Annotated in this window: 71 protein-coding genes (1 of these 71 cut by a window edge); 64 read left to right on the forward strand and 7 right to left on the reverse strand. The window is 40.3% G+C overall.

Going from position 1 to position 55,786, the window contains the following annotated elements:
* The coding region (locus PCY08_RS06395; RefSeq protein WP_301559807.1) for an ISL3 family transposase at nt 1–1,158 on the forward strand (1,158 nt) is incomplete at its 5' end.
* 92 nt (nt 1,159–1,250) lie between these two features.
* Here the strand turns inward: PCY08_RS06395 and adhP are convergent.
* Nucleotides 1,251–2,270 carry an alcohol dehydrogenase AdhP gene (gene adhP, locus PCY08_RS06400; RefSeq protein WP_301559808.1) on the reverse strand — a complete coding sequence of 340 codons (1,020 nt, stop codon included), beginning with the start codon at nt 2,268–2,270 and terminating at the stop codon, nt 1,251–1,253.
* Between the two features lie 369 nt (nt 2,271–2,639).
* Here adhP and PCY08_RS06405 point away from each other — a divergent pair, with 369 nt between their 5' ends.
* From PCY08_RS06405 to PCY08_RS06440, 8 genes are all read left to right on the forward strand, one after another.
* Nucleotides 2,640–3,917, forward strand: coding sequence for a gamma-glutamylcysteine synthetase (locus PCY08_RS06405; protein ID WP_301559809.1), 1,278 nt, complete (start codon nt 2,640–2,642; stop codon nt 3,915–3,917).
* A 74-nt stretch (nt 3,918–3,991) separates the two neighbouring features.
* On the forward strand, nt 3,992–5,476 hold the full coding sequence (gene thrC / locus PCY08_RS06410) for a threonine synthase (RefSeq protein ID WP_301559810.1): 1,485 nt from the start codon (nt 3,992–3,994) through the stop codon (nt 5,474–5,476).
* Between the two features lie 60 nt (nt 5,477–5,536).
* The gene (locus PCY08_RS06415) at nt 5,537–6,817 is read left to right on the forward strand and encodes an MATE family efflux transporter (protein WP_301559811.1); all 1,281 of its coding nucleotides are present in this window, start codon (nt 5,537–5,539) and stop codon (nt 6,815–6,817) included.
* Nucleotides 6,818–6,820: 3 nt separating this feature from the next.
* Nucleotides 6,821–7,435 (forward strand): HAD hydrolase-like protein, encoded by a 615-nt coding sequence (locus PCY08_RS06420; protein ID WP_301559812.1) that lies wholly within the window; start codon nt 6,821–6,823, stop codon nt 7,433–7,435.
* Between the two features lie 176 nt (nt 7,436–7,611).
* Nucleotides 7,612–8,745 (forward strand): LysM peptidoglycan-binding domain-containing protein, encoded by a 1,134-nt coding sequence (locus tag PCY08_RS06425; protein WP_301559813.1) that lies wholly within the window; start codon nt 7,612–7,614, stop codon nt 8,743–8,745.
* Between the two features lie 151 nt (nt 8,746–8,896).
* Complete coding sequence (locus PCY08_RS06430) at nt 8,897–9,760, forward strand: DUF2262 domain-containing protein (RefSeq protein WP_367316847.1); 864 nt, start codon at nt 8,897–8,899, stop codon at nt 9,758–9,760.
* 157 nt (nt 9,761–9,917) lie between these two features.
* Nucleotides 9,918–10,343, forward strand: a complete 426-nt coding sequence (locus PCY08_RS06435) for a MarR family winged helix-turn-helix transcriptional regulator (protein ID WP_301559893.1) — start codon at nt 9,918–9,920, stop codon at nt 10,341–10,343.
* Nucleotides 10,344–10,353: 10 nt separating this feature from the next.
* Nucleotides 10,354–10,716, forward strand: a complete 363-nt coding sequence (locus PCY08_RS06440) for a DUF1304 domain-containing protein (protein WP_301559815.1) — start codon at nt 10,354–10,356, stop codon at nt 10,714–10,716.
* A gap of 47 nt (nt 10,717–10,763) precedes the next feature.
* Here PCY08_RS06440 and PCY08_RS06445 read toward each other — a convergent pair whose 3' ends face one another.
* From PCY08_RS06445 to PCY08_RS06460, 4 genes are all read right to left on the reverse strand, one after another.
* A complete protein-coding gene (locus tag PCY08_RS06445) occupies nt 10,764–11,621 on the reverse strand; it encodes a DUF975 family protein (RefSeq protein WP_075228139.1) in 858 nt (285 codons plus the stop codon).
* Between the two features lie 106 nt (nt 11,622–11,727).
* Nucleotides 11,728–12,873, reverse strand: a complete 1,146-nt coding sequence (locus PCY08_RS06450) for a site-specific integrase (RefSeq protein WP_301559816.1) — start codon at nt 12,871–12,873, stop codon at nt 11,728–11,730.
* Between the two features lie 162 nt (nt 12,874–13,035).
* Nucleotides 13,036–13,950, reverse strand: a complete 915-nt coding sequence (locus PCY08_RS06455) for an HIRAN domain-containing protein (RefSeq protein WP_301559817.1) — start codon at nt 13,948–13,950, stop codon at nt 13,036–13,038.
* 12 nt (nt 13,951–13,962) lie between these two features.
* Nucleotides 13,963–14,718 carry a helix-turn-helix transcriptional regulator gene (locus PCY08_RS06460; RefSeq protein ID WP_301559818.1) on the reverse strand — a complete coding sequence of 252 codons (756 nt, stop codon included), beginning with the start codon at nt 14,716–14,718 and terminating at the stop codon, nt 13,963–13,965.
* A 174-nt stretch (nt 14,719–14,892) separates the two neighbouring features.
* On the opposite strand from PCY08_RS06460, the gene PCY08_RS06465 reads away from it, so the two are divergent.
* The 48 genes from PCY08_RS06465 to PCY08_RS06700 all read left to right on the forward strand — a co-directional run bounded on the left by PCY08_RS06465 (nt 14,893) and on the right by PCY08_RS06700 (nt 49,773).
* Nucleotides 14,893–15,099: a helix-turn-helix transcriptional regulator gene (locus PCY08_RS06465; protein ID WP_301559819.1), complete on the forward strand. Its 207-nt coding sequence runs from the start codon at nt 14,893–14,895 to the stop codon at nt 15,097–15,099.
* A gap of 127 nt (nt 15,100–15,226) precedes the next feature.
* The gene (locus PCY08_RS06470; protein ID WP_052696554.1) at nt 15,227–15,517 is read left to right on the forward strand and encodes a hypothetical protein; all 291 of its coding nucleotides are present in this window, start codon (nt 15,227–15,229) and stop codon (nt 15,515–15,517) included.
* Nucleotides 15,518–15,527: 10 nt separating this feature from the next.
* Nucleotides 15,528–15,956 carry a hypothetical protein gene (locus PCY08_RS06475; RefSeq protein ID WP_301559820.1) on the forward strand — a complete coding sequence of 143 codons (429 nt, stop codon included), beginning with the start codon at nt 15,528–15,530 and terminating at the stop codon, nt 15,954–15,956.
* On the forward strand, nt 15,953–16,291 hold the full coding sequence (locus PCY08_RS06480; RefSeq protein ID WP_301559821.1) for a hypothetical protein: 339 nt from the start codon (nt 15,953–15,955) through the stop codon (nt 16,289–16,291). Before PCY08_RS06475 ends, PCY08_RS06480 begins: the two co-directional genes overlap by 4 nt.
* The gene (gene dnaB, locus PCY08_RS06485; protein WP_301559822.1) at nt 16,288–17,622 is read left to right on the forward strand and encodes a replicative DNA helicase; all 1,335 of its coding nucleotides are present in this window, start codon (nt 16,288–16,290) and stop codon (nt 17,620–17,622) included. The genes PCY08_RS06480 and dnaB overlap by 4 nt, the downstream gene beginning before the upstream one ends.
* Before the next feature lie 3 nt (nt 17,623–17,625).
* On the forward strand, nt 17,626–18,363 hold the full coding sequence (locus tag PCY08_RS06490; protein WP_301559823.1) for a conserved phage C-terminal domain-containing protein: 738 nt from the start codon (nt 17,626–17,628) through the stop codon (nt 18,361–18,363).
* A complete protein-coding gene (locus PCY08_RS06495; protein ID WP_301559824.1) occupies nt 18,364–19,185 on the forward strand; it encodes an ATP-binding protein in 822 nt (273 codons plus the stop codon). It abuts the gene before it with no gap.
* On the forward strand, nt 19,185–19,406 hold the full coding sequence (locus tag PCY08_RS06500) for a hypothetical protein (protein WP_301559825.1): 222 nt from the start codon (nt 19,185–19,187) through the stop codon (nt 19,404–19,406). The genes PCY08_RS06495 and PCY08_RS06500 overlap by 1 nt, the downstream gene beginning before the upstream one ends.
* A gap of 90 nt (nt 19,407–19,496) precedes the next feature.
* Nucleotides 19,497–19,913 (forward strand): single-stranded DNA-binding protein, encoded by a 417-nt coding sequence (ssb, locus tag PCY08_RS06505; protein WP_301559826.1) that lies wholly within the window; start codon nt 19,497–19,499, stop codon nt 19,911–19,913.
* 11 nt (nt 19,914–19,924) lie between these two features.
* Nucleotides 19,925–20,101, forward strand: a complete 177-nt coding sequence (locus PCY08_RS06510; RefSeq protein ID WP_301559827.1) for a hypothetical protein — start codon at nt 19,925–19,927, stop codon at nt 20,099–20,101.
* Between the two features lie 28 nt (nt 20,102–20,129).
* A complete protein-coding gene (locus tag PCY08_RS06515; protein ID WP_301559828.1) occupies nt 20,130–20,318 on the forward strand; it encodes a hypothetical protein in 189 nt (62 codons plus the stop codon).
* Nucleotides 20,311–21,111, forward strand: a complete 801-nt coding sequence (locus PCY08_RS06520; RefSeq protein WP_301559829.1) for a DUF1642 domain-containing protein — start codon at nt 20,311–20,313, stop codon at nt 21,109–21,111. The genes PCY08_RS06515 and PCY08_RS06520 overlap by 8 nt, the downstream gene beginning before the upstream one ends.
* Nucleotides 21,104–21,646 (forward strand): HNH endonuclease, encoded by a 543-nt coding sequence (locus PCY08_RS06525; protein WP_301559830.1) that lies wholly within the window; start codon nt 21,104–21,106, stop codon nt 21,644–21,646. The genes PCY08_RS06520 and PCY08_RS06525 overlap by 8 nt, the downstream gene beginning before the upstream one ends.
* A 48-nt stretch (nt 21,647–21,694) precedes the next feature.
* Nucleotides 21,695–21,934, forward strand: a complete 240-nt coding sequence (locus PCY08_RS06530; RefSeq protein ID WP_301559831.1) for a hypothetical protein — start codon at nt 21,695–21,697, stop codon at nt 21,932–21,934.
* Nucleotides 21,931–22,191: a DUF1372 family protein gene (locus tag PCY08_RS06535; RefSeq protein ID WP_301559832.1), complete on the forward strand. Its 261-nt coding sequence runs from the start codon at nt 21,931–21,933 to the stop codon at nt 22,189–22,191. The genes PCY08_RS06530 and PCY08_RS06535 overlap by 4 nt, the downstream gene beginning before the upstream one ends.
* A complete protein-coding gene (locus tag PCY08_RS06540) occupies nt 22,188–22,580 on the forward strand; it encodes a YopX family protein (RefSeq protein WP_301559833.1) in 393 nt (130 codons plus the stop codon). The genes PCY08_RS06535 and PCY08_RS06540 overlap by 4 nt, the downstream gene beginning before the upstream one ends.
* Nucleotides 22,577–22,840, forward strand: a complete 264-nt coding sequence (locus tag PCY08_RS06545) for a hypothetical protein (protein WP_301559834.1) — start codon at nt 22,577–22,579, stop codon at nt 22,838–22,840. Before PCY08_RS06540 ends, PCY08_RS06545 begins: the two co-directional genes overlap by 4 nt.
* 11 nt (nt 22,841–22,851) lie before the next feature.
* A complete protein-coding gene (locus PCY08_RS06550) occupies nt 22,852–23,016 on the forward strand; it encodes a hypothetical protein (protein WP_301559835.1) in 165 nt (54 codons plus the stop codon).
* A gap of 15 nt (nt 23,017–23,031) precedes the next feature.
* Nucleotides 23,032–23,895, forward strand: coding sequence for an SPFH domain-containing protein (locus tag PCY08_RS06555; RefSeq protein WP_301559836.1), 864 nt, complete (start codon nt 23,032–23,034; stop codon nt 23,893–23,895).
* A 30-nt stretch (nt 23,896–23,925) separates the two neighbouring features.
* Nucleotides 23,926–24,351, forward strand: a complete 426-nt coding sequence (locus PCY08_RS06560) for an ArpU family phage packaging/lysis transcriptional regulator (protein ID WP_301559837.1) — start codon at nt 23,926–23,928, stop codon at nt 24,349–24,351.
* A 112-nt stretch (nt 24,352–24,463) separates the two neighbouring features.
* Entirely contained in the window at nt 24,464–25,030 is a 567-nt protein-coding gene (locus PCY08_RS06565) for a site-specific integrase (protein WP_301559838.1), read from the forward strand.
* A 213-nt stretch (nt 25,031–25,243) separates the two neighbouring features.
* On the forward strand, nt 25,244–25,588 hold the full coding sequence (locus PCY08_RS06570) for an HNH endonuclease (protein ID WP_301559839.1): 345 nt from the start codon (nt 25,244–25,246) through the stop codon (nt 25,586–25,588).
* Nucleotides 25,589–25,797: 209 nt separating this feature from the next.
* Nucleotides 25,798–27,066 carry a hypothetical protein gene (locus PCY08_RS06575; protein WP_301559840.1) on the forward strand — a complete coding sequence of 423 codons (1,269 nt, stop codon included), beginning with the start codon at nt 25,798–25,800 and terminating at the stop codon, nt 27,064–27,066.
* Nucleotides 27,056–28,282: a polymorphic toxin type 50 domain-containing protein gene (locus tag PCY08_RS06580; protein WP_301559841.1), complete on the forward strand. Its 1,227-nt coding sequence runs from the start codon at nt 27,056–27,058 to the stop codon at nt 28,280–28,282. Before PCY08_RS06575 ends, PCY08_RS06580 begins: the two co-directional genes overlap by 11 nt.
* Nucleotides 28,282–28,473, forward strand: coding sequence for a hypothetical protein (locus PCY08_RS06585; protein WP_301559842.1), 192 nt, complete (start codon nt 28,282–28,284; stop codon nt 28,471–28,473). Before PCY08_RS06580 ends, PCY08_RS06585 begins: the two co-directional genes overlap by 1 nt.
* A 53-nt stretch (nt 28,474–28,526) precedes the next feature.
* Nucleotides 28,527–28,796 carry a hypothetical protein gene (locus PCY08_RS06590; protein WP_301559843.1) on the forward strand — a complete coding sequence of 90 codons (270 nt, stop codon included), beginning with the start codon at nt 28,527–28,529 and terminating at the stop codon, nt 28,794–28,796.
* A 63-nt stretch (nt 28,797–28,859) separates the two neighbouring features.
* On the forward strand, nt 28,860–30,272 hold the full coding sequence (locus PCY08_RS06595) for a terminase (protein WP_301559844.1): 1,413 nt from the start codon (nt 28,860–28,862) through the stop codon (nt 30,270–30,272).
* Nucleotides 30,273–30,352: 80 nt separating this feature from the next.
* Entirely contained in the window at nt 30,353–30,814 is a 462-nt protein-coding gene (locus PCY08_RS06600) for a DUF4355 domain-containing protein (RefSeq protein WP_301559845.1), read from the forward strand.
* Nucleotides 30,815–30,828: 14 nt separating this feature from the next.
* Nucleotides 30,829–31,725: a phage major capsid protein gene (locus PCY08_RS06605; protein WP_301559846.1), complete on the forward strand. Its 897-nt coding sequence runs from the start codon at nt 30,829–30,831 to the stop codon at nt 31,723–31,725.
* Nucleotides 31,726–31,728: 3 nt separating this feature from the next.
* A complete protein-coding gene (locus PCY08_RS06610; RefSeq protein ID WP_301559847.1) occupies nt 31,729–31,947 on the forward strand; it encodes a hypothetical protein in 219 nt (72 codons plus the stop codon).
* 20 nt (nt 31,948–31,967) lie between these two features.
* Nucleotides 31,968–32,363: a phage Gp19/Gp15/Gp42 family protein gene (locus PCY08_RS06615; protein ID WP_301559848.1), complete on the forward strand. Its 396-nt coding sequence runs from the start codon at nt 31,968–31,970 to the stop codon at nt 32,361–32,363.
* Nucleotides 32,350–32,688 (forward strand): hypothetical protein, encoded by a 339-nt coding sequence (locus PCY08_RS06620; protein WP_223141106.1) that lies wholly within the window; start codon nt 32,350–32,352, stop codon nt 32,686–32,688. The genes PCY08_RS06615 and PCY08_RS06620 overlap by 14 nt, the downstream gene beginning before the upstream one ends.
* A complete protein-coding gene (locus PCY08_RS06625) occupies nt 32,681–32,917 on the forward strand; it encodes a hypothetical protein (RefSeq protein ID WP_301559849.1) in 237 nt (78 codons plus the stop codon). Before PCY08_RS06620 ends, PCY08_RS06625 begins: the two co-directional genes overlap by 8 nt.
* Nucleotides 32,918–33,253, forward strand: coding sequence for a hypothetical protein (locus PCY08_RS06630; protein ID WP_301559850.1), 336 nt, complete (start codon nt 32,918–32,920; stop codon nt 33,251–33,253).
* Between the two features lie 13 nt (nt 33,254–33,266).
* Nucleotides 33,267–33,818, forward strand: a complete 552-nt coding sequence (locus tag PCY08_RS06635) for a phage tail protein (protein ID WP_261064890.1) — start codon at nt 33,267–33,269, stop codon at nt 33,816–33,818.
* Between the two features lie 50 nt (nt 33,819–33,868).
* Nucleotides 33,869–34,132 (forward strand): hypothetical protein, encoded by a 264-nt coding sequence (locus PCY08_RS06640; protein ID WP_301559894.1) that lies wholly within the window; start codon nt 33,869–33,871, stop codon nt 34,130–34,132.
* 14 nt (nt 34,133–34,146) lie between these two features.
* A complete protein-coding gene (locus PCY08_RS06645; protein ID WP_301559851.1) occupies nt 34,147–34,527 on the forward strand; it encodes a DUF5361 domain-containing protein in 381 nt (126 codons plus the stop codon).
* Entirely contained in the window at nt 34,527–37,310 is a 2,784-nt protein-coding gene (locus PCY08_RS06650; RefSeq protein ID WP_301559852.1) for a PblA, read from the forward strand. The genes PCY08_RS06645 and PCY08_RS06650 overlap by 1 nt, the downstream gene beginning before the upstream one ends.
* On the forward strand, nt 37,310–38,005 hold the full coding sequence (locus PCY08_RS06655; RefSeq protein ID WP_301559853.1) for a phage tail protein: 696 nt from the start codon (nt 37,310–37,312) through the stop codon (nt 38,003–38,005). The genes PCY08_RS06650 and PCY08_RS06655 overlap by 1 nt, the downstream gene beginning before the upstream one ends.
* Nucleotides 38,002–42,894, forward strand: a complete 4,893-nt coding sequence (locus PCY08_RS06660) for a phage tail spike protein (RefSeq protein ID WP_301559854.1) — start codon at nt 38,002–38,004, stop codon at nt 42,892–42,894. Before PCY08_RS06655 ends, PCY08_RS06660 begins: the two co-directional genes overlap by 4 nt.
* An 8-nt stretch (nt 42,895–42,902) precedes the next feature.
* On the forward strand, nt 42,903–43,103 hold the full coding sequence (locus tag PCY08_RS06665) for a hypothetical protein (RefSeq protein ID WP_301559855.1): 201 nt from the start codon (nt 42,903–42,905) through the stop codon (nt 43,101–43,103).
* Nucleotides 43,093–43,728 (forward strand): hypothetical protein, encoded by a 636-nt coding sequence (locus PCY08_RS06670; protein ID WP_301559856.1) that lies wholly within the window; start codon nt 43,093–43,095, stop codon nt 43,726–43,728. Before PCY08_RS06665 ends, PCY08_RS06670 begins: the two co-directional genes overlap by 11 nt.
* Nucleotides 43,729–43,741: 13 nt before the next feature.
* Nucleotides 43,742–44,176 carry a phage holin family protein gene (locus PCY08_RS06675; protein WP_301559857.1) on the forward strand — a complete coding sequence of 145 codons (435 nt, stop codon included), beginning with the start codon at nt 43,742–43,744 and terminating at the stop codon, nt 44,174–44,176.
* Nucleotide 44,177: 1 nt separating this feature from the next.
* Complete coding sequence (locus tag PCY08_RS06680) at nt 44,178–44,510, forward strand: phage holin (RefSeq protein WP_301559858.1); 333 nt, start codon at nt 44,178–44,180, stop codon at nt 44,508–44,510.
* A gap of 2 nt (nt 44,511–44,512) precedes the next feature.
* Complete coding sequence (locus PCY08_RS06685; protein ID WP_301559859.1) at nt 44,513–45,400, forward strand: peptidoglycan amidohydrolase family protein; 888 nt, start codon at nt 44,513–44,515, stop codon at nt 45,398–45,400.
* Between the two features lie 569 nt (nt 45,401–45,969).
* Complete coding sequence (gene tgt / locus PCY08_RS06690; protein ID WP_301559860.1) at nt 45,970–47,112, forward strand: tRNA guanosine(34) transglycosylase Tgt; 1,143 nt, start codon at nt 45,970–45,972, stop codon at nt 47,110–47,112.
* 132 nt (nt 47,113–47,244) lie between these two features.
* Nucleotides 47,245–49,062, forward strand: coding sequence for an acyltransferase family protein (locus tag PCY08_RS06695; RefSeq protein WP_301559861.1), 1,818 nt, complete (start codon nt 47,245–47,247; stop codon nt 49,060–49,062).
* Between the two features lie 369 nt (nt 49,063–49,431).
* Nucleotides 49,432–49,773, forward strand: a complete 342-nt coding sequence (locus PCY08_RS06700) for a metal-sulfur cluster assembly factor (protein ID WP_049530778.1) — start codon at nt 49,432–49,434, stop codon at nt 49,771–49,773.
* Nucleotides 49,774–49,813: 40 nt separating this feature from the next.
* On the opposite strand, the gene PCY08_RS06705 is transcribed toward PCY08_RS06700, so the two are convergent.
* Both PCY08_RS06705 and ilvD read right to left on the reverse strand, forming a co-directional pair.
* A complete protein-coding gene (locus tag PCY08_RS06705) occupies nt 49,814–50,161 on the reverse strand; it encodes a glyoxalase (protein ID WP_301559862.1) in 348 nt (115 codons plus the stop codon).
* Between the two features lie 131 nt (nt 50,162–50,292).
* Nucleotides 50,293–51,996: a dihydroxy-acid dehydratase gene (gene ilvD / locus PCY08_RS06710; RefSeq protein WP_248035870.1), complete on the reverse strand. Its 1,704-nt coding sequence runs from the start codon at nt 51,994–51,996 to the stop codon at nt 50,293–50,295.
* A gap of 184 nt (nt 51,997–52,180) precedes the next feature.
* Here ilvD and PCY08_RS06715 point away from each other — a divergent pair, with 184 nt between their 5' ends.
* The 7 genes from PCY08_RS06715 to PCY08_RS06745 form a co-directional block, all read left to right on the forward strand.
* Nucleotides 52,181–53,188, forward strand: a complete 1,008-nt coding sequence (locus PCY08_RS06715) for an SPFH domain-containing protein (protein WP_301559863.1) — start codon at nt 52,181–52,183, stop codon at nt 53,186–53,188.
* Between the two features lie 2 nt (nt 53,189–53,190).
* Nucleotides 53,191–53,391 (forward strand): PTS ascorbate transporter subunit IIC, encoded by a 201-nt coding sequence (locus PCY08_RS06720; RefSeq protein WP_301559864.1) that lies wholly within the window; start codon nt 53,191–53,193, stop codon nt 53,389–53,391.
* Between the two features lie 147 nt (nt 53,392–53,538).
* Nucleotides 53,539–53,721 carry a 50S ribosomal protein L32 gene (gene rpmF / locus PCY08_RS06725; RefSeq protein WP_000290417.1) on the forward strand — a complete coding sequence of 61 codons (183 nt, stop codon included), beginning with the start codon at nt 53,539–53,541 and terminating at the stop codon, nt 53,719–53,721.
* A gap of 15 nt (nt 53,722–53,736) precedes the next feature.
* Entirely contained in the window at nt 53,737–53,886 is a 150-nt protein-coding gene (rpmG, locus tag PCY08_RS06730; protein WP_001265622.1) for a 50S ribosomal protein L33, read from the forward strand.
* A gap of 281 nt (nt 53,887–54,167) precedes the next feature.
* Nucleotides 54,168–54,953: a hypothetical protein gene (locus tag PCY08_RS06735; RefSeq protein WP_301559865.1), complete on the forward strand. Its 786-nt coding sequence runs from the start codon at nt 54,168–54,170 to the stop codon at nt 54,951–54,953.
* A 173-nt stretch (nt 54,954–55,126) separates the two neighbouring features.
* The gene (locus PCY08_RS06740) at nt 55,127–55,621 is read left to right on the forward strand and encodes a hypothetical protein (protein WP_228113885.1); all 495 of its coding nucleotides are present in this window, start codon (nt 55,127–55,129) and stop codon (nt 55,619–55,621) included.
* A 24-nt stretch (nt 55,622–55,645) separates the two neighbouring features.
* A protein-coding gene (locus PCY08_RS06745; protein ID WP_301559866.1) for a hypothetical protein crosses the window boundary here: on the forward strand, nt 55,646–55,786 show its start. Its footprint extends 1,179 nt past the window's final position; 141 of the gene's 1,320 nt are visible here — the first part of the coding sequence; its start codon is at nt 55,646–55,648; its stop codon lies beyond the right edge, outside the window.

A 55,786-nucleotide genomic window follows, 5' to 3' on the forward strand; every position in this document is an offset into this window, starting at 1 on the left:
GCTAAACTGGACTATGACGCCCCGTCTTGCCCTGAGTGCGGATGTCAAATGAAGAAATATGATTTTCAAAAACCGTCGAAAATTCCTTACCTCGAAACGACTGGTATGCCTACCAGAATTCTTCTTAAAAAGCGTCGTTTTAAGTGCTATCATTGCTCGAAAATGATAGTCGCTGAAACCTCTATCGTTAAGAAGAATCATCAAATTCCTCGTATTATCAACCAAAAGATTGCCCAAAAGTTGATTGAAAAGACTTCTATGACTGATATTGCACATCAGCTATCCATTTCAACTTCAACTGTCATTCGTAAGCTCAATGACTTTCACTTTAAGCATGATTTTTCTTGTCTTCCAGAGATTATGTCTTGGGACGAGTATGCCTTTACCAAGGGAAAGATGAGTTTTATCGCACAAGATTTTGATCAGCTCAATATCATTACTGTTCTTGAGGGAAGAACACAAGCTATCATCCGCAATCACTTTGTTCGCTACGATAGAGCGGTCCGATGTCGAGTGAAAATCATTACTATGGATATGTTTAGTCCTTACTATAACTTGGCTAAACAGCTTTTTCCTAATGCAAAAATTGTACTTGATCGTTTCCACATTGTTCAGCACTTAAGCCGAGCTATAAGTCGGGTTCGTGTCCAAATCATGAATCAATTTGAGCGAAAATCTCATGAATACAAGGCTATCAAGCGCTATTGGAAACTCATCCAACAAGATAGCCGTAAACTGAGTGATAAACGTTTTTATCGCCCTACTTTTCGCATGCACTTAACGAATAAAGAGATTCTAGACAAGCTTTTGAGCTATTCAGAAGACTTGAAACACCACTATAATCTCTATCAACTCTTGCTTTTTCACTTCCAGAATAAAGAAGCTGACAAATTTTTCGGACTTATTGAGGACAATCTGAAGCAGGTTCATCCTCTTTTTCAGACTGTCTTTAAGACATTTCTCAAGGACAAAGAGAAAATTGTCAACGCCCTTCAATTGCCCTATTCCAACGCTAAATTGGAAGCGACTAATAATCTCATTAAACTCATCAAACGAAATGCTTTTGGTTTTAGGAACTTTAACAACTTTAAGAAACGAATTTTCATCGCTCTGAATATAAAAATGGAGAGGACAACAATTGTCCTCTCCAGATGTTAGCTTTTATTCAACCCACTACAGTTGACAAAGAGCCACAAAAAAACGAGGTGGGATCTTCTGTCCCGACCTCGTTTTGGCATTTATTATTTATCTTAGTGGGTAAAGTCTAGAACCATACGACCTTGGATGGTTCCAGCAGCCATTTCATCAAAGACAGCAATAGCATCTTCGACAGGGCGTTTTTGAACGACTGGAACAACAAGACCTTCAGCACCAAATTGGAAGGCTTCTTCCAAATCTTTACGTGTTCCAACAAGGGATCCGATGACTTGAATACCGTCAAGAACTGTTTTGACGATGCTTAGATCCATTATTTCTGAAGGGAGTCCGACAGCTACTACACGACCGCCTGCACGAACAGAGTCAACTGCTTGGTTGAAGGCAACTTTTGATACAGCTGTTACGACAGCTGAGTGAGCACCACCGTTTGTTTTTTCTTTGATAAGACCTGGAACATCTTCGACTTCAAGACCGTTAATCACGATATCTGCACCAACTTCTTTAGCTAGGGCAAGTTTATCATTGTTAATATCAACTGCGATAACGTGAGCGTTGAATACTTTTTTAGCGTATTGGACAGCCAAGTTACCAAGGCCACCAGCACCATAGAGGACAACCCATTGGCCTGGTTCAACTTTTGCTTCTTTGATAGCCTTGTATGTAGTAACACCGGCACAAGTGATAGAAGAAGCTTGGGCTGGATCGAGACCATCTGGAACCTTAACAGCATAATCTGCAGTTACGATACATTGTTCAGCCATACCACCGTCAACTGAGTAGCCTGCATTTTTTACGGAACGGCAAAGAGTTTCGCGTCCGGTTGTACAGTATTCACACATACCACAGCCTTCAAAGAACCAAGCTACGCTGACACGGTCGCCAACTTTTAAGCTTTTAACATCAGGAGCAACTTCTTTGACGATACCGATACCTTCGTGACCGAGAACACGTCCTGGAACTTTACCAAAGTCACCATGGGCAACGTGGAGGTCAGTGTGGCAGACACCACAGTACTCAACTTCTACAAGAGCTTCCCCAGTTTCGAGTGGACGGAGAACTTTTTCTTCAATAGCAACACCAGTACTTTCTGGATTTACAACAACAGCTTTCATAGCTATCCTCCTTGGTTAGTCGCTGAGGTGCAGTGGGAAAGGGGCTTGGCTTGAGAGGTTTTCAAGTGAAGTCGAATTTGAACTGCCCTCTTATTTACTTATATGTGAAGTATATCACTATATTTACTATAGTACAATGGTTTTGAGGTAAAAAAACATGTAATCGCTTAACCGGTTGATAAGACTGTGAAAATTGAACAAGTATGATTGATGCATTGGCGAGTAAATACCTATAAATGCTAGAAAAGTTAACTTTAGATAGCCTCTTTAAGGTTTTCAGCAAATTTTCTGAGTTCCTTCTCTAGGAGATTTTGGTATAATAGAGAGTAATTTATTTTCTAGTATGAGAAGTTAGAATGAGAGGTGTGTATGTCCCCTTCAATTCAGTTATTGAAAAAACGTTATTTAAAAAATATCAAAGAAAATCCAGAACTCTACATCGGTATTGAGTTGGAGTTTCCTATCGTTCATACGAAAGGCCAGCCTACAGATATTGAAGTCAGCAAGGACTTGATGCGTTTTTTGGTTGATGCTCTCAGTCTGGAAGTTGAAAAGGAAGACCAGGATGGCAATCCGATTCAACTTGTAGAACCGGTGAGTCAAGATCGGATTCTGTTTGAGGTTTCCTACACGACCTTGGAGTTTGCCTTTGGTCGAGTTCAGAATATCCAAGAGGTTGAAGGTCGTTTTGAAACTTATATGAAGGTAATCCAGAAAAAGCTAGGAGAAAAGGACCATGCTATTCAAGGTTGGGGGATTCACCCGAATTGGGATATCAATGATAATAGGCCTGTCGCATATCCTCGCTACCAGATGTTAATGGACTATCTGAAGATGGGCAACAATCAGGAATCTGTTTCTTTACATGACTTTCCACAATACGGTGCTTTTATCTGTGGGAGTCAAGTTCAGTTGGACGTATCGACTGCTAACTACCTACGTGTCATCAATGCTTTCACTCAACTTGAAGCAGGCAAAGCTTTCTTATTTGCCAATTCTGAGTTTTCGGGAGCAGAATGGGATACTTTGATTTCACGGGATATTTTTTGGGAAGCTTCCATGCATGGGATTTATCCAGAGAATGTTGGTGTCAATGCCAGACTCTTCAAAGATGAGGATGATTTTTTTGATTATCTAGACCGCTCTGCGATTTTTACAGCAGAACGAGATGGGGAAACCTACTATTTTTCTCCGATTCGGGCTAGAGATTACCTAGCTACTGATGAAATTCTTGCCTATACTCTAAATGGAAAAGAAACTCTTCTGGTTCCTCAAGAGAAGGATTTCCAGACGCACCGTAGTTACCAATATCAAGACCTAACAACTCGAGGGACGGTTGAATTCCGTAGTGTTTGTACGCAACCCCTAGACCGAACCTTTGCTTCAGCAGCCTTTCATATAGGTTTGTTGGTAAATCTAGACAAGCTTGAAGCTTACCTAGAGACAGCTCCTTTCTTTGAGCACTTTGGTCGTGACTACAAGTCATTGAGACGCCAGTTTTCTAAGAAACAGCTTTCAGACGAGGAGACAGCTGGAATTGTTCAATTCTCAAAAGATTTGCTAGCTATAGCAGAGCAAGGTCTTGAAATGAGAGGTCAGCAAGAAACAACCTATTTAGAGCCTTTGAAAGAAAAATTGACTCTATAATTTTCTTATAAAGGAAGAATTTTCTGAAAAATCATGTTATAATGGATGAGACTATAGATAAAGGATACAGATTTATGACATTAGTTTATCAATCAACGCGAGACGCAAAAAATACCGTAACAGCCAGCCAAGCGATTTTGCAAGGTTTGGCAACAGATGGAGGCTTATTTACTCCGGTTAGTTATCCAAAGGTAGATTTGGATTTTGACACATTAAAGGACGCTTCATACCAGGAAGTAGCTAAGCTTGTCTTGTCAGCCTTCTTGGATGATTTTACAGCTGAAGAGTTGGACTACTGTATCAACAATGCCTATGACAGCAAGTTTGATACGCCAGCCATTGCTCCTCTTGTCAAACTCGATGGCCAATACAACTTGGAACTTTTCCACGGTTCAACCATTGCCTTTAAAGACATGGCCTTGTCTATCTTGCCATACTTTATGACAACGGCAGCTAAGAAACACGGCTTGGAAAACAAGATTGTCATTTTGACAGCGACATCTGGGGACACTGGGAAAGCTGCCATGGCAGGATTTGCGGATGTTCCTGGAACTGAAATTATCGTCTTTTATCCAAAAGATGGTGTCAGCAAGGTACAAGAGTTGCAAATGACCACTCAAACTGGGGATAATACTCATGTCATCGCTATCGATGGAAACTTTGACGATGCTCAAACCAACGTCAAGCATATGTTCAACGATGTGGCTCTTCGTGAAAAATTGGCAGCTAACAAGTTGCAATTTTCATCAGCCAACTCTATGAACATTGGCCGTTTGGTCCCACAAATTGTCTATTATGTGTATGCCTACGCTCAGCTTGTTAAAACTGGTGAGATTAAGGCTGGTGACAAGGTCAACTTCACCGTTCCGACAGGAAACTTTGGGAATATCCTAGCAGCCTTTTATGCGAAGCAAATCGGCCTACCAGTTGGGAAACTGATCTGTGCTTCAAATGACAACAATGTTTTAACAGACTTCTTCAAAACTCGTGTTTACGACAAGAAGCGTGAGTTTAAGGTGACCACTAGCCCATCTATGGATATCTTGGTATCTTCAAACTTGGAGCGTCTCATTTTCCACCTTTTGGGTAATGATGCGGTTAAGACAGCTGAACTCATGGATGCTTTGAACACTCAAGGTCAGTATGAGTTGACAGATTTTGATGCAGAGATTCTTGATCTTTTTGCGGCAGAGTATGCGACAGAAGCGGAAACCGCAGCAGAAATCAAGCGTGTCTACGAGTCAGATTCTTACATCGAGGATCCTCATACAGCAGTTGCTTCAGCTGTATTTAAAAAATACCAAGCAGCGACTGGTGATGCGACCAAGACAGTGATTGCATCAACAGCTAGTCCATACAAATTCCCAGTGGTTGCAGTAGAAGCTGTGACAGGAAAATCAGGTCTTAGCGACTTTGAAGCCTTGGCTCAATTACACGAAATTTCAGGAGTAGCAGTGCCACCAGCAGTTGATGGCCTCGAAACAGCTCCAGTTCGTCACAAGACAACTGTTGCAGCAGCAGAGATGCAGACTGCAGTAGAATCTTATCTAGGACTTTAAAACAGAGGAAGTAAACTCGGTTGGGCAACTAACTGAGTTTCTTTTCATCAGGAGGAAGGATTGTTTAAGAAAAATAAAGACATTCTCAACATAGCTCTGCCAGCCATGGGTGAAAATTTCTTGCAGATGCTCATGGGAATGGTGGACAGCTATCTGGTAGCCCATCTAGGTTTGATAGCCATTTCGGGTGTATCTGTAGCGGGCAATATTATCACCATTTACCAGGCAATTTTTATTGCTCTAGGAGCTGCGATTTCCAGTGTCATTTCCAAAAGTGTGGGGCAGAAGGACCAGTCTAGACTAGCCTATCATGTGACAGAAGCACTTAAGATTACTTTGCTACTGAGTTTAGTTTTAGGGGCCTTATCCATCTTTGCAGGACGAGAGATGATTGTCCTTTTAGGAACAGAAGCGTCTGTAGCTGAGAGTGGTGGACTATACCTAGCTTTGGTCGGTGGGACAATCGTCCTCTTGGGCTTGATGACTAGTCTGGGAGCCTTGATTCGCGCCACCCACAATCCTCGACTTCCCCTTTATGTGAGTTTTTTATCCAATGCTTTAAACATCCTATTTTCAAGTGTCGCCATTTTTATCCTTGATATGGGGATAGCTGGTGTAGCTTGGGGGACTATTTTGTCTCGTTTGGTCGGGGTTGTGATTTTGTGGTCACAATTAAAACTTCCATATACGAGACCAAATTTTGGACTGGACAAAGACTTGCTGACTTTGGCTTTACCTGCAGCGGGAGAACGTCTCATGATGCGAGCTGGAGATGTGGTCATTATTGCCTTGGTTGTTTCTTTCGGAACTGAGGCAGTCGCAGGAAATGCAATCGGTGAAGTCTTGACCCAGTTTAACTACATGCCAGCCTTTGGTGTCGCTACAGCAACAGTCATGCAGGTGGCTCGAGCAGTTGGAGAAGATGATTGGGCAAGGGTATACAACTTAAGTAAGCAAACTTTTTGTCTTTCCCTCTTTCTTATGTTGCCCTTAACACTCAGTATCTATGCTCTGGGAACGCCCCTAAGTCACCTCTACACTAGTGATCCTGTGGCTATTGAAGCAAGTGTTATGGTGACGCTGTTCTCTCTACTAGGGACTCCTATGACGACGGGGACAGTCATTTATACAGCTGTCTGGCAAGGTTTGGGAAATGCCCGACTTCCCTTTTATGCGACAAGTATCGGAATGTGGTGTATCCGTATCGGAACAGGGTATCTGATGGGAATTGTTCTTGGTTGGGGCTTGCCTGGTATCTGGGCAGGAACGCTTTTGGATAATGGTTTCCGTTGGATTTTCCTACGCTATCGTTATAAGCAATATATCTCTTTGAAAGGATGACATATGAAAAAAATTGGATTTATCTGGGATTTAGATGGGACCTTGTTGGACTCTTATGAGGCTATTTTAGCAGGAATCGAAGAGACTTTTGCCCAGTTTGACATTCCTTATGATAAGGCTGAGGTTCGTGCCTTTATTCTACAAACTTCCGTTCAAGATCTGTTGGAAAAGGTGGGAGAAGAAAGAGGCTTGGATGCTGATATGCTCAATCAGGTTCGTGCTCAGAGTTTGGCTGAGAAGAATGCTCAAGTTGTTCTGATGCCGGGGGCGCGTGAAATCTTAGCTTGGGCAGATCAGCAAGGAATTGAGCAGTTTGTTTATACCCATAAAGGGGATAATGCTTTTACAATTTTGGAAAATTTGGGTTTGGCCCACTATTTCACAGAAATTTTAACCAATCAAAGTGGCTTTTCTCGGAAGCCTAGTCCAGAAGCTGCGATTTATCTTCTAGATAAGTATGAACTAGATCCTCAGCAAACTTATTATATCGGTGATCGGACTTTGGATATCGAATTTTCTCAAAATAGTGGGATTCAGAGTATCAATTTTCTTGCCTCTCCCGCAGCTTGTAATCAACAGATAGAGCATTTAGAAGACATTAGCTCGCTTTCCTTCTAGAATTTTCTTCAAGAAGAATGTGTCAGCTTGATGACAAGAAACTAACAAACTATTTCAAGTAATGTGATTTGTTACAACGAATGTACAGTTCTGTTAAATAGCCCCAAAAGGGCTTTTTTTCTATTTTCTTTGTGTTATGATAGACAGGTACTACATTTGAAAAGGAGTTTGATAGTATGAAGAAAAGAATTATTTTAGCATCAACAGTAGCCTTGTCCCTTGCCCCAGTATTGGCAACTCAAGCAGAAGAACTAGTATGGACAGCGCGTAGTGTTGAGCAAATTCAAAACGATGTTACCAAGAGTGAGAATAAAACAAGCTATACGATTCAGTATGGTGATACCTTAAGTACCATTGCCGAAGCTTTGGGAGTGGATGTGACCGTTCTTGCTAACTTGAACAAGATCAGTAATATTGATTTGATCTTCCCTGAGACAGTCCTTACAACAACTGTCAATGAAAAAGAAGAAGTGACAGAGGTTGAAATTCAAACCCCTGATACAGTTCAAGGTGGCGAAGGAACAACTGCAACAGCAGATTTGACAACCAACCAAGTCACTGTAGATGACCAAACTGTACAGGTTGAAGATTTAACTCAACCAGTTGCAGAAACAACTGTAGCTGAGCCAGTCGCAGAAGCAACAACAGAAGCCGTTACAGAAGTTGTAGCACCGGTAGAAGAGTCAGTAGTAGAAGCCACTACTGAAGTTGCAATACCAGCAGAAGGATCTGCAGCAGAAACAACAACAGGAGCCGTTGCAGAAGTTTCAGCACCAGTGGAAGAGCCGGTCGCAGAAACACCTGTAGTGGAAGAAACGACTACAACAGAAGCACCAGTCACAGAGACTGTAACAGAGACTCAATCAGCACCATCAACTTATCAAGCTGAAGCAAGCCAAGCTTCATCAGCGACTTATGCAGCACCAGCAGCATCTGATTATGCAAGTATTGCAGCTTCAAAATCAGAAAATGCAGGTCTTCAGCCACAAACGGCTGCCTTTAAAGAGGAAGTAGCTAACTTGTTCGGAATCACATCATTTAGTGGTTACCGTCCAGGAGATAGTGGAGACCACGGAAAAGGACTTGCCATTGACTTTATGGTTCCAGTAAGCTCTGCTCTTGGAGACCAAATTGCAGATTATGCTATCCAAAATATGGCTAGCCGTGGCATCAGCTACATCATCTGGAAACAACGTTTCTATGCACCAATCGATAGCAAATACGGACCAGCCTACACTTGGAATCCAATGCCAGACCGTGGTAGCGTTACAGAAAACCACTATGACCACGTTCACGTATCTATGAACTAATGATTAATAAGAAGCTATACATTCAAAAGTGTAGCTTCTTTTTTTGTTATGACACACTTTCTAAGTGAAATAAAATCTAAAACATGCTAGAATGTAAGCGAATACAAAATCGTGTTAACGATTTTAAGCATAAGGAGAAAGGATGATAAGGATGATAAACCGATTAAAAACTCCATTTGAGAAAACAAGAAATGATTTTGAACAGGAATTTACTGGAGAAATTGTCGAACTCTTGATTTTTACCCTCCAAAATGTAAATGGAGCAATCTCTTTAAAAGATGGATGCAAGATACCGTCCGTTCATTTTAAAGCTAGTGTCAATGTCGAAACTCAGGACTTTTCTGAACTTGAAGGACGTTTGGAATGGCTCTTGACTCCAGAAGAATTTGAAGAAAAGCATTGGGGGTTTAGCTTTGAGCCCTACAAAATTCATCGTATTAAATGCCAAAAACGCCCCTTCATGGAGCTAGAGCCTTATATGTCAGAAGTGGCTAACAACTGCTACCGCTTGCTGGAATACCTAGATGACCAATCCACGGACTCTAGGTTAGAGACCTTGATTGAAAGCTATCAAAAACCTGTTATCATTCAAGACGCTATTGGCGAGTTCACCCTAAATAGAGCCTATTCTTGGTTTGAGGGCTTCATCACTTATGAGGGCGTTAAGATTCATGCTATGTTTGATGCGGGTGCAGATGAAAGTCTTCCTCCAAGTTCTTTCGATGATTTAAAGAAATTTATGGGATCTTTCCAAGTTCAAGATGCTAAGATTAAAGACTATATCGTCAAAGAATTGTGGGAAACAGCTCAAGACTGGATTGATTCAGATGAAAATGATGTGGAGTTAACAGAAGAGTATTTTACCAACTCTCTTTTCTTGAGTGAACTCTCTGTCAACGAAGAGGGGCAATTAACTCTCTACTATGATGATAGCGAGGAAATTTTTGCAGGCCACGCCATCGAAGTTGTGATTAATCAAGAGGGAAAAATTACTGGAGTAGACTTGGTAGGCTAATAGCTTGATTTTATTTAGAATATAGAAGTAATAGCCTTTTGGGATTGAAACCAAGAGGCTATTTTTCGGAGTGAGCAAAATAGTTGCGTTTTTAATCTTTCTGTATTATACTTGATAAGTCAATTATTGATAAATCAAATATCGAAGAAAGGAGAAAATACTAAAAATGCATGAATTACTGTACCAGCTCCATTTAACAGATCAGACCATCACTCAACTTTTTGAGAAACAATTGGGAATTAGTTTGACCCGCTATCAAATCCTGCAATTTTTACTGCAACAGTCACCCTGTAACCAGATTGCCGTTCAGGATAAGTTACAAATTGACCAGGCAGCCTTGACCCGTCATTTTAAGATACTGGAGTCAGAGGGCTATGTCAGTCGCAAACGTAATCCGCTTAATCAACGAGAAGTCTTAGTTGAATTAACCCAAGAAGCCAAGAATCAACTCTTGGTCAATCCGCCTAAACAACACTTGCGAGTGAAGGAACAGATGGAGACCATCTTATCCTCTACTGAGCAGCAAGACCTGACAGCTTTGTTGACAAAACTAGTATCAGGATTAGAAAAAATAGAATTTTAAGGAGAAAACGATGTCAATCATTACTACTATTTTAGCAACTATTGTTGCCCTCGAACATTTTTATATCTTTTATTTGGAGAGTATCGCAACCCAATCAGACGCCACCAGTCGAGTCTTTAATATAGAAATGGAAGAGTTGACTCGACCATCTGTAACCTCACTTTTCAAAAACCAAGGAATTTATAATGCCTTGATTGGGGTATTTCTTATTTACGGAATTTATTTCTCACATAGCTTAGAAATCGTAACAATCTTTGTTTTATTTGTCATAGGAGCAGCTACTTATGGTGCCTTAACAGCAGATAAAAAAATCATTCTCAAGCAAGGTGGCCCAGCAATCTTAGCACTCTTGAGTATCCTTTTCTTGAAATAAAAACAACCAGCACTTTCCATAGAAGGTGCTGGTTTTAATCATTCACATTAAACTTTTCTCCGCTTGATTTCGAGTAATCTTTGATAAAAGAAGAATTGACTACTATAGATATAAGGGAAAGTAGGGATGCTCGCAATTCCGAAGCTGATCCAGATAAGGAGATACCAAGGAAGTAGCTGTAAATCAAGGACGAAGCGTTGGAACTTATAGCCTTTCATAAGGAAGCGACTGGTTTTGAGTACGCGACTTGGCTTGGCAATTCCAATTGCAAGGGTATCGCAAAGGAGAAGCTCTACTTGGGAATAAGCGTAGTATTGCGGCAGATAGGCAATGGTTCCCAAAATCATCAGAAAGACGCTACCAAAGAAGTAGAGTGCAAAAGTGAGCAGAAAATGTTCGATATCTGAATTGGTGACGTCTACGGCTGGAAATTCGGGATGAAGTTCTACAAATTTACGAGCCATGGCACTGCTATAAAAGAGCAAGTAGACACCAAAAAGATTAGGGATGCTCCACAAAAAGAGATAGAAACGCTTGAGCAAGAGAGTCAGAAAGGTCTGGGTGAAGAAGCGGTTGTCAAGTAAGGACAGGCTATCTTTAAAGGAAAGCTCTATCTCGGAAATTCTATAAAGATTAATGGTTGTAAACAGAGCACCAGCTAGGATAATAGAACTTGTAAATCCGACTGCTAGAGGAAAGAGTGAAGACTGGATCAAGCTCATCAAAAAAGTAAAGAAGGATTGCTCAAGAATCCCCTCATCAAGTAAGGATAATGGACTTATAAAGCTGGATAGAATCAGGAAAATGCTTGGTAATAAAAAGACAAGCAATAGACGTGGATGTTCAGCTTGAAACTGTTTAGCTTGTTGACGAACTTCTTTTAAATCAATTTTTGGGTATTTCATTCTTTCATTATACCATAAATAGAACACAGCTTGCTAATCCTTTGAAACCAGTGGACTTCTAGCGTGTTAAGCAAAAGTGAATACGAGATTGAATACGACTTTACTTTTAGCTGGAGCGGATGAAATCCATGAACTGGTCAACGACTTCAACACGTTGATTATCATTGATGTGGGTATACATATCAAGGGTGATTTGAACATTATTGTGACCGAGTCTATCTGAAATGATTTTCGCTGTAACACCAGCTTCAAACAGAAGAGAAGCATGTGTATGCCTAAATCCGTGAGGCGAAATTTTTTTAAGATCTTTGTGTTTACAAAAGAATCTGCTAAGCTTCACTTTCATAGTTGCGGCTAAAAGCCATCCCCCTATGTCATTCGTAAAAATATAATTCGAATCATGTTTGTAAGGCACACCAGCCTGGAAATATTCTTTTATTTGCTGTCGTTTCCAGAGTTTCAAAACATTCAGAGTTTCATCATCCAAGGTGATAACCCTCTTACTTCTTTTGGTTTTAGGATCCTGAACAGTTTGTTTTTTGCCAATCACGACAGCCGTGCGAGAAATGCTTAACCGTTTATTTTCAAAGTCAACATCTGACCATATGAGACCGATAGCTTCTCCAGTTCTCAAGCCAGAAAAAGCGAGTAAGTGGAAAAAAGTGTAGTCTACAGGCTTAAAATTTACTTTGGAAACTTTAAGAAAATCCGTTAGCTCCTGTTTTGTATAGTAGTTTTCTTTGCCCTTTAAGGGTTTATTTTTAGGCTTGATAATCTTGTCTAAGGGATTTGACTTAATGATGTCAAGAGAAGCGGCATACTTGAAAATACGGCTAATAACAGAGTAGTAATTGGCATAGAGGACATAGCGATTACTTAACTTTATAGCAATCTTCTGACAATAAGCGACACTGATCTGCTTAATCTTCATATCTGTAAAATATGAGTCAATCATAACATTAAGTTTTTTCTTAACGTTCTGATATGTTGTTGGTTTTACAGTACTTTTAAAGCTATCAAGCCATAACTCAGCGACTTCAGCGAAAGTAGGGTTCTGGAAATCCTCATTGTTTGAAAAACCATTTTCTTCAACATCTAAGAGAAGGTCACGTTCGGCAGCCTTGGCCTCTTTAATCGTTTTAAAACCACGGCGTGTGGTGCGTTTTTCTTTTCCAGTTGCAGGGTCTATGCCCAGGTATGTTTGAAAGAGATATCTAGTCTCTCCTTTTTTTGTAATGTATTTTTTTATCATAAAAGTCCTTTCTTTTCGATTGCTTGCCCGCATAGTTGAAAAGGTGTAGAATTTATGATAAACTATAGTTGTATTTTTTTATCATCTTTTCCATTGCTTGCTTGATGGAAATCGAAACCTCACACTCAAAGTTTGGCGATGGAGAGTGTGGGGGTTTTTTTATTATTTTTTGGCTAGGCGCCATACTGTTAAATCTAGATAATACGTCAATTCTTTTTCATGGGTAACAACTCTTTCGGTTTCAATATTTAGGGTTTTATATGGTCCACCTCTACCAGTAAGGATTGCATCGTATCGGTAATTTGAATTAGCTATGTATGATGAAATTTGTGATGCAATCATAGTTGGTAAGTATCCAACAAAAATATTGTTCACTAAAACCTTGACAGCATTTTTATCATGCGGATTTGAAGGTTCTGGTAATAGTTGAACGTCTACTGTTTTTAATTTATTGTATTTGTAAACAGGTTTATATGTTTCAAGCATATAAGATTTCAAGTTCTTATTATCTTTTCCAAAATAATGGACACCCTTGGAAAGAAAATCAGCTGCAATCTCAGCCTCTTCTTTATGATAATTTGTCCCCATCAACAAGAAATCATCTCGGAAAACAATTGTATCAATCTGTGGACTGTAATTTTCAACTTTCTTCTTTTTCTCTCGCTTTGCAGTTAGACGGCCAATAATGTAAGTTATAAAACCAGTAATAAACAAGAAGAAGCCGAGAGGTGGAAATAAAAATAGGAAAATTGCACCTAAGACCATTAGCACAATGCCAGCTTCTTTATGGTCTTTGGGAGTGTGTTGCTTTTTACCGTTAGATGACAAAATAGATTGTTGTTTTTTTATGACTACTTTTTTCTTTCTCTTTTTAGAAGGTTTTAGCAAATCCGAAAGACCAAACGTTGTCTTATGATAGACCTTGTTATACATGGCTTTCTTGGGATTCTTTATCCATCCCACGCCTTTCTTACCATATCCAGGGATAATAGCTTTTTTAGCCTGCCTTTTCCATTTGCTAGTAGTTCTAGCTTTTAGACTTTTAGTTAGACTTGGTTTTCTCATTCCTATTTTCATAACTTTCTCCTTTTAATTTTCAATCGGCATGAAATTTCCGACTATTTTTCCAATAATTCTCGGATCTTCGTCAAATGGTGCGAATTTATCTTTATATTTTTTATTGATAGAGACGAGTCTAAGACCGTCTTTTTCTTTATATACTTTCTTAATATAAGTTTGGCCATCCCAATCAACTGCATAGATAGCACCATCATAGTCAAAACCAGTTTCTTTGATAAGAACGACCTCTCCATTCATATACTTAGGTTCCATGGAATCTCCGAAAACCCAAGAAGCAAAATCATGGTCTAGATCTTTATCGTAAAAAACAGTGTCATAGTTACCGTCGTTGAAGTATGAGAACCCAGTACCAGCTGAAAGTTTTTCAAAAACACGGTATTCAAAAAGCTTTTCCTCAATCATAATCACTTTATTATTCTGCTCTTTTAATTGTTCATTAGCATAGTTCAGAACTTTTTGTTTTCTTGGAGTCGACAACTTTACAACTTTTTCAGTTATTTTTTGAACAAGAGGGGAAGTAGGGATTTTTACTTCTTTTCCTTCTTGAGTCTTATCTTCTATCAAGTCCGATTTATTAACACCGAAATAGTCTGCAAGTAATTCGATTTTCCCTATCCGAGGATAAGTTATACCCTTTAACCAATCTCTTACAGTAGTGTACTTCAATCCGAGATCAGAACAGAGCTTATTTCTATCAATCCCTCTGCTACTCATCAAATTTTCTAAGTTCGCAGAAAAAATTTCTTTACTTTTATTATTGCTCATTTTTATTACTCCTTTATATAGTATATATTACGGCAAAAACGCAAAAAAGTAAAGAAAAAAATAAAAAAATACGGGGAAAACGCAAAAAACACTTGACATTGCGGTTTAACCGCATTGTAATGTAATTATAGTTGAGCTAGTCAATTATAAAAAAATGATAGAAAGGACAGCAACATGCCAAAAATGACTCTTAAAACATTGCGAACCCTAAAGAACTGGCGACAAGTGGATGCAGCAGAGGCTATTGACGTCTCTGTTGACACTTGGGGAAATTGGGAGCGAGGAAAAACAGAACCTACTGTAACCCAAGCTTATCAAATCGCTACTACTTTTGATGTGTCTATTGATGACATTATTTTTTTACACAACATTGCGGTTTAACCGTAATAGAAAATGAGCACTATGAACAACGCAAAAAAGCGCCTAACGAAAGTCAGGCACATACTTAAACAATTTAAACCATTATATCACAAAAATGCTTGCCCGCATAGTTGAGAGGATGAAAAAAATGGAAGGTATAACGTTACAATTACGATTGGACGGCGAAAGTGCTGAATTGTTCACGAATCAATTATTGGCCTTTGCTGAAAAGCAGGTCAAGGAGCAGTTAGAGAATGATCGCATGCCAATCAATCAACAAGCTTTGATGAAGAAGTTCGGCTTTACTCATGGCTATGTTAAGATGCTAGAACGCAAAGGATTAAGATTTCGCAAACAGGGGAAAGATACTATGTACGATGTCAATGATGTTTATGAAATTTTGGAATTAGAAAAAGAAGTACGAAAATTGAGGGCGTAAGGAGAATAAAATGACAGAACCAACTTTATCAAGCCAATTGCTTGGCTTAGTGTCAATCTTTATCGGGATCTTTATCCTGATGTTACTGACTGCTAAAAATGAAGAAGAAGCTGAACAAAAAACAGTGATCATCATTGAAGAATCTGAAGACTTCAGAGAGGTTGCACGAAGAAACCTGAAAAACTGTGATAGAGGATTCACCTATGATTCCCAACCACCTGTCGGACTTCCTTCAACGATTGAGGATGTGCCTCATAGTTTTAGAGAATGTATCGAAGATTATGACAGACTGGCTAGTGACTATCAGGAAGAAGCAAGAAATAATGATCTTCTAAGAAGTCAAAATACCAACCTCTTAGAAGAAAATGGGCGCTTGCTCTACAAAGAAATGACCATGAATTTTCGCCAGAATCCAAGAAAATGGAGGGCAAAGATATGAGTGTTAGTCGCAGTATGAATGAGTTAGAAATTCGTGTCTTAAACATGATTATCAATTGTGCGACCTTCGACTTGCCAATCCAAGCCAGTGAAATTCGTTTAGAAACTGGGCTCTCAAAACGTAAGGTAGAAGAAATCATCGAGAGCTTGCGTGTCAATTTTGGTCATCCTATCGTAGCTAAGAAAATGAAGCCGAACGGATATTACTTGCCACGAAATGAGGAGGAGCGACAAGCTGGTCTTGCGCCTTATCGCAGACAAATCCTAACCGAGCAAAAGAACCTTGCTGCAGTGATGACTGTGGATTTGGAGAAGTATTGGGAGGATAGCGCATGAGTGAAGATTTTAGAATACTACCTCATGATCTAGTAGCAGAGCAGTCGGTTCTGGGTGCAGTCTTTATCTCACCAGAAACGATGACGTCACTTGCAGACGAATTGACTCCTGACGATTTTTACAAGCCTGCCAACAAGATCGTATTTAAAACCATGTTGTCTCTGCTCGAAAAAGGTGAGCCAATCGATGCTACTACCATGATTTCTGCTCTTACTAATCAGGGTGACATTTCAAATATTGGGGGAATCACCTACGTTGTCGAGTTAGTGAACTCAACTCCAACATCAAAGAATGTGGAGCATTATGCCAAACTCGTTAAAGAAAAGGCTACGCTTCGGAAAGTAATTGCTGACTTGTCGGATTCGTTATCTAGTGCTTATCAAGGTGATGTATCGATTGGTGACATCATTGCTAAAACTGAAAAATCTCTACTGGATATCAGTAATCAAAATGCAGGGACAGGATTTCGTAATGTGGCCGATATTCTTGATACACACATGCAGATAGTCGAGACTCGCTCACAGACAGATGGATTCGTGACTGGTCTGTCTACTGGATTTGTCGGACTAGATAAGATTACAACAGGCCTTCATGAAGGAAATCTTATCATCCTTGCTGCGCGACCTGCAATGGGGAAAACGGCGTTAGCATTGAACATTGCAAAGTATGTGGCTACGAAGAAAAGAAAGCCTGCAGTTATCTTCTCGCTTGAAATGGGTGCAGAGGAACTGATCGAGCGTATGTTGGCATCAGAGGGCATGGTTCCAGCTTATCATCTGAAGACTGGGAATTTGAGTACTGACGAATGGAAACGGCTGGTACAGGCCCAAAATAATCTCTATGATGCGCCTATCTTTGTGGACGATACTGCGGGTATTCGGATTTCAGAGATACGCTCAAATGCTCGAAAGCTCGCTCAAGAAATGGGCGGTCTGGGTGTCATTATCATTGACTACTTGCAGTTGATAACTGGGGCAAAGGGCGAGAATCGTCAACAGATCGTTTCAGAAATTTCAAGGGAATTGAAGATACTAGCTAAGGATTTGAAAGTACCTGTCATTGCCTTGTCACAGTTAAGCCGTGCAGTTGAGCAGAGACAAGATAAGCGCCCCATGTTGGCAGACTTGCGAGAATCTGGATCTATTGAGCAAGATGCAGACATTGTAGCATTCTTGTATCGTGATGCCTACTATCAGAAAGAGCAAGCCGACAGTCAAGAAGCAAACAACGTGACTGAGCTGATCCTGGAAAAGAATCGGCATGGTAGCCTGGGGACAGTGAAGTTGTATTTTCACAAAGAATACACAAAATTTTCAAGTGTGGAGGGGTAGAAGATGGCACAACGGAGAATGTTTAGCAGGAAGATTACTGAAACAGACAGATTTCTTGAGATGCCTTTATCATCACAAGCTCTCTATTTCCATCTTAATATGGGGGCAGATGATGAAGGGTTCATTGACAAGGCTAAGACTACCCAGAGAACAATTGGGGCAAGTGATGATGACATGAAGTTACTTATCGCAAAAGGATTCTTGATTCCGTTTGAAAGTGGAGTGGTTGTTATCCGACACTGGAGAATCCACAATTATATCAGATCTGACAGATTTCAGTCTACTTTACATCAGGATGAAAAAAACCAACTAGAATATGACCACTCAAAAACAGCTGTGTTAAAACCTTTGGAAAATGTCATACCAAATGGATACCATTTGGATACACAGGATAGGGTAAGTAAGGTTAGCTTAGATAAGGATAGCTTAACTACCTATCCTAAAGAACCTGACAATATCCCTTACAAAGAAATTATCGATTATCTCAATTCAAAGACTGGAAAGAATTATAGAGATAATGTTCAGAAGAACAGATCTCTGATTAAGGCTAGATGGTCTGAAGGATATCGATTAGATGACTTTAAACAGGTGATTGATAACATGGTTAAGGATTGGTCAGGTACGAAGTATGCGAAATATTTGAGACCTGAAACACTCTTTGGAACAAAGTTCGATAGTTATTTGAATCAAGGGAATATTGTTAATCGTGAAAAGAAAACAGACGAAAGGCTAGGGTTTTAGATGAAACAGTTTAAACAATTTAGAACTAGAACGGTTCTTGATGATGTCTGTGAAATCCATGGATGCCATCTTTGGTCTGTTAAGATTCCTATTAAGGGGAAGGTTGAAGAAATCAGTCAATGTCCTGAGTGTGAGAAAGAGAACATCCGTCTCTTTGAAAAGCAGTTGAATATGGAAGCTGAGGTCAAAAGTAAGCTATCGGACACTTACGAGGTCTTTGCTCGTGACAGTATCGTTTCAAGTAAGCTGGCAAGTAAGTCACTACATGACTATGAGATTCAGGTTGATATTGATGAAAAGGCTGTGAATTTCGTGAAGCGATTGGAACGTGAGTATGCCAAAGGTACGGTTGGGAATGCCATCATCACAGGACCTTCTGGTGTTGGCAAGAGTCATCTGACTTATGGCTTGGCTCGGTTTCTCAATGAGCAGTTCAAGTCTTATGACGAACCGAAAAGCGTGCTCTTTGTGTCAGTTGTGGCTTTGTTTGACAAGATTCGAGAAAGCTTCGAGTTTGACAATGGATTTTCAGAAGCCAAGATGGTCAAGTTACTGTCTGAGGTTGATTTTCTCTTCCTGGATGACCTTGGGAAAGAGAGTCGCAAGGCTGACACGAGGCGAAATGAATGGGCGCATCAGATATTGTTCAAGATCCTGGATAATCGGACCAATACGATTATCAACACGAATTTGAGTAGCGAAGAGATTAAAGAGCTTTACTCTGATGATTTCGGTAACGGTGCTTTATCAAGTCGCATTTTCGAGGGAGCGACAGGCAGGTGCTTTGTGTATCCAGCTGGGATGAAGGATAGGAGGTATTGATGTTAAATCTTTACTTCGTCTACAACGGGCACTGTCAATTCTTCCTTGGGACGTTTAATAACGTTGATGATCTCATTGAACGTATGGAAGACCATCAATGGGCTTTCTCAGCTATCACTCACCCAAGATTTCAGAAGCATATAGGCAAACGAACAACACGATTCGACTACGGTGCTAAGGATTGTTACTATCTAGCAACTTTTTCAGGAGGAAATAAATGATTGAACTTATTAAAGAATTTGGAATGGCTATTTTATGGATGTTTTTAGGATATTTAATCGGGGAACGTGCAACAAGAAAGGAAAAGAAAGATGATCAATAACGTAGTGTTAATTGGGCGCTTGACTCGTGACCCTGAGTTGCGATACACGCCGTCAAATGTTGCTGTTGCGACTTTCAACCTTGCAGTCAATCGGAATTTTAAAGGCGCAAACGGAGAGCGAGAGGCTGACTTCATTAATTGTATTATGTGGCGTAAGCAAGCTGAAAATTTCGCAAATTGGGTTAAAAAGGGTGCTCTTGTTGGAATAACAGGTCGCATCCAGACTCGTAGTTATGATAATCAGCAAGGTCAACGTGTCTATGTGACGGAAGTGGTAGCTGAGAGTTTTCAAACTCTTGAGAAGAAAGATAATTCTGCGAATCAGGCGAGCATGGAAAACCAGATGCCACCAAATTTTGGAGCAAGTGATCCGATGGATATTTCAGATGATGATTTGCCGTTCTAGGAGGTAGAACAATGCCACAACCTAAAACGTATGCCTTATACAAAGGCGACAAATTACTAGGGATAGGGACAGCACAGGAGTTGGCTGAATTGACGGGTGTATCAGTAAGCACGATCCATTACTACAACACCCCTACCTACAAACGGCGCACAAACCCGGACAGGGCTAGACGATTAATTGCCATTTGAAGAGGGCAGACATCGATGAGGTATTTGGATGAAATACACTAAACAGAACTTGATTGACGGAATGAAACAATCAATCAAGAGGAACGAAGAAAAGATTGCTGAGTATTCGAAGCCGTGTGATGCACGGAAGAGACGGATTAGAGCATTGGAGCGCGATTTGTTGAAGAAAAAGAATAAAGAGCTAGAAGAAAAGATAAAGGAGTTAGAAGATGAATGAAAAAAAATTGATTAATGTCCCACGGATTTTGTTCCCTATCGGAACAGATGTTTTAATAAAAGGGAAGATAGTTAGCTTAAAGGTGCTTGATGACAGGTTTGTTGAGAACGTTGTTAAACTTGATTACGGCGAACAAATTATTGCTCCAAACGATGCGATTTATGTCGAGGGCGAACCAGAAGCAGGTAACGCAGATGAAGCTCCACGCTATGTCAAGAATATACTAGCAAGATTGCGAGAATTGCCATTGCATGACCGTGAAGTTTGGCTAAAGGCTATCATGGGTGAATTTGAGAAAGATTTCAGTCATGCAAAATGGCGTGAGGGCTACGAGCAAGGAAAATTTGAGGGAGCATGGGTTGGTAATCAATTGAAGGATGCTGATAAGATTCGACGTGAGTTGAATCAAGTAAAGGTTCCGCAGTTTGTGGCGGAAATTATCGAGTATTACAAGGGACAGAACGCTACGTTATATGATGCGCTTAGAGAAAAAAATTTCAACAAACAATACAATGAGTGGTTGATGAATGAACAGGATGCTTACGACAAAGTCGCTCGTGCATGGCTTGATGGCTACGAGGTCGAGGAAGAAAAGCGGTATTTGGTGAGAATGAAAAATATTCGCGAAGACCACGAAACTTTGAACTGCGAAAAACATTCAAGAATATGGAATTTTTCAAGTGAAGAAGAAACCACACTTTATAAAACAAAACACACCCGCAAACAATTAGAAGAAGCTGGGTTCGGATGGGTCTTCTCTTGTGAAGGAATAGAGGTAGAAGAAGTTGAATGAAGAATGGAAAACAATTTTAGAAGCTCCAAATTATGAAGTATCTAATACTGGAAAAATCAGAAATAAAAAATCCAAAAGTAGCGTAAAGACAAGAGTTGTGAAACGTTTTGGATACGTATTAGTAAATCTTCAAATCGGAGCAAGAGGAGAAAGAAAACAAAGAACTTTCAGAGTTCATAGATTAGTCGCTAAAGCATTTATACCAAACCCTAACAATCTACCACAAGTTGACCATATCAACGGTATAAAAACTGATAACCGAGTATGGAATTTAGAGTGGGTAACTGGAGCAGAAAATACAAAAAGGGCATTTGAAAAAGGTTTAGCTAAGAAATCAAGCGATAAACATTTGCAAACAATGACAGATAAAACAAAAAAGGCTTGTATCATAATAGATATTTTAGAGTCAAAAAAATATTTTTTTAAAACACGAAGGGAAGCTAGTGCGTTTTTTGGTAAAAGCAACTCATGGGCAACAACGTTAATAAAAACTGGAATTGGAAGTAAAGGGAGGTATTGTGGATATGATATTTAACGGCTGGGTATTTGATTGTGAGGGGATTGAAATTGAGGAGGTGGAGTGATGGAAGATTGTCCTTGTCAATCAAGTGGACACTTTTGTATGGAGTGTGAACGTGAAATGATTGCGGAAATGAAACAAAGAGAACGAGAAGAAAGTCTAAAAATTATGGAGATAAAACAACAAGTCATTGTTGATGGTATCACGCACTTGATTAACGTTGAAAAAACAGTTCAAAAAATCATTGAGGCAGGTTACCTAAATCTTGATTTGTTTGAGAAAATATATAAAGAGGTAAAATGAAACGATTTATCACAGTATGTATCCTCGTCTCTGCTGGACTAAACATCTGGCAGATGGACAGGATTCGAGATTTAGAAGAAAAGAAGCCGATTGTCGTCTACAAAGCTGATAATCAAGGCGCAGAGATATTCGGTAAGGTCGTTGAAAAAGGACGACACGGGAAGTTGTATACGATAACAGTTCGTGATTACGGGATATTCGTAGTTACGAAGGAAGTGTATGATACGGTAAAAGTTGGAGATGAGGTGAAATTATGATACCAAAATTTAGAGCGTGGAAAAAAGCAGGGAAAGAATTAGGAAGAGTCGGACAAATAACCTTTGAACTTGATGGGAGTGTATCTCATGTGCTTTTCAAAGGTGAATTTCTAGATTTTAATGTATCAATAAACGAAATTATCCTCATGCAATCAACAGGATTGCATGACAAGAACGGAAAGGAAATCTTTGAGGGGGATATAGTCGATTACAAAGGCAGAAAAGCGCTTGTAAGCTGGCATGGCTCTTATGCAAGTTTTATTTACAGATTTGTAGATGAATTACAAAAGCGAAATGCAGAATGGAATCCTCTTTATTTAGCTTACATGAGATGTGAAATCATCGGCAACATCTACGAAAATCCCGAGCTTTGGGAGGTTAATGGATGACAAAGTTTATTCAACTAGTGCCGTTTAAATATGGTGAGGAGAAAGAACCTATCACGATAAATGTTGATTGTATCAAAAGCGTTTTGAAAAATGATGATTTCTTTAGCAAAGTATTTGTAAACGATGAAATGACAGAGCATCTAAAAGAGCGACTAACTGCCGATAAGTTCATGTATGTAATCAAGCCAACATACAAAGAGATTGCAGCTATTCTAACTCAGAAAGAAGAAAGCTCGCAAGATCATGGATTGGTTGATTGAGGAGAAAGAACATGAGAATTAAAACATTAATGGGAACAATCATCAACGTTGATAAAATAAAGCGTAGCATCACGATTAATGGTGTTGAATATGGTTCAGACTGTCGTGCTTTGGTCTCTAAGCACAGAGACGGTACAGGGACTATTACATTAGTATTTGAAGGAAAAATTATTTAAAAAGGAGTAAAAACAATGTTTACACAATACGATCACGAAACAGGGAAAACTAAACTTACAAAACTTGCAAAAGGTAGCATCATCACGGTTGTTGCTATTACTTCACTTGGAATTTTTCGTCTCACGGCCGTGAAGCGCATCCCAGCTAATACGGTTGGAGTAAAGGTCAGTGCAATCGGAGGTGTTCAAGAAAACACCCTACAAACAGGTTATCATCTCAAAATTCCTTTCATCGATACCGTCTATACTCTTTCGACTTCAGTTCAGACGAAGACTATGGAAAAAATCACAACTCAGACCAAAGATGGTCAATGGCTGAATACTAACATTGATGTGAAATATCGTGTGAATAAAGAAAAGGCAATGACAATCTTTTCAAACTACACCAAGTTAGAAAATGTGAATGAGAGTGTAATTGCTCCGGCAGTACAGAGAGCTATCGAGTCGGTTACTGGGAATTATGACATCTACGACATTCTTGGGAATAAGCGTACAGAAGTCTATGAAGAGATTGACAAGGCGCTAAAAGAGAAATTTGAATCTTATGATCTTGAATTTGTTTCATTCACAATAACTGATCAGGATGCAGGAGATGAAATTGAAGCAGCAATCAAATCTGAATCTGTCAAACAGAAGGAAATTGACACAGCTAAACAGGAACAGGAAAAAGCTAAGGTCGAAGCTGATACCAAGAAAGTTCAAGCTCAAGCTGAAGCGGATGCTGGCATCATCAAAGCAGAAGGAGAAGCTAAAGCTAACAAAGCTAAGTCAGACTCAATCACAGACAACCTTATCCGTATGAAAGAAGCAGAAGCCAGAGAGAAGCATGGCTGGGTTACTGTTAATGGAGCCGGTGGCGTGATTACAAATCATGATTAAAATATAAACGGCATAGAAACGAGGTGAGCGATGCCTTTTTTTCCAGAAATAAACGAAGCCAAAACAAAAGAAAATGCCAAGAAAATTTTGGAGGGATATCCTCACTGGCGTCGTGTAGCAAATGATACAGATGGTCAGAGAGTAACCACGACCTACTCATTCACACCACGAAATCCATCAAGTGCTAAAAATAGTCAAGTTGAGAAATTGGCAATTCGAAAAGTTGATGCAGAGCTAGAGCTAGATGCGATAGAACAGGCTGTCAGCAAATTACATGATCCTTTTTATCGTAAAATCATATACGAGAAGTATCTTGTTTGGCATCAAAAAAAAGATGAGACGGTGTACAATGAGCTTGCAATTTCAGAAAGTTCATATTATGAAATTCTTAGTAAGGCTTTATTAGCATTTGCAGAGCTTTACCGAAATGGCGAACAAGTTGTGATTTTGGAGTAAAAGCGGAGTAAGTCAATAGTAAATATACGATTTTGTGTGCTAAAATTATATTATGAAATGATTGTAAAAGGCAGGCACACCCTGCCTTTTCTTGTGGATTGGAGGTGATGTTTTGAGAAAGGTAGAACCTATTCGTGAACTTGACGATATTGAGAGAATGAAAGACTTTTTAAAATCAAAAAGTGAGCGAAATTATGTTCTGATTATGTGTGGTCTATATTCTGGAATGCGCATCAGCGATATCATACCTCTTCAAGTCAAGCAAGTGACAGGCGATAGGATAGAGGTCACTGAGAAGAAGACAGGGAAGGTTAAGAGATTCGCTATCAATCCAGAGTTAAGAAAGGCTCTAAATCATTACATCAAAACAAATGATCTACAAGGGTACGATTATCTATTTCCGAGCAAAAAGAAAGTTAGGACAGACGGTGTGCGTATCGCTCACATCGGAAGAGTTGCAGCTTACCAAATTTTAAAACAAGCAGCTGAATATGTTGGCTTGAAGAATATTGGAACTCACTCTATGAGAAAGTCATTTGGCTATCATCATTACAGACGAAATCAAAATGTAGCGATCTTGATGGAGTTGTTTAATCATTCATCACCAGATATCACACTTGACTACATTGGCATTAAGCAAGATGAATTGGATGATTCGATGATGAATTTTAGCTATTAAATACCTATTTATTTAACACACTGAGAAAATGTAAATTAGTATTTAATAAAATAGATGTAAGCACTTGCTACGCTTGACGTTTAAGGATGTTGATTTTATTTAACAGAATATAAGATATGTTAAATATACAAGGGTGTTAGAGACTGAAAAAACTCCCCCTACATCATAAAAATTTAGCCCCCCTACCTGCTAAAAAGAAAGGACCCTCCCTAGATGAATACCCCCAAGGACAGACCGGACCGGAGTGGTCCTCACCGAGTTGCTTTTGAAAAGAATAAAAATATTATTCTCAAAACAAGAAATACTTGTGGGATTTGTGGGCTACCCGTGGACAAGTCATTGAAGTATCCACATCCTTTGTCACCAGTCATTGACCACATCATTCCAATAAATCGGAACGGTCACCCTTCAGATATTAACAATCTGCAATTAGCCCACTGGCAATGTAACAGGCAGAAGTCTGATAAGCTGTATGCTGACGATAGGTCAGTCAATGCTACTGTTGTAGGTAATCGCAACCTGCCACAGTCAAGAGATTGGACAAAGTATAGAGCTTGAAGAAGCCAAAAAAAGAAAAATTATATTATTTTTTAAAAATATCAAAAATAATAATGAATGCTTAGAATTTGAAAAAATAACAGATATGTGTGAAGTAAGTCCTAGCAGAGGATAGGGGGGTATCCCCCTCCCACTAGGCGCTCGAGGGCTTCACGCCGTCACTGTACATTTTTTCTCGCGCCAAATCATCACAAAGAAAGGAGAACGGTTTGGAATTAAGAGGAATTGACTATCTCAGGAGGAAGTTGACTCTCTATCAGAGAAGAGTTAATCTGAGGTACAATCATTATGCAATGCAATACCATGAATCACCGACAGGAATTACAATTCCTCCACATATCAGGGTGAAGTACCAAGCTGTTCTTGGTTGGGCTGCAAAGGGAGTTGATAGTCTTGCAGATCGTTTGATTTTCAGGAAATTTGCTAACGATGATTTTAACGTCACAGAAATTTTTGATCGTAACAATCCTGACATCTTTTTTGATAGTGCTATTTTAGCTGCACTGATTGGTTCATGTAGTTTCGTCTATATTTCTAAAGGTGAAGATGATGAGGTGAGGTTACAAGTCATTGAATCAAGCAATGCGACGGGTGTAATTGATCCAATCACTGGATTGCTTGTAGAAGGTTATGCGGTGTTGGCTCGTGATGATTACAATCGTCCAACGCTTGAAGCCTACTTCGAGCCTAATGCTACTCACTTCATTCCGAAAGATGGTAGACCATACTCGGTTGTGAATGAAACAGGTATCCCTTTGTTGGTTCCGGTCATTCATCGTCCTGATGCGGTTCGTCCTTTTGGTCGGTCTCGTATTACCAGGGCAGGAATGTATTATCAGAAATACGCTAAGCGAACTTTGGAACGGGCTGATATCACTGCTGAGTTCTATTCGTGGCCACAGAAATACATTCTTGGACTTGATCCTGATGCGGAACCTATGGAGAAATGGAAAGCTACTGTATCAAGCTTGTTGACGATTTCTTCAAGCGATAAAGGTGAGAAGCCGAGCGTTGGACAGTTTACTACAGCTAGCATGTCACCGTTTACTGAACAACTGAGAACAGCCGCTGCTGGATTTGCTGGGGAGATGGGCTTGACCTTGGATGATTTAGGTTTTGTCTCAGATAATCCATCTTCGGTTGAAGCCATCAAAGCAAGTCATGAGAATTTGCGTTTAGCTGGTCGAAAGGCTCAGCGCTCGCTAGGTGCAGGTTTGCTTAATGTGGCATATGTTGCAGCTTGCTTGCGTGATGAGTTTCGTTATGCTAGAAGTCAATTTGTAAGAACCACAGTGAAGTGGGAGCCATTGTTTGAAGCGGATGCGAATACGATGACCATGATTGGGGACGGTGTTGTGAAATTGAATCAGGCTTTACCTGGCTACATCAATGCGGAGACAATTCGTGATCTTACTGGTATCGCTGGAGACATGTCAGCTAAACCAGTGGTAAGCGAGGGTGGTTCAAATGGAGAATGATGTTTTACCTGGTATCTTGCAAGAGGTTCAGGAGAGGTTTGAGAGAGATTTCGGTAAGAGCGAGGTTGTCAGAAATGCTTTTGCTACATTGAAGGCAAAAAAAGCCACTTACAAAACTGCAAATGAGTTTGCGATTGAAATTGGCGATATTCTCTCTAAGGCTCTAGGAACGTCTCTGAGCACTGATAAATTGCCAGACGGAAAAATGTATTACAATATCGCTCAGCGTTTGCTGACGGATGTGCTAGGACGAAATCACGAGCTTGTGAGTGGTTATGCTAGTGATGTTCAGAAGAATTTGAACGATGAAGCGAAAATCGGTCTGAAAGTTCAAGTTCCTGAATTAAATCTGGATCGAATAGCTGGCATTGTCAATCGCTTTTCGTCTGAGGAGAATTTTGAGGATGTCAGTTGGTTGCTCGGTGAACCTATTGTGAACTTCACTCAATCAATCATTGATGATAGCATTCGTAAGAATGCTGAGTTTCATGCTAAAATGGGCTTGGTGCCGACGATCAGTAGACACTCTACTAGACGTTGTTGCAAATGGTGTGATAGCTTAGTAGGAAATTACATATACGGTGAGGAACCAGCGAATTTCTACAGAAGGCATCAGCATTGTACTTGTGTAATTGACTATCATCCTAAAAATGGTAAGGTTCAAAATTCTTGGACTAAAAAAATCAGAAATGAGAGTTCCGATGAATTAGAAAAGCGTAAGAGAATGAATATTGATGTGCGTGATAATAATCGCAAAGCAGATATTCAGGAATACAAGAAAATAGTTGATGTTTTAGGAGTTCAAAATGCTCCTATTTCACTAGCAAAGTTTCAGGATTTGAAGTATAATGGTGGTGAGGGATATGAACGCTTAAAAGATGTAGTTTATATCCAGGAAAACTTCAAAAATGGCACTTGGCTGGATAAAATCAATCCAGAAAAACAAGCTAGACATATTCAATCAACATCACTGACTGGAAAGAGCTATTTTTATGATCATGTGGATATCAATGCTCTGTACGATAAGTACAAGATGACTGGATTTTTAGAAACAAGTAGAAAAGGCGCTCAAACCAGCAATGAAAAGGTTGATTTGTTTGAAGATAGGCCGTTAGGAATTGATGTATATACTGGTAAGCCTGTAAATGCTATGACAATAAAATATAGCAAAACTGGTGCACACTTGATACCGACATACTACGAAAGGGGAGACTGATGGAACTTAGAGAATTTAATAACAAGGTTGTCAGAATCACCGATATTGACGGCCAAACATTTGAAGGCATCTGTCTTTATGAGGACAAGGATGTCTATGATGAAGAATTTGATGGGTTGTCTGTTAAGTCAGGAACCCGGTGGACAAAACTCTTTGAGGATGAAATCAAGGAAGTTGAAATTATAGCATAAGCACGTTGACAGTGGTCAAGGTGCTTTTATTATATTTTGGAAGGAGTCAGAAAATGAAGTACAGAAAGAAACCTGTTGTGGTTGAGGCGGTGCATTGGAACGGCAATAACTATCAAGAAGTAATTGACTTTGCAGAAAATAATAAGATTTGGTTTGATGCACTTGGAAATACATGGATTTCTACACTTGAAGGTGATATGATAGCCAAAAAAGGGGATTATATTATCAAAGGCGTTCAAGGTGAAATTTATCCATGCAAGCCAGATATTTTTGCAGAAACATATGAAGAAGTGGAGTATCTGAATATTTTAGCTAGTATCTAGGAGGTGATCCGATATCTCCCAGCGATAGGGTTATCATGCGATGACGATTGAAAGGAAATTAGAATGGCAAGGAAGAAACTTGGCAATCAGAATCCTACTCAATCGGTAATTTTAAAATACGTCAAGAAAAATTCAAAAGCTAAAGAAGCGATTGAACTTTACGAGCGGACAGGGCTTTCTTGCTATGCTTGGCAGAAGAATCTTTTGCTGCCTATGATGGCTGTTGACAAAAACGGGCTTTGGGTACACCAAAAGTTCGGCTACTCTATTCCTCGTCGTAATGGTAAGTCTGAAATCCTATATATCCTTGAAATTTGGGGCTTGCATAAGGGATTGAATATCCTGCATACAGCTCACCGGATTTCTACATCTCATTCCTCTTTTGAGAAGGTGAAACGATACCTTGAGAAAATGGGTTATGTGGATGGTGAGGATTTCAATTCCATTCGTGCGAAGGGGCAGGAGAGAATCGAGCTATACTCAACAGGTGGTGTTATCCAATTCCGTACTAGGACATCTAATGGTGGTCTTGGTGAAGGGTTCGACATGCTGATCATTGACGAGGCTCAGGAGTACACGACCGAGCAAGAATCTGCCTTGAAATACACGGTTACGGATAGTGAGAACCCTATCACAATCATGTGTGGGACACCTCCAACACCTGTATCGAGTGGTACGGTCTTCACTAAGTACCGTGAGACTTGTCTTTTCGGGAAAGGGAAGTATTCTGGCTGGGCTGAGTGGTCGGTTTCTGATGAAAAGGAAATTGACGATGTGGAAGCCTGGTATAATTCCAATCCATCCATGGGTTACCACTTAAATGAGCGTAAGATTGAAGCAGAGCTTGGTGAGGATAAGTTGGACCATAATATCCAACGTTTGGGATTTTGGCCAACTTACAACCAGAAATCTGCTATTTCTGAAACTGAGTGGAATGAGCTCAAGGTTGATGATGTTCCAGAATTGTCTGGCAAGTTGTCTGTTGGTATCAAGTATGGCCAAGATGGAACGAACGTGGCATTGAGTATTGCTGCACGGACCAAGGATGGCCGTTACTTTATCGAAACAGTCGATTGTCAATCCGTTCGTAATGGTAATGAGTGGATGGTTGCTTTCTTGCGTCAAGCTGATGTGGCTCAAGTAGTCATTGATGGCGCAAGTGGTCAAAAGATCCTGGACGAAGAGTTGAAGGACTACAGAATCAAGAACGTGATTCTACCAACGGTGAAGGAAATCATCGTAGCCAACGCTCTTTGGGAACAGGGGATTTACCAGAAGACAATCTGCCACGCTGGCCAACCATCGCTATCAAAAGTAGCTACTAACTGTGATAAGAGGAATATTGGTTCCAATGGTGGTTTTGGTTATCGATCGCACTTTGACGATATGGATATTTCTTTGATGGATAGTGCTTTGCTTGCGCACTGGGCTTGTGCTACGACCAAGCCTAAGAAAAAGCAAAAAATCAGTTATTAAAATAAGCGGTCTTGTGACTGCTTTTTTTGATGCCCAAAATTACCGAACTGCCGGGGAAGCAGGAGAAAGGAGACATGAGAATGTCAGAATTTAAACCAATCACTACACAAGAAGAATTTGATGCTGCTATTAAGGGCCGCTTATCTCGAGAGAAAGAGAAGTATGGCGACTATGACCAGCTCAAGTCCCGTGTTGCAGAATTGGAAGAAGAAAATGTTGGCTTGAAGTCAACGATTGAAGCTACTAATCAAAGTAAGGCAGATGCTGACAAGCAACTTGAAGAGTTGCAGAGTCAAATCGCTGGTTATGAGACGGCTAGTCTGCGAACTCGCATTGCATTGAAACATGGACTACCTTACGACCTTGCAGATCGTTTACAGGGAAATGATGAAGAAAGCTTTGAAGCGGATGCAGAGCGTTTGGCATCTTTTGTGAAACATACTGAACATGTCGCACCAATGCGAACTCTAGAGCCTGCTCTAGAAAAAACTGAAAATACATCTTATAAAAACCTAGTACAAGGTTTAGTTTTTGAAGATTAAAGGAGTAATAATATATGACAGATCAACTATCAAGAGGAACATTATTTGACCCAATGCTTGTGACAGACCTTATCAACAAAGTTAAAGGTCACAGCTCATTGGCTAAATTGTCTAATCAACGAGCTATCCCGTTTAATGGATTGAAGGAATTCACATTTACATTCGATTCTGATGTAGATATTGTTGCAGAAAACGGGAAGAAAACGCATGGTGGTGCAAGTCTGGAACCTGTAACTATTGTGCCTATTAAAATCGAGTATGGCGCTCGTGTATCTGACGAGTTCGTTTATGCGTCAGAAGAAGCTAAAATTGACTATTTGAAGTCATTCAATGAAGGATTTGCTAATAAGGTGGCTCGTGGTATTGATATCATGGCTTTCCATGGTGTTAATCCACGGACTAAACAAGAATCGGCTGTTATTGGGGATAACTGCTTTGATAAGGCAGTCACTCAGACAGTGAACTTCACAACAAGTGATCCAGATACCAATGTCGAAGATGCAGTGAAGATGATTCAAGGGGCTGATAATATCGTTAGCGGTATGGCTATTGATACTACATTTGCAAGTGCACTTGCTAGCATGAAGAATGCGGCTAATGAGCGCCTTTACCCTGAATTAGCATGGGGAGCAAATCCAGGGGCTATTAATGGTCTACCTGTAGATGTAAATACAACAGTTGGTCTTAATGTTGGAACCAACAAGGATGTTGCTATTGTTGGTGACTTTGCTAACATGGTTAAATGGGGATATGCTAAGCAGATTCCACTAGAAGTCATTCGATATGGTGATCCAGACAATTCTGGAAAAGACTTGAAAGGCTATAACCAAGTCTATCTTCGTGCAGAAATCTATCTCGGATGGGGAATTTTGGACAAAAACAGCTTTGCTCGTGTTGTGAAAGCGGGGTAGTATATGGAATACATTAATGTAAAAACAGGGACTACTATCGTTACTGAAAATGCAATTAGTGGAGGTGATTGGGTTCCGATTGAAGAATACAAGCCCTTGGACACATTGACTAACGCAGCGTTGAAAAAAATCCTTGATGAAAAAGAGATTACTTATGATAATCGCGCCACAAAACCTGAATTGATTTCGCTGATTGAACAAGCTGACACTGAAGCTCAGTAGTCGCTTGACTGGAGGTAGAAATGGAAAACTTTGCAACAGTAGAAGATTTGAAAAAATTGTGGCGAACGTTGAAATTCGATGAGGAAAAACGAGCCGAGGCGCTGTTGGAAGTTGTTTCTCATTCTCTTCGAGTTGAAGCTAAAAAAGTTGGCAAGGATTTAGATGGGTTAGTGGCTACTGATCCATCTTTTGCTATGGTGGTCAAGTCCGTCACCGTTGATGTGGTAGCTCGCACGTTGATGACCTCAACTGACCAGGAGCCGGTGACTCAATTTGCTGAAAGCGCCTTGGGCTACTCAGTGAGTGGTTCTTATCTAGTCCCTGGAGGTGGTCTCTTCATCAAGGACTCTGAATTGAAACGTCTAGGTCTCAAAAAACAAAGATATGGGGTGATTGATATCTATGGGACGGATTAAAGGAATTACTGTAACTTTGATTGGGAAAACCAAGAATGGTAGGGATGACTTTGGGCATCCAATCTATGAGAATACTGAAATTCAAGTAGAAAATGTTCTGGTTGTCCCAGCTTCAACAGAAGATGTCACTAATCAGCTCAATCTGACCGGAAAGAAGGCTTCTTATACGCTAGGAATCCCAAAAGGTGACCAGAACGAGTGGAAAGACCGTGAGGTTCGTTTCTTTGGGCGAAAATGGCGCACGATTGGCTTTCCGTTAGAAGGCATTGAAGCCATGATGCCTTTGGACTGGAACAAGAAAGTGATGGTTGAAGCGTATGAGTAATCTCAAAGTCAAGCTTATCGGTGCGGGTGTAGGAGCTCTTTTGAAATCCAAAGAGATTCAGGATATTCTGAACAAAGAAGCAACGGTCATTAAAAAAAGATGTGGTCCTGGCTATGAACAAGATAGTCACGTTGGTAAGACAAGGGCCAATGCTATGATTTATCCAGCTACGCGAAAAGCAAAAAGGGATAATTTGAAAAATAACACTTTGTTGAAGGCGGTGCATTAGATGATTGAAATTATTATCAAGAAATATCTTGACGGTCATTTAGAGGTACCGTCATTTTTTGAGCACGAAGCTGAGGCTCCCGATAGCTTTGTCATTATTCAAAAGACAGGTGGGAAGGAGCGTAATCACTCTAGTAGTGCGACCTTTGCTTTCCAAAGTTATGGCCCAACTATGCAGAAAGCTGCGGAGCTTAATGTGAAAGTGAAAAATGCTGTAAAAGAGTTGATTGAATTAGATTCAATCTGTGGTGTCCACTTAAACAGCGATTACAACTTTACAGACACTGAAACAAAACAATATCGATACCAAGCCATATTTGATATTAATTATTTTTAAAAGGAGAAATTAAATGGCAACAGAAGCAAATGTCACGACTGCAAAACCTAAAATTGGAGGTGCGGTTTATTCTGCACCTCTTGGAACAGCACTTCCAACAGACGCAACTACAAAATTAGATGATGCGTTTAAAGCGCTTGGTTATATTTCAGAAGATGGTATGACCAATAGCAACTCCCCAGAATCAGAAAATATTAAGGCGTGGGGTGGCGTCGTTGTAAGTTCGGTTCAAAAGGAAAAGACAGACACTTTCAAATACATGCTGATTGAAGCATTGAATGTGGAAGTTTTGAAGGAAGTTTATGGATCAGATAATGTATCTGGGGACTTGTCATCAGGAATTACCATTAAGGCAAATTCAAAAGAATTGCCACATCATTGCCTTGTAATCGAAACGGTTCTAAAAGGTGGTGTACTTAAACGTATTGTTATCCCTTCAGGAAAAGTAACTGCCATCGATGAAATCACTTATAACGATGGAAGTGTTCTCGGATATGGTACGACAGTAACTGCCTTCCCTAACGCTGCTGACGACACACACTATGAATACATCAAAGGAGCTTAACTATGTCAAGACGAAATCGTAAGAAAAAAAATAACGGAGCAACCCCACAGATTAAAACAATCCGTGGTGTGACTTCAACCGGATTTGCTTTTGAAATCACAAAAGAGCGCTTGGAAAACTATGAGTTGCTTGAAGTTATTGCAGAAGTAGATACAAATCCGGCAGTTTTACCAAAAGTGGTCAAACTTATGCTTGGTGACAAATCCGAGGATTTGAAAAACCATGTGCGGACTGCGGATGGCATTGTTCCTTTGGATAAAATGGGAGCAGAGATTACTGAGATTTTCACAAGTAAGAACCAGTTAAAAAAATAGCGCTCCTTGCTAGAATGATTCAAACAGATGAAGATGCTCTTATTTGTGATTTAGCTGAAACATATGGGATTTTTGATTACAGACAGTTACCTGCTGATCAGGTAGCTGTTTTTGCTTTTGGCCTGAGAGATGATTCACGGATCAAACTAGCAATGACCAATAGCAAAGTTCCTTTTGAAACCTTTTTGCTTGCAGGCGTGCTTGATAGGCTTTCTGCTCTTGTTTGGTTTAAAACAACAGACGGTCAGAAAGGAATCAACAAACCATTAATGGTTGCAGAGGAGCTGGCAGGTAAAACTAAAGCTAAAGAAAGTAAGGAGATGATCTTTGATTCTGGTGAGGACTTTGAAGAATATCGTCAGCAAATTCTAGAAAAGATAGGAGGTGAGGATTAGTGGCGACAGAAATAGCACAAGCTTATGTACAATTGATACCATCAGCCAGAGGTATTACTGGTAAAATCCAATCAATCCTTGATCCTGAAGCGAGTGCAGCAGGACAAAGTGCTGGACAGTCATTGGGTTCTAGTCTTGTTGGTGTTATGACAAAGGTTATTGCAGCAGCAGGGATTGGCAAGGCCTTTTCGGCAGCAATCAGTGAAGGTGCAGCGCTTCAGCAATCGCTCGGAGGTGTCGAAACCCTATTCAAAGGTTCTGCTGACAAGGTGAAGGGATATGCTAATGAGGCCTACAAAACAACAGGTTTGTCAGCTAATGCCTATATGGAAAATGTGACAGGCTTCTCAGCTAGCCTCTTGCAATCTCTTGGTGGTGACACTAATAAAGCTGCTGAAACAGCAAACATGGCCATGATTGATATGTCAGATAATGCGAACAAGATGGGTACATCTATGGAGAGCATTCAGATGGCTTATCAAGGATTTGCTAAGCAGAACTACACCATGCTTGACAACTTGAAGCTTGGTTACGGTGGTACAAAGCAAGAAATGCAACGGCTCTTAGCTGATGCAGAGAAACTGACGGGTGTTAAGTACGACATTAACAATCTTTCGGATGTTTATAATGCCATCCATGCTATCCAAGAAAATCTCGACATCACTGGTACAACTGCTAAAGAGGCTGCTTCTACTTTTAGTGGATCTTTTGAATCCATGAAGGCGGCAGCTCAAAATGTGCTAGGTAAGATAGCAATTGGTGAAAATGTAACGCCAGCTCTGCAATCACTGTTAGAAACTACCAAAACCTTTCTATTCGGAAATTTCTTACCAATGGTTGGCAATATCTTATCAGGGCTAGGTGTTGTTTTAACACACGGACTCAGTGATATTGCTTCTCAACTTTTTGGAGATGCTTTTGGTAGTGCTGTTTTTGATCAAGTTTCACATGTGACAGGTATTTTCGAAACTTTCTTTGATATGATCTTTGGGTCTATGGATAAAGAGGCGAATTTTGAGATATTAGATGCACTTGGTTTTAGTGAGGATGCAGCGAATCAAATTATCAATATTGCAGACAATATTCGAGTTACTTTTGAGAACATTGGTTCTGCAATCGGTGATGTATTAAGCATTATCGGGGATTTCGTTGGTGATCTTTTAGGAATCAAGGATGGAGAGCAGGGAGTAAACCTGCTCGGTTTCGCATTTGAGGCATTAACGGGATTTTTAAGAGAAGCTACAGGGATCATTAAGGAAATTACGAGTTTTTTCAAAGAAAATCAGTTAGCAGCAGATTTGCTCAAGTCTGCTGTAGTAGCTCTAGGTATTGGATTTCCCGTTGCTAAAATTGCTACATTCGTTCAAGGATTGGGAGGCCTACCAGGAATCTTTACAATTGTTCAGACGGCAATTTCAGGATTTGCGACTTCAGCAATGGCTGCTATTTCGTCAATTCCTCTTGTTGGGTGGATTGCAGCAGCAGTTGCTGCATTAGCTTGGTTCTTCACTCAAACAGAAACTGGGAAGGCAATTCTTCAAGATTTTATGTCTTGGCTCTCTGAGACGTGGTCAGCGATTGCTCCAATTTTAACTGAAGTATGGAATGGTATGGTTGAAGCGGCTACTACTGCATGGAATGCAATGGTTGAGTTTGTTTCGCCTATCATTCAATCGGTTGTTGACTTTATCAAATCTGTCTGGGATGGTATCTCGGTTTGGTGGTCTGAAAATCAAGGATTGATTCAGCAGACATTTGAAACTGTCTGGAATGCTATTCAAATGGTCATTCAGACCGTTATGCCGATTATTCAATCTATTATTGAAACCGCAATGAATATCCTTGCTCCTTTTATTGAGACAACATGGAACAATATTTGCACGGTTGTTACGACTGTTTGGGAATTGATTAAGATTGCTATTCAGACAGCTATGGACGTTATTAGTGGAATCATTACGGCAGTTTTGGCAGTTATCAATGGGGATTGGGAAACTGCATGGAACGCAATCAAGAGCGTTGGGGAATCAACCTGGAATGGATTGTCCTCTGCAGGGCAAGCTATCTTTGATGGATTTTCTCAGATATTGTCTAACATTTGGGAAACTATTAAGAGTGTAGCAAGTTCTGCATGGGAAGCTTTAAAAGCTAGCGTACTTAGCATCATTGATGGTCTGGTATCAGGGGCACAGAGTGCATGGGATACTATGTCTAATGCTGTCTCTACTCTTGTAAGCAATGTGACTGAATTCTTTGATCAGTTGTGGAACATTAATCTTTTCAGTGCTGGTCAAGCAATCTTACAAGGGTTCTTGGATGGATTGCAGTCGGTGTGGTCTTCTGTAACTGACTTCGTTGGTGGTATTGCTGGTTGGATTGCTGACCATAAAGGACCTATCGAATATGACCGTAAATTGTTGATACCTGCAGGTAATGCAATCATGAAAGGGTTAGACCAAGGATTGCAAGATCAATTTAAGGATGTTAAGCAAACGGTCGGAGGCATGGCTGAAGAAATTTCAGATGTATTTTCAGGAGATGGTCTGGATCTGAATTCCTCTGCCTCAGTTACAAAAAGTCTTGAGGCACAGTTAGCTATGCCGTCGGCTCAATTTGAAGCACATGAGAGTAAAACCGTGTCTGAGATAGCGATTCTGAGAGCAAGTATGGAGAGAATCCTTACTGCTATCCTTGAAAAATCGTCAGATGTCTACCTAGATAATGACATTATCTCACTCAAGACCTATGAACAACACGGTGCTATTTATGCGAGGGGAGGGATTTAATGGATTATATAATCATCAACGGTTTTAATACATCAAGCCTTCCTGGTTGTGTTGTGACAGACTTTGGGAAGGTGGAGGCTGCTAAGCCGAAGGGAGAGAAGGCTGACCTTTATGGAGTCAATGGCAGTTATCGTGTATTAGACGGTTCTTTCGACAGTTACGAAAGGACCTTCATTCTACACGTAAAAAAAATGGTTGAGATTTCAAGTATTCTTGATAAGTTTCAATCGAATGATAATGTTTTGGAATTTAGCTATCAGCTTGGCTCATTGTTTTATGCTAACTTTGTGACTGCTAGTTTTGTACCTTTTGGAAATCATGCTTGGAAGTTAGAAATCAAGTTAGATATTCAACCCTTCCGATACCAGAAGAGCGTAGATCCTGTGGTTCTTACTGCATCTGGTACAATCAATAATCTTGGGACGATTTATTCGGAACCAATCATTGAAGTCGAGGGGGATGGTGACATCTCTCTCACGATTGGTCGGAAGACCATGTATCTAACGATTAAGACAAAAGCTACGATTGATTGTAGACAGGGCAAGCAGAACATCTATAACGCTACTGGTGCAGTTCAGAACACGCTTCGAAAGCGTGGAGGGTTCTTAGAAATTCCGACTGGTAAGGTTGGTGTTTCATTTACTGGAACCGTCCGTAAGATTACTATTAGACCGAATTGGAGGTATAAGATTTGATTTATTTAACAAATGGGAATATGCCTCTGAATACTGCTTATGCTGATGAAATTGTTCAAGAGGACAATAGCACCTATCAATTGAGTTTCCGATTTCCGACATCCGATCCATTGTGGGAGAAGTTGAAGGAAGAGACATTCTTAATGGCTGATGACCTACACGGTGAGCAGGATTTCGTCATTTTTGAGGTTGAGAAGAAGCACGGCTATATTCAAGTCTATGCGAATCAAGTATTCACTCTCTTGAATAACTATGTGGTCAATCCGATTTCTTTGGATAGGCAGACTGGTTCGACTGCCTTGAGTCGCTTCGCTGGAAGCATCACTCGTGATAATCCGTTCTCGTTCTTCTCGGATATTGAAGATAGGCACACCTTCAATGTTGGCTCCAAGAATGCTATGGAGGCATTTGCGAAAGATAAGCACTCTATTATTGGTCAGTGGGGTGGTGACCTTGTTCGCCATGGCTACCAGGTTCGACTTTTAAAAAATGGCGGTTCAGAGAATGAATCGCTTTTTATGTATAAGAAAAACCTTTCTAGCTATCAACACAAGACGTCTACTAAGTCTTTGAAGACTCGAATTACTTTCACGACAACTGTCAAGGGTGAGGGTGAGAAAGCGCCTGATCGCACCTTCACAGTCACAATTGATAGTCCACTCATTAACAAGTATAGTCAAATCTACGAAGATGTGATTGAGGTTAATGACCAGGACGTGAAAGACGAAGCAAGCCTTAGAGAATATGGCAAGCAGTATTTCAGAACAACACTCTGCGACATGATGGAAGATAGCCTTGAGCTTGAGGTTGTCGGTCAGAGTGATGTGCCTGTCCAGATGTTTGATATTGTGAGTTTATTTCACGATGTCTACAATCTGGATGTGCGTAAGAAGATTACTAAATACACTTACTCACCGATGGCCAAGAAACTGAAATCTATTGGTTTCGGTCAGTTCCAGTCCGGACTTGCAAATGCGATTGGCAACGCAGTGAGTGATGCTGTTAAGGGTGAAGCGCAACAATTTCAAGGCAATTTTGAACGGCAGTTAGCAAGAGAGCTCAAGAATGCTGACCTTTCATTTGACAGACGTAAAGAGGAGTTAGTCAACCAATTCACAGATGACGTGAATGCTATCAAGGCCAAAGCCGAAGAAACAAAGCAAGAGATTATAAATTATACTGATCAAACAATCAGTCAATTTTCTGAATCAATTTCTAATTCTGTTCAAGTGTTGACAGACCAAGCTTTAGAGAAGGCTGGCGCAAGCAACTTACTCGCTCAGGAAGCCAAGCGGATTGGGTTGGATTCTATTGCCAAACTTGAGGAGTTTAAGAGACAAGCTACGAGTGCCCAGACGGCTCTGTCTGGTGATTTGGACGTTCTGAAACGGACCATCGCGAATGATATTCGACCGAAGCAAGAACAGGTTACAGCTGAGATTGCCAAGCAAGTTGAAGCACTTACCCAGACAAAAAAAGAATTGGCTGGTGTGAAGACGGCACAAGCGACTTATGAAGAGACGACGACGCAGAGACTGGCAGAGCTGACCAACTTGGCCAACGGGAAGGCAAGCAAGTCAGAACTCACACAAACAGCCGAGCAGCTGGCTAGTAAGCTGGCTAGTGTGCAGGCATCCGGCCGAAATCTATTCTTGAATTCGCTTTTCAAGCAGGATATTTCAAAAACAGGTATTTGGACGACGAGTACATATACGGCTACTATCGATAGCGAAAATAAGTATCTTGGACACAACGCTCTTAAAATTATAGGTCAAAATCCAGCCGGAAGAGACGGAGGTAATCCTAAGATTACTTATCCAGCTTTTTGGCAGTTTGGAAAAGTAATTCCCGGAAGTACAACTAATCAAGATGTGACAATTAGTTTTTATGCCAAGGCAAGTAAAAATGGAATAATGCTAAGATCTCGATTAGGGAATATCAATTATAAAACCGGAAATGTGATATTGTCGACCGAAATTAAACGATATGTTGTTCATATTCCAAAAAGTTGGACGAACGAGTCTAAATTCTCAACAAACGAATGGTTGTTCAATTTAAACCAAGAAGGAACCGTTTGGATTTGGATGCCGAAGTTTGAAATAAGCGATGTAGACACTTCTTATTCAGAAGCTCCTGAAGACATCGAAGGTCAGATTTCAGCAGTTGAATCCAACTTCAGACAGCGTGCAGATTCGTTAGATGCCGGGGTGAATCGTCTGACTGAAGGGTTAAGAACCAAGGCGGATATAAGCGTACTCAACGTGACTGCTGAAAATATCAGGCAGTCCGTGAAGAGTTTGGAAGCAAGCACGCAGAACAAGCTAAATCAGATGTTGAGCCTGGCCGAATTTGAAGTGCGGGCTGGATCTATCCGACAAGAAATCCTGAACGCAACCAAGGACAAGGCAGATAAGACTCTGGTCACAGCAGAAGCCGGGAAATTGCGAGAAGAATTTTCAAACTTACGGGTTGGTGGAACTAACTTGTTGAAAGGCTCAAAAGGACCTTTTCTTCCAGATCGGAAGCCAGCTAATTTTGATAACGCTATTCTGTATGCAGGAAATACGTCTATTTACATGGAACAGGGGCAGGAATATATCATTTCTGCCAAAACGGACGGGAACTTTACAGCTCATCATGATGGACTTAAAGAATCCGATAACGTAGTTCTTTGGATTATGGACAAGGATGTCAGAAATTATCAAATTGTATCGGACCTCAAGACAGGTACCACAGGAACGAAAATCACTTGGAATAAGCCGACAGGGATTTATCATCTACGAGTTAACACTTATCACAAAGAAGCAACCAAGAGCGTCTGGGCTGTAAAGATTGAGAAAGGCAATGTAGCGACAGACTGGAGTCCAGCGATTGAAGACACTGACGGTCTCATCACTGAAGCTAAAGCTACTTTTGAGCGGACAGCTCAGGGGTTGCGAACTGACTTGTCAGCTATTCAGGAATATGTCAATCAAGATGGTCAGCGGCAGGAAGTATTGCAGCGCTATGCTCGTGAGGAAAGCGCAAAACAAGCGACTTCTGTCCGTGAGCTGGTCGCTCGTGATTATGTCGGTAAGGCTACTCATCAAGAGGACGTGAGAGGTCTTGAACGTAAGTTCGAATCTATTACCAATCCAAAAAATGGATTGATTGCTACTCAGATTGCTAACTACAAGCAATCAGTAGATGGCAGATTCGCAGATATATCATCTCTACTTTCTGGGAAGGCTAGTCAGGCCGACTTCCAAAGAGTCAAGGAGACTAGTCAGCTTTACGAGCGCATTCTGGGCAGTACAGATAATGGAATTGCTGATAATGTAGCTCGTATGGCTGTGACTAACCAACTATTTCAGGTTGAGGTGGCAAAGGCGTCAGCGAGTGGACGAAATCTATTTTTGAGTTCGACCGCAACGAAAGGATACTTAGGTAGAGCTGGTGTTATTAACGTTGCAAATAGCACACAAAAAGAAATCACATCTGATTTCATTTCAGTAGAACCCAACGAAAAAATTATTTTTCAGCATTGGGTAACCCTTCCTGAGAATGGAATGGCTTTTACGGCTTGGCAATTTTTCGACAAGAACAAGGAAGCTATCGATGCCCGCGTAACTGGCTCAAATGCTTATAAGACGGCAACAGGGAAGCAACATAATATCAATCAAATTATTGTACCAGCCAATGCCTATTTCATTAGAGTGTCAGCTCGTATGTATAATGATGGTTTGATAAAAATAGAACGCGGTTCAGCTCCATCTGATTACTCAGTTGCGCCAGAAGATACAGACGAAGCTATTCGCACGGTTCAGAGTCAGCTGGCAGGCTCATGGGCTGTCCAAAACCTAACCAGCGCAGGAGCTATCGTTTCGCAAATCAATGCGGCCAACAATCAGATCTTGATTGAAGCTGAAAAAATTCGATTGAAGGGTAAGACCTTGCTTGATGAATTGACAGCTATTCAAGGTTATTTCAAGCGTTTATTCGTTGGTGAAGGTACGTTCGCGACTCTGAATGCGGATGTTATACGAACGAATTCTATCACTGCCGATAAGTTAGTCATGGACATGGCTATGGCAAGACGATTTGTATCAAGTGACCTTTTCACAGACACACTTGCTGCTAAAGAAGCCTTTATCAATAAACTTCGGTCAGTCGTAGTTACTGCAACCTTGCTTGAAGGTTTTAGAGGTCGTATCGGTGGGTTCCAGATTGGTACACATGATAACGATCCAAGTTCATTCTGGTTGACTGGGTTAGACCAATTCAAGGTTGGTATGAGTAATGGTAGAGGTCGAGAGTTCCAGACAGCCTTCTGGGCTAACTGGGGCAACACTTGGGGAAAATCAGGGCCACTGTCTTGGTACGTCACGTTAGACGGTCAAATGTACTGTAACAACAATGCGACATTCCATAGAGTGGTTGATTTTTCAAGTACCTGCTCTGTTAACTTTTATGGAGCAAATTCGTTTTATAAAGATATTTATATGCGCAATGGTTCTGAAATCTACGGTACAGGTTCAACCCCTCGAGCTGGAGGGAAGAACTCGGTTGTATGGTGGAATCAAGTCGGTGACGGAAGTCTCAAGTATCATATCGACATGGCTTCCGACAAGCGCTTGAAAGAGAATATTGTGGATAGTAACATTGTTGCTCTCGACAAAATCAAGCAATTGAAAATGAAATCCTTTGATTTCATAAGTACTGGTAAGCACGAAGAAGTTGGTTTGATTGCACAAGAAGTTGAGGCGATACTTCCGTCAGTGATTTCCAAAAATCCTGAAAAAGCAGATGATTACTTGCACATCGACTATGTAGCGATTGTGCCTTATTTGATTAAGTCTATACAAGAGTTAAATCAAAAAATAGAAGAAATGGAGAAAACAGTAGCATGAATGACAACATGAACGACGTAGTAAATCAACTGATGCTTGATTCAATAACGAAGAAGTTGGGGGCAAGCGCACAAGACTCAGCGAAGTTCGAGGCCCTTTATCTGTATGTAGCAAGTGAGCTACATACGATGAAAGAAGTTCTTGAATATGATCCAGCTCTAAAAGAGCTCTTTGAAGAAGTGAAAGGAAAAATGACAAATGGCAATTAACAATTATGAATTAGCGAGCAAACCTTATACACGAGGCTTTGGAGACAACATTAAGACTGTGGTAGAAATTCGTCTATCTGAAGGCAATCGATACAGTACGAACATGCGTGAACTTTCAGGAGACCGTACAAATGAATCAGAAGATGTCTTGATTCAAGCGGTTCTTGATATCTTAAAAGCTGAGCTAGATCCGGGCAGTGCCATCGTCAAAGCACAGGCGCAACTTGAACAAGCTGAGCAGCAGATTGTTCAAAACAAGAGCGAACAAGACAGACTTTCTGTGTTTGCAAATAAAATCGATAAAGTAGTACGTGTCATGGCTCAAGATTCCATCATGGGTGAGAAAATTGCCTACGGAACAACCTACAAGGAGCTTGTTGAACTCTTCCCATTTGCAGAAGAAGGCAAGGCTTATCAACCAGGGGATATATTTGTCGTCGAAGATCCTGAGCACGTCGAATTGAACGGGGAGGGCAAGCGTGTCTTGATTCAGACAAACCGGGCGTTCACTTACAAAGGCGAATCTCTCAAACAATTGGAAGGTGGACCATCTCGAAATGGCCTTCTTGCAATCTGGAAGTGGGAAGGCCAAAAAAGCGAGCTAGAAACTCAACCTGTTCAATAGTGAGGAGGTGTGTATGCAAGATTTAGTATTACATGACCTAATTGAACATCTAAAAAATCTTTCATCAAGCCCTTACATCCATATCTTTTTTTGGCTCATGATCTTGGATATTATCACAGGATATGTCAAGGCATTCAAAACCAAGCGGTTTGACAGTAAAATCGGCACTATGGGATTGATTCGTCATTTCGTAGTATTCACGGTCATCCTGTTAGTAGCTATGTACTCACGATCGCTTGGTGTTCGACCACTTGGAATTACCTGGACGATGTTCTTCATCGCTAACTATCTAGGGTCTGTTCTTGAGAATTGGGAAGCGATTGGTTGGGCGTTCCCTGACTTCCTAAAACCTTACATCAACCAAATTAAGAAAGACAATGCTAAGAAACTCGGTCAATTGCTAGTAAATATTGACCAGAAAGACAATTTTGACGAAAAGGAGAAATAACATGCAACAAATTACTGAAATCATTATTGCTTCAGCTACTGGAATCTTGACTGTTTTGGCAGGTATCGCAGTCAAAGCGGTCAAAGACTACCTGGTTCAAAAAGGCGGAGAAAAGACAATTAAGATTGTTGAAATCCTTGCTAAAAATGCGGTCAATGCCGTGGAGCAGGTCGCTTCTGAGACTGGCTACAAAGGCGAAGAGAAGCTGGAGCAAGCCCGCACGAAAATCCGTGCTGAACTTGGCAAATATAACATCAGCATGACTGACAAAGACCTCGACACATTTGTCGAGTCAGCTGTCAAGCAGATGAATGATGCCTGGAAAGGGGAGTAATTATGGCACTAAATATTGAAACGGCTATTGCCTGGATGCAAGCCCGAAAAGGGCAAGTGTCTTATAGTATGGATGATCGGAACGGTCCTGACTCTTATGACTGTTCAAGCTCTGTCTATTATGCATTAAGAAGCGCTGGCGCTTCATCTGCTGGTTGGGCAGTTAATACTGAATACGAACATGACTGGCTTAAAAAGAACGGATACGAACTCATCTCTGAGAATACTCCGTGGGACGCTCAACGTGGAGATATCTTTATCTGGGGACGTCGCGGAGCGTCAGCAGGAGCTTACGGACATACAGGAATGTTTATCGACGAAGATAACATCATTCATTGTAATTATGCTTATAATGGCATTTCCGTAAACGACCATGATGAACGCTGGCTCTATGCAGGACGACCTTACTACTATGTGTATCGTTTGACTAACCCATCTGCAGCAGCCGAAGAAATCAAAACTGGCTGGCAAAATGACGATACTGGATACTGGTTCGTTCGTGCTAATGGCTCCTATCCAAAAGATCAATTTGAGTACATAGAAGAGAACAAGTCATGGTTCTACTTCGACAGTCGTGGGTATATGTATTCTGAAAAATGGCTTAAACATACTGATGGTAAATGGTACTGGTTCGACAAGGATGGCTACATGGCCACATCCTGGAAGAAAATCAGTGGCAAATGGTATTACTTCAATCGTGATGGCTCTATGCAGACCGGCTGGATCAAGTATTACGATAACTGGTATTATTGTGACGACGCAAATGGTGACATGAAATCTGATTGCTTCGTTCGCTACAATGATGGTTGGTATCTGCTATTGCCAGATGGACGTATGGCAGACAAACCAGAATTTACGATTGAGCCTGATGGCTTAATCACCACAAAATAAAATAAAAATAGAAAGAATCAAAAATATTGTACACTAAACCGCAGGCTCATGCTTGCGGTTTTTTTGTTTGCTCCGAAAATTGACTTGTTGACATCAACAATTAGCTTTATAAAGCGCATGGTTGCGGTTTTTTGTTTGCACTGAAATACGTTCGATAATCGCTTGAAAGTCTTGAAAAACCTTTATAGATAGAGGGTTAGGAGCGTTCTTTTTCGCTTGAATATCTTTATTTTGCTCTGAAAGTAGAAAAAACAGTGAAATTACTCACTGGTCCTTTTGCAAACTATTAGAATTAAATTGTAACCTTCTCAACTATGCGGGCAAATCTGGTATAAAAATGAATACGAAGATGAATACGATTTAAAAAAATGACAGAAATCAATGGAAATGATTTTAAAGTAAAATAAGCAAAAAATCAACTAACGATAAGCAACGGAAATCAATTGTAAACACAAAATTCTTATACCATAGTTCGTGACAGTTCCTGTTTTTTTTGATAGAATCATACAGTATGCCCTTGGGCACAAAGTAAGAACTGGGACTGTCTTTCCCAGCTTCGGAGGTAAAAAATGTCAGATTCACCAATCAAATATCGTTTGATTAAGAAAGAAAAACACACGGGAGCTCGTCTGGGGGAGATTATCACACCCCACGGAACCTTCCCAACTCCTATGTTTATGCCGGTTGGGACTCAAGCAACGGTTAAAACTCAATCGCCAGAAGAATTGAAAGAGATGGGGTCAGGGATTATCCTATCTAATACCTATCACTTGTGGCTTCGTCCTGGAGATGAGTTGATTGCTCGAGCAGGTGGGCTTCATAAGTTCATGAACTGGGATCAGCCTATCTTGACAGATAGTGGTGGCTTCCAGGTATATTCATTGGCTGATAGCAGAAATATTACTGAAGAAGGGGTGACCTTCAAGAACCACCTCAATGGCTCTAAAATGTTTCTATCACCTGAAAAAGCTATTTCTATCCAGAACAATCTGGGCTCAGATATCATGATGTCCTTTGATGAATGCCCTCAATTTTATCAGCCTTATGATTATGTGAAGAAGTCAATCGAACGTACCAGCCGTTGGGCAGAGCGTGGATTAAAAGCTCATTGTCGTCCCCATGACCAAGGTTTGTTTGGGATTGTACAAGGTGCAGGATTTGAAGATCTTCGTCGTCAGTCAGCTCATGACCTTGTCAGCATGGATTTCCCAGGATACTCTATCGGAGGGTTGGCAGTTGGAGAAACTCACGAAGAGATGAATGCAGTTTTGGACTTCACCACTCAACTCCTTCCTGAAAACAAACCTCGCTATCTTATGGGGGTAGGGGCACCAGATAGCTTGATTGATGGAGTGATTCGTGGTGTGGATATGTTTGACTGTGTCTTGCCGACTCGTATCGCTCGTAACGGAACTTGTATGACTAGCCAAGGACGTTTGGTTGTCAAGAATGCCCAGTTTGCTGAGGACTTTACCCCACTTGATCCTGAATGCGATTGCTACACATGTAAGAACTACACCCGTGCCTACCTTCGTCACTTGCTCAAGGCTGATGAAACCTTTGGTATCCGCTTGACAAGTTACCATAATCTCTACTTCTTGCTCAATCTGATGAAGCAGGTTCGTCAGGCTATTATGGATGACAATCTCTTGGAATTCCGTGAGCATTTTGTTGAAAAATATGGCTACAATAAATCAGGTCGTAATTTCTAAGATTATCAATCTAAAGCTTGAATCCTAAGTTTTCTCTTAGGATTTTTCTTCTTTTTTTGATAAAATAAAGGTAATATGGAATGAACATTAGATGGTTTTTTTACTACTCTAATGAACGGAGAATAAACTCGTATGCGTATTAAATGGTTTTCCTTGATCAGGATTACAGGCTTACTCTTGGTACTCTTGTACCATTTCTTTCAGACGATTTTTCCAGGAGGATTCTTCGGGGTTGATGTCTTCTTCACCTTCTCAGGTTTCCTAATTACGTCACTCCTGTTAGAAGAATTTGGACAAAAAGGTAAGATTGATATCCTAGGATTTTTCAGAAGACGTTTCTATCGGATTTTTCCACCAGTTGTCTTGATGATCCTTGTCGTTATGCCCTTTACTTTCTTGGTTCGGCAGGATTATGTAGCCGGGATTGGTGGTCAGATTGCTGGTGTCCTTGGTTTTATGACCAATTTCTATGAAATGTTAACAGGGGGAAGTTATGAATCTCAGTTCATTCCTCATCTCTTTGTTCATAACTGGAGTTTAGCAGTTGAAGTTCATTACTATATTTTGTGGGGCTTGGCAATTTGGCTCATGTCTAAGCAAGCCAAAACAGGTGGGCAACTACGGGGAATGGTTTTTCTACTATCTTCAATTACCTTTGTTGTTAGCTTCCTTTCAATGTTTATTGGTAGCTTTATCGTTTCTTCCTACTCAACGCTTTACTTTTCAAGTCTAACTCATGTTTATCCGTTCTTCCTAGGTAGTGTCCTAGCTACCTTGATAGGGGTCCGTCATACGACACCTCTTCTCAAACGTTTGAATCAAACCTTGGACTTGAAACAGACCTTGTTAGTTTTTTCAGCTGGTCTCGGAGTTTTACTCTTATTGACCTTCTTCGTGAAATTCAATTATCTCTTTGCCTACTTGCTTGGCTTCTTGTTGGCAAGTTTAGCTGCTCTTTTGATGATCGTTGCAGCACGACTTTTGCATGAGAAAACTCCGACGATTGAAGAGCCAAAAGTAATTAGCTTCTTAGCTGACACCAGCTATGCCGTTTATCTTTTCCACTGGCCGTTTTATATCATTTTCTCTCAGTTGATGAGCAATCTACCAGCTGTGATTCTCACCACTATCTTCTCTTATCTCTTTGCAAGCCTTTCTTTCTATGTGATTGAACCTTTCATTGCAGGGAAGAACAGTAGCTTATTGCAAAAGGTAAAAGAAATTCCGCATATTCAACCAATCTTTGCGGGTAGCGTCGGTTTCCTTAGCTTGCTGACACTGATTGTGATGCTTATTGCTCCCCAAGTAGGCGCTTTTGAAACGGATTTGATGGTAAATGGCCTCAATCAAGCTCAAACCAATATTACCCGTACAAAAACCATGGCGGATCAAGCAGAAGCAAGTCGCTACAATATTGCCGATGGTGTATCCATCATCGGAGATTCTGTAACCTTGCGTGCAACACCTGGACTTAAAGAGGTTCTACCAGACGCTCAGACAGATGGTCAAGTAAGTAGAAATACCAAGCAAGCCAATGCTATTATGCTCAACCACAGTCAGAATAAAGTCCTCCCTAAAATAGTCGTTATTGCTACTGGAGTGAATAACCCTGAGGATTATAAGGCTGATATTGATTCTTTGATAACAAATCTACCTAAGGGCCATCAGCTTGTACTTGTGACACCTTATGAAGGGGACAAAACTCAAGCAACTCAGCCTTATGTAGAACAGTATGCTAGCTATGTGCGTGAAGTAGCTCAAAAGTATCCTTACATTGAGGTTGCAGACTGGAATCAGGTGTCTAAAGACCATCCAGACATCTGGAAAGGAACGGACCAGGTTCACTTTGGAAGTGATAATACCAAACTAGAAGAGGGAGCTAAGCTCTACGCAGAAACGATAGCATCAGCTATCAAGGCCTTGGCAGATAAGCCTGTGAAGTCAAAATAATATTTAAAAAGTAGAGATGACTGTTCTCTACTTTTTCTTTTTAGAAAGTATGTCATAGAAGCTCAATCATTCTCTAATACTCTTCGAAAATCAAATTCAAACCACGTCAGCTTCGCCTTGCCGTACTCAAGTACAGCCTGCGGCTAGCTTCCTAGTTTGCTCTCTGATTTTCATTGAGTATAAGTTTATCTCTCTAACCTATGCCAATATCCTCTTGCTCTAGGTTGTTAGGTCTTTGGGCAGTTTGGACCAACTATGGCAATCTCTATGCTTTCGTTTTTATGGCGAATCCAGTCTTGATGGGGAAAAACTTGCCAAATTGTCAGAATTATGAGAAAATAGGTGCAGTTTACAAATGGAGGGAATGCAATGAGAGAAGATATCAAAATCAATGATCGTGCTCTAGCATTAGGAGAGCAAATCATTGAAAAGCTAGAAAAAGTTTACGATACAGATGTGGAACTAGATGTCTATAATCTTGGCTTGATTTACGAGATTCATTTGGACGAGGCTGGTCTTTGTACAATTGTCATGACCTTCACCGATACTGCCTGTGACTGTGCAGAAAGTTTACCCATCGAAATCGTGGCAGGTTTGAAACAGATAGAAGGGATTGAAGATGTCAGGGTTGAAGTTACCTGGTCGCCTGCTTGGAAGATTACGCGAATCAGTCGCTATGGTCGCATAGCGCTTGGTCTACCACCACGCTAAAATATAAGAGCTCTCTGCTAATAAACAGAGAGCTGTTTTGTTATTCGATTCCTCTAACTGCGAAATAATGTCCACTTGGATTTGCAAAGTTAAAGTGAGGGAAAGGCTGAGTGTTGATCGGACTTGTGGTCTCCGTTATTGCAGCTAGGCGTTCGTGAAGGGCGTGAAGGTTCGCTGACTCAAAGAGAAGGCTAGGTTTCATATCAACTACCTCTGGCGATACCTGACGAATAAAGTCTTTGACGTAGACAGTAAAAGTCAGTGTACTGTCCGTGTGAGTTTTCATTTCAAAAGTTTCAAAACTCATAATTTCAGATTGATTAAAAACCTCAAAACCGATAGCAGACCAAAAGTTTCTCTCAGCTGCTACATCATCTACGTAGAGCATAATCCCTCTGTATTTTGTGAAAACATTGTTTCTCCTTCATAATCATAGTTAGAGCAATTATCTTACACATTTCACGAGATAACACAAAGGATTAGAAAAAGCAGTCATTTAGCGACTGCTTATTTTTTTAGTTATTTTTTACCAGATTGTTCCATATTCCAGAAATCTGTAACAGCACCACGGGATGCAGAAGATACGGTATGGGCATATTTTCCGAGGACACCACGGCTATAAAGTGGTGGCAAGGTTGTTTCTGCCTTACGTTTTTCAAGTTCTTCTTCGGATACGGCCATAGAAATTTCTTTAGTATCTTGGTCGACAGTGACGATATCTCCTGTACGAAGGTAGGCAATTGGTCCACCATCCTGAGCTTCAGGAGCGATATGTCCAACAACCAGTCCATAAGTACCACCAGAGAAGCGTCCGTCTGTCAAGAGGGCAACCTTGTCTCCTTGACCTTTACCAACAATCATTGATGAAAGTGATAACATCTCAGGCATACCAGGACCACCCTTAGGTCCAACGAAACGAACAACGACAACGTCGCCGTCAACGATTTCATCTGACAAGACAGCTTGGATAGCATCTTCTTCAGAATCAAATACCTTGGCTGGCCCAACGTGACGACGAACTTTAACACCGGATACCTTGGCAACTGCACCGTCAGGAGCAAGATTACCGTTCAAGATGATAAGCGGACCATCTGCACGTTTAGGATTTTCAAGTGGCATGATGACTTTTTGACCTGGTGTGAGGTCTGCAAAATCAGCCAAGTTTTCAGCGACAGTTTTACCAGTACATGTGATACGGTCTCCGTGAAGGAATCCATTTGCCAACAAGTACTTCATAACTGCAGGCACACCACCAACTTCGTAGAGGTCTTGGAAGACATACTGACCAGAAGGTTTCAAATCGGCCAAGTGAGGCACACGTTCTTGGATGGTATTGAAGTCCTCGAGCGACAAGTCAACATTAGCCGCATGGGCAATAGCGAGCAAGTGAAGAGTGGCATTTGTAGAACCACCTAGAGCCATAGTAACAGTAATGGCATCTTCAAAGGCTTCACGAGTCAAGATATCAGACGGTTTGATACCAAGTTCAAGCATTTTGACTACAGCACGTCCAGCTGCTTCGATGTCTTCCTTCTTATCAGCAGATTCAGCTGGGTGAGAAGAAGAACCTGGCAAACTCATACCCAAAACTTCGATAGCAGTAGCCATGGTATTGGCAGTATACATACCACCACAACCACCAGGGCCAGGGCAGGCGTTACATTCGAGGCGTTTGACGTCCTCAGCCGTCATATCGCCGTGATTCCATTTACCGATTCCTTCAAATACAGAAACCAAGTCGATGTCTTTACCATCTAGTTTTCCAGGGGCGATAGTACCACCGTAGGCGAAAATAGCTGGGATATCCATATTGGCAATGGCAATCATAGAACCAGGCATGTTCTTATCACAGCCCCCGATAGCTACAAAGGCATCGACGTTATGACCACCCATAGCAGCTTCGATAGAGTCCGCGATGATATCACGAGATGTCAAAGAGAAACGCATACCAGGCGTTCCCATGGCAATCCCATCTGCTACCGTAATGGTTCCAAATTGAACCGGCCAAGCACCAGCAGATTTGACACCTTCTTTTGCAAGCTTACCAAAATCATGCAAGTGAATATTACACGGTGTGTTTTCTGCCCAAGTTGAAATCACTCCCACAATCGGTGTTTCAAAGTCCTTATCTGTCATACCAGTTGCACGAAGCATGGCACGGTTTGGTGATTTAACCATGCTGTCATAAATGCTACTGCGGTGACGTTTATCTAATTCTGTCATTCAAGTCCCTCCCATTTCAGTTTTTACCATTATAGCACATTTTTCGTATGAATAACAGAAGAAAATTCTTGAATTTTCAGAAAATTCAATACATTGAAATCTTCTTAAAAAAGATTACATATTTTTGTTGACATTTAAAATTAAAGTGATATCATTTAGATATCAAATATAGGAGGTCATTCTGATGACTGAAAAACTAATCAATTCAAAACCAAATGGTGTAGTAGCATTGATTCTCATTGAGTTGGCACTCGTACTTGGTTTCTTTATATTTATCATGGGTGCTGGTTCAGAAAACATTTTTGGAATTATTATCGGGCTTTTATTAATCTTAAGTTCAGCTCTAGCTCATGCTGGTTTAAAAGTTGTCAAACCTCAGGAAGCTCTGGTTTTGACCCTCTTTGGTAACTATACAGGTACCATTAAAGAACCAGGTTTTTACTTTGTAAATCCTTTTAGCATAGCGGTCAATCCTGCAATTCACACTCGACTTGGTCAAAGTGGTGATGTTAGCACAAAATCTCCTTTTTCAGGGATGAAATCATCCAATGGCAATGATGTAAACATTGAGATTGGCAAGAAACAGATTTCTCTCAAAGTTATGACTTTGAGTAATTCTCGTCAAAAGATTAACGATTGCTTAGGGAACCCAGTTGAAATTGGAATCGCGGTGACTTGGAGAGTTGTCGATACAGCCAAAGCAGTCTTCAACGTTGATAACTATAAAGAATATCTCTCATTGCAGTGTGATAGCGCCCTTCGTAATATTGTCCGCATCTATCCTTACGATGTGTCTCCGAATGTGGATACTACAGGTGATGGGCAAGCTGATGAAGGAAGCCTCCGCGGTTCTAGTGAGATTGTAGCTAGTCGCATTCGTGAGGAAATTCAAAGTCGCGTAGAGGATGCTGGTCTGGAAATCCTTGAAGCACGTATTACTTACCTAGCTTATGCACCAGAAATTGCTGCCGTCATGCTTCAACGTCAACAAGCATCTGCTATTATCGATGCACGTAAGATGATTGTTGATGGCGCTGTTGGAATGGTTGAAATGGCACTGGAACGTCTCAATGAAGGAGAGTTGGTTAAACTAGATGAAGAGCGTAAAGCTGCCATGGTTTCAAATCTCCTAGTCGTTCTCTGTGGCAATCATGATGCACAACCAATTGTCAATACAGGAAGCCTTTATTAGAAATGGCAGAAGCTAAAAAGAAGCAAATCCCCCTTCGACTCTCGAATAAGTTATATGCTGCACTCGCATCATGGGCAGAAGATGACTTCCGATCAGTCAATGGGCAAATCGAATATCTTCTCACCGAATGCGTCAAACAACGGAAAAAAGACGGGAAATACGTCTCAGAGACCATTGATGAACCATTCGAGATTGAAATTTAATCTATTTTCCTATCCATAAGATTAGATAGGAAAATTTTTTAATCTTTTTTTGTCAAGTAACTTTACTTTACAAAAAAGTTTTGATATACTATTAAAGTTGATGAAAATCAAACCTAACTGAATTATATCTTAAAAGGAGAAAACAAAATGGCAGTACCTGCACGTCGCACTTCAAAAGCGAAGAAAAACAAACGTCGTACACACTACAAAGTAACAGCTCCATCTGTAAACTTTGACGAAACTACTGGAGATTACTCACGTTCTCACCGTGTATCACTTAAAGGATACTACAAAGGACGTAAAATCGCTAAAGCTGCATCAGCTGAATAATAGAAGGGAGATACCATGCGCGTAAATATTACACTTGAACACAAAGAATCTGGTGAACGCTTGTACCTTACTTCTAAAAACAAACGTAACACTCCAGACCGTCTTCAATTGAAGAAATACTCACCAAAACTTCGCAAACACGTTGTGTTTACAGAGGTTAAATAGTGGGTCATTACGTTTCAGTAGAAACGAAAAAACCTTGATTTAACGCGATTCTTGAATTTTCAAATTTCAATGTATTGCAATAAAAATCAACCGAATGACTACATTTTTGACTACATTTTTTGTGAAATAAATTAGATGTTCGGATATATAGAAAACGCTCTAGTCATATTGTCTAGAGCGTTTTTGTGTTGTTTAAGAAATTTAGACGTTGGTTTAAGATGACTACACATCTCAGATTTTTTAAAACAAGATTTAATTGTTGATAAGTAGAAAGGATTATTATGTTTACAAAAAATAAATTTCAATACTGTATTTACGATCATGAGAGACTAGAACTTCATGAACTACAAAAGGAATATCAAAAAGATAAAGCTGGGACAAAACTTAAGTATGAAAACCAATTATTTTGTCCTGGTTGTTACAAAGTGGATTTAGTGATAAACGAGAAAAAAGGCAAAATCTATTTATCGAGCCATCCTAAATTACCTCATGGTGACGGATGTGAATACGCTTTGGAATCTGCTTCGAAAATGGAACTGAAAGAATACTATAAGAAAATTGATGCAGACTTAGCTGAGCAACTCTTAAATCGTATTCTGGAAGAGAAGGCCACTAGAGCAATCCAACCAAGGAGAGTCAATTCTCTGCAAAATAATAATGAGGTGCCTGATGTAAAACTTGTTTTAGAAAATAAAGTCGGTATCAGAAAATATTTACCTCGCAGGTCCCTCCTCCTAAATGAATTAGAAGTATCTGACCATCTGACTATGTACTATGGAGAATGTAAGGTGTTTATAGGAAAGACTGATAAAAAGTACTACCTACGAATGTTTCGAAACAATGATCATGCAAAGTACATCTGTAACTTAGTGATTCATGAAAGAGTGTATAGATATTTGGAAGACGAATTAAGATTTATCCCACAATCAGAAGATTTGAGTTTTAAACATTCAAGGGCCAATGCAGTTCCTGTAAAGTTAGCCTTTGTTTCTACCATGAAGAAAAAACAAGAATATTATAATGGATACTTGAATTTTTCAAAATTACTTAAGGTGAAGCGTATTTAAATTATTTGTCGTATTAATATTTAAAGTTTATGAGATCCCAAAATTCTATGTTACTTTCCAGTTTTTTGCTTTTTTAAAAAATATCCGTTACAATGTAAATATAATCCGATAAGAAAGAGAGAAAAAACATGGTATATGTTCACAGATTTTTAGGACAATGGCTTGATAAAAACATGACAACTGATAAAGCTGATACTTTGCGAAAGGGGTTGGCTTTAGGAAGTGGAATTGACGAGTATCTAAAACAGATAGAAGTCCGAAGAAGATTTACGTTGGCAGTTGAACAAGAGAAGTATTTCTACACGGTTCCTAAAGAGGTATCTATCGGAGATACCAGAGCAGATAGATATTATCGTCTGGAAATGAAAGACTACGAAAGTGTAGCATCTAATACCGTCTTTTACGGGAACGGAACATCTATTTTAGTCAAAGCCTTGTTTGAGGGTAAAGGAGAGATAGTGCGTATCTATGAATACGAAACACTCGATCTACTTATAGAGGATTTAAGAGAAGAAGTAGCTATCACATTTAGTTGCGTCTATAAACCGTGCTACGTTCTTGCGAGTGACTTTGAAGAGTTCAAACCTAAACTTGAACTAGGAAAACTCTATTGTCACTATGTTCAAGCACCTAACTATCGTAAACTAATTGCTGAAGTAGAAATTTAAAGAGAATAACGTGAGAAAAGATTTATGTCAAAAGATAAACCTAAGGAAGAACTGAGTAAAGAATTAAAAGGACCATTAGAAATATGTTTTAAAACTATAGTAGGAAAAAATAGCTTAAATGAATTGCATTTTGATGATGGCGAACAATTTTTAAATAAATTTAGT

The sequence above is a fragment of the Streptococcus sp. SO4 genome (assembly GCF_030440055.1).
In the GTDB taxonomy this organism is placed as follows: domain Bacteria; phylum Bacillota; class Bacilli; order Lactobacillales; family Streptococcaceae; genus Streptococcus; species Streptococcus nidrosiense.

Excerpts from the sequence above, each read along its gene's own strand:
- PCY08_RS06685 (WP_301559859.1), top strand. The coding sequence starts at position 44,513 with ATGGCACTAAATATTGAAACGGCTATTGCCTGGATGCAAGCCCGAAAA.
- PCY08_RS06580 (WP_301559841.1), top strand. The coding sequence starts at position 27,056 with ATGGAGAATGATGTTTTACCTGGTATCTTGCAAGAGGTTCAGGAGAGG.
- adhP (WP_301559808.1), bottom strand. The coding sequence starts at position 2,270 with ATGAAAGCTGTTGTTGTAAATCCAGAAAGTACTGGTGTTGCTATTGAA.
- PCY08_RS06595 (WP_301559844.1), top strand. The coding sequence starts at position 28,860 with ATGGCAAGGAAGAAACTTGGCAATCAGAATCCTACTCAATCGGTAATT.
- PCY08_RS06605 (WP_301559846.1), top strand. The coding sequence starts at position 30,829 with ATGACAGATCAACTATCAAGAGGAACATTATTTGACCCAATGCTTGTG.
- PCY08_RS06545 (WP_301559834.1), top strand. The coding sequence starts at position 22,577 with ATGACAAAGTTTATTCAACTAGTGCCGTTTAAATATGGTGAGGAGAAA.
- PCY08_RS06470 (WP_052696554.1), top strand. The coding sequence starts at position 15,227 with ATGGAAGGTATAACGTTACAATTACGATTGGACGGCGAAAGTGCTGAA.
- PCY08_RS06475 (WP_301559820.1), top strand. The coding sequence starts at position 15,528 with ATGACAGAACCAACTTTATCAAGCCAATTGCTTGGCTTAGTGTCAATC.
- PCY08_RS06645 (WP_301559851.1), top strand. The coding sequence starts at position 34,147 with ATGATTCAAACAGATGAAGATGCTCTTATTTGTGATTTAGCTGAAACA.
- PCY08_RS06440 (WP_301559815.1), top strand. The coding sequence starts at position 10,354 with ATGTCAATCATTACTACTATTTTAGCAACTATTGTTGCCCTCGAACAT.
- PCY08_RS06420 (WP_301559812.1), top strand. The coding sequence starts at position 6,821 with ATGAAAAAAATTGGATTTATCTGGGATTTAGATGGGACCTTGTTGGAC.
- PCY08_RS06405 (WP_301559809.1), top strand. The coding sequence starts at position 2,640 with ATGTCCCCTTCAATTCAGTTATTGAAAAAACGTTATTTAAAAAATATC.
- tgt (WP_301559860.1), top strand. The coding sequence starts at position 45,970 with ATGTCAGATTCACCAATCAAATATCGTTTGATTAAGAAAGAAAAACAC.
- PCY08_RS06445 (WP_075228139.1), bottom strand. The coding sequence starts at position 11,621 with ATGAAATACCCAAAAATTGATTTAAAAGAAGTTCGTCAACAAGCTAAA.
- PCY08_RS06450 (WP_301559816.1), bottom strand. The coding sequence starts at position 12,873 with ATGATAAAAAAATACATTACAAAAAAAGGAGAGACTAGATATCTCTTT.
- PCY08_RS06570 (WP_301559839.1), top strand. The coding sequence starts at position 25,244 with ATGAATACCCCCAAGGACAGACCGGACCGGAGTGGTCCTCACCGAGTT.
- PCY08_RS06680 (WP_301559858.1), top strand. The coding sequence starts at position 44,178 with ATGCAACAAATTACTGAAATCATTATTGCTTCAGCTACTGGAATCTTG.
- PCY08_RS06455 (WP_301559817.1), bottom strand. The coding sequence starts at position 13,950 with ATGAAAATAGGAATGAGAAAACCAAGTCTAACTAAAAGTCTAAAAGCT.
- PCY08_RS06625 (WP_301559849.1), top strand. The coding sequence starts at position 32,681 with ATGAGTAATCTCAAAGTCAAGCTTATCGGTGCGGGTGTAGGAGCTCTT.
- PCY08_RS06620 (WP_223141106.1), top strand. The coding sequence starts at position 32,350 with ATGGGACGGATTAAAGGAATTACTGTAACTTTGATTGGGAAAACCAAG.
- PCY08_RS06495 (WP_301559824.1), top strand. The coding sequence starts at position 18,364 with ATGAAACAGTTTAAACAATTTAGAACTAGAACGGTTCTTGATGATGTC.
- dnaB (WP_301559822.1), top strand. The coding sequence starts at position 16,288 with ATGAGTGAAGATTTTAGAATACTACCTCATGATCTAGTAGCAGAGCAG.
- rpmG (WP_001265622.1), top strand. The coding sequence starts at position 53,737 with ATGCGCGTAAATATTACACTTGAACACAAAGAATCTGGTGAACGCTTG.
- PCY08_RS06560 (WP_301559837.1), top strand. The coding sequence starts at position 23,926 with ATGCCTTTTTTTCCAGAAATAAACGAAGCCAAAACAAAAGAAAATGCC.
- PCY08_RS06585 (WP_301559842.1), top strand. The coding sequence starts at position 28,282 with ATGGAACTTAGAGAATTTAATAACAAGGTTGTCAGAATCACCGATATT.
- PCY08_RS06615 (WP_301559848.1), top strand. The coding sequence starts at position 31,968 with ATGGAAAACTTTGCAACAGTAGAAGATTTGAAAAAATTGTGGCGAACG.
- PCY08_RS06555 (WP_301559836.1), top strand. The coding sequence starts at position 23,032 with ATGTTTACACAATACGATCACGAAACAGGGAAAACTAAACTTACAAAA.
- PCY08_RS06665 (WP_301559855.1), top strand. The coding sequence starts at position 42,903 with ATGAACGACGTAGTAAATCAACTGATGCTTGATTCAATAACGAAGAAG.
- ilvD (WP_248035870.1), bottom strand. The coding sequence starts at position 51,996 with ATGACAGAATTAGATAAACGTCACCGCAGTAGCATTTATGACAGCATG.
- PCY08_RS06425 (WP_301559813.1), top strand. The coding sequence starts at position 7,612 with ATGAAGAAAAGAATTATTTTAGCATCAACAGTAGCCTTGTCCCTTGCC.
- PCY08_RS06610 (WP_301559847.1), top strand. The coding sequence starts at position 31,729 with ATGGAATACATTAATGTAAAAACAGGGACTACTATCGTTACTGAAAAT.
- PCY08_RS06700 (WP_049530778.1), top strand. The coding sequence starts at position 49,432 with ATGAGAGAAGATATCAAAATCAATGATCGTGCTCTAGCATTAGGAGAG.
- PCY08_RS06695 (WP_301559861.1), top strand. The coding sequence starts at position 47,245 with ATGCGTATTAAATGGTTTTCCTTGATCAGGATTACAGGCTTACTCTTG.
- PCY08_RS06465 (WP_301559819.1), top strand. The coding sequence starts at position 14,893 with ATGCCAAAAATGACTCTTAAAACATTGCGAACCCTAAAGAACTGGCGA.
- PCY08_RS06740 (WP_228113885.1), top strand. The coding sequence starts at position 55,127 with ATGACAACTGATAAAGCTGATACTTTGCGAAAGGGGTTGGCTTTAGGA.
- PCY08_RS06720 (WP_301559864.1), top strand. The coding sequence starts at position 53,191 with ATGGCAGAAGCTAAAAAGAAGCAAATCCCCCTTCGACTCTCGAATAAG.
- PCY08_RS06705 (WP_301559862.1), bottom strand. The coding sequence starts at position 50,161 with ATGCTCTACGTAGATGATGTAGCAGCTGAGAGAAACTTTTGGTCTGCT.
- PCY08_RS06480 (WP_301559821.1), top strand. The coding sequence starts at position 15,953 with ATGAGTGTTAGTCGCAGTATGAATGAGTTAGAAATTCGTGTCTTAAAC.
- PCY08_RS06675 (WP_301559857.1), top strand. The coding sequence starts at position 43,742 with ATGCAAGATTTAGTATTACATGACCTAATTGAACATCTAAAAAATCTT.
- PCY08_RS06530 (WP_301559831.1), top strand. The coding sequence starts at position 21,695 with ATGGAAGATTGTCCTTGTCAATCAAGTGGACACTTTTGTATGGAGTGT.
- PCY08_RS06630 (WP_301559850.1), top strand. The coding sequence starts at position 32,918 with ATGATTGAAATTATTATCAAGAAATATCTTGACGGTCATTTAGAGGTA.
- PCY08_RS06600 (WP_301559845.1), top strand. The coding sequence starts at position 30,353 with ATGTCAGAATTTAAACCAATCACTACACAAGAAGAATTTGATGCTGCT.
- PCY08_RS06500 (WP_301559825.1), top strand. The coding sequence starts at position 19,185 with ATGTTAAATCTTTACTTCGTCTACAACGGGCACTGTCAATTCTTCCTT.
- PCY08_RS06460 (WP_301559818.1), bottom strand. The coding sequence starts at position 14,718 with ATGAGCAATAATAAAAGTAAAGAAATTTTTTCTGCGAACTTAGAAAAT.
- PCY08_RS06715 (WP_301559863.1), top strand. The coding sequence starts at position 52,181 with ATGACTGAAAAACTAATCAATTCAAAACCAAATGGTGTAGTAGCATTG.
- PCY08_RS06490 (WP_301559823.1), top strand. The coding sequence starts at position 17,626 with ATGGCACAACGGAGAATGTTTAGCAGGAAGATTACTGAAACAGACAGA.
- thrC (WP_301559810.1), top strand. The coding sequence starts at position 3,992 with ATGACATTAGTTTATCAATCAACGCGAGACGCAAAAAATACCGTAACA.
- PCY08_RS06535 (WP_301559832.1), top strand. The coding sequence starts at position 21,931 with ATGAAACGATTTATCACAGTATGTATCCTCGTCTCTGCTGGACTAAAC.
- PCY08_RS06540 (WP_301559833.1), top strand. The coding sequence starts at position 22,188 with ATGATACCAAAATTTAGAGCGTGGAAAAAAGCAGGGAAAGAATTAGGA.
- PCY08_RS06515 (WP_301559828.1), top strand. The coding sequence starts at position 20,130 with ATGAAATACACTAAACAGAACTTGATTGACGGAATGAAACAATCAATC.
- PCY08_RS06590 (WP_301559843.1), top strand. The coding sequence starts at position 28,527 with ATGAAGTACAGAAAGAAACCTGTTGTGGTTGAGGCGGTGCATTGGAAC.
- rpmF (WP_000290417.1), top strand. The coding sequence starts at position 53,539 with ATGGCAGTACCTGCACGTCGCACTTCAAAAGCGAAGAAAAACAAACGT.
- PCY08_RS06430 (WP_367316847.1), top strand. The coding sequence starts at position 8,897 with ATGATAAACCGATTAAAAACTCCATTTGAGAAAACAAGAAATGATTTT.
- PCY08_RS06635 (WP_261064890.1), top strand. The coding sequence starts at position 33,267 with ATGGCAACAGAAGCAAATGTCACGACTGCAAAACCTAAAATTGGAGGT.
- PCY08_RS06735 (WP_301559865.1), top strand. The coding sequence starts at position 54,168 with ATGTTTACAAAAAATAAATTTCAATACTGTATTTACGATCATGAGAGA.
- PCY08_RS06655 (WP_301559853.1), top strand. The coding sequence starts at position 37,310 with ATGGATTATATAATCATCAACGGTTTTAATACATCAAGCCTTCCTGGT.
- PCY08_RS06670 (WP_301559856.1), top strand. The coding sequence starts at position 43,093 with ATGGCAATTAACAATTATGAATTAGCGAGCAAACCTTATACACGAGGC.
- PCY08_RS06520 (WP_301559829.1), top strand. The coding sequence starts at position 20,311 with ATGAATGAAAAAAAATTGATTAATGTCCCACGGATTTTGTTCCCTATC.
- PCY08_RS06510 (WP_301559827.1), top strand. The coding sequence starts at position 19,925 with ATGCCACAACCTAAAACGTATGCCTTATACAAAGGCGACAAATTACTA.
- PCY08_RS06550 (WP_301559835.1), top strand. The coding sequence starts at position 22,852 with ATGAGAATTAAAACATTAATGGGAACAATCATCAACGTTGATAAAATA.
- ssb (WP_301559826.1), top strand. The coding sequence starts at position 19,497 with ATGATCAATAACGTAGTGTTAATTGGGCGCTTGACTCGTGACCCTGAG.